Source organism: Klebsiella sp. GW_Kp181 (assembly GCF_040062315.1).
Taxonomy (GTDB): domain Bacteria; phylum Pseudomonadota; class Gammaproteobacteria; order Enterobacterales; family Enterobacteriaceae; genus Klebsiella; species Klebsiella oxytoca.
Genome location: NZ_JBEAFR010000059.1, coordinates 1 through 57,671 on the forward strand (window position 1 = coordinate 1; position 57,671 = coordinate 57,671).

At 56.4% G+C, this 57,671-nt stretch carries 55 protein-coding genes (1 of these 55 running past the window's edge); 13 read left to right on the forward strand and 42 right to left on the reverse strand.

Annotated elements, in window-relative coordinates; genetic code table 11:
• Positions 1-72: 72 nt before the first annotated feature.
• Entirely contained in the window at positions 73-1,272 is a 1,200-nt protein-coding gene (gene mtnK, locus ABLV11_RS14410) for an S-methyl-5-thioribose kinase (RefSeq protein WP_348855372.1), read from the reverse strand.
• 102 nt (positions 1,273-1,374) lie between these two features.
• Here mtnK and mtnA point away from each other — a divergent pair, with 102 nt between their 5' ends.
• A complete protein-coding gene (gene mtnA, locus ABLV11_RS14415) occupies positions 1,375-2,403 on the forward strand; it encodes an S-methyl-5-thioribose-1-phosphate isomerase (protein ID WP_032727941.1) in 1,029 nt (342 codons plus the stop codon).
• Between the two features lie 50 nt (positions 2,404-2,453).
• On the opposite strand, the gene ABLV11_RS14420 is transcribed toward mtnA, so the two are convergent.
• The 7 genes from ABLV11_RS14420 to codB all read right to left on the reverse strand — a co-directional run bounded on the left by ABLV11_RS14420 (position 2,454) and on the right by codB (position 11,018).
• On the reverse strand, positions 2,454-3,722 hold the full coding sequence (locus ABLV11_RS14420) for a histidine-type phosphatase (protein WP_017146374.1): 1,269 nt from the start codon (positions 3,720-3,722) through the stop codon (positions 2,454-2,456).
• Positions 3,723-3,747: 25 nt separating this feature from the next.
• The gene (locus ABLV11_RS14425) at positions 3,748-5,109 is read right to left on the reverse strand and encodes an MFS transporter (RefSeq protein ID WP_064372252.1); all 1,362 of its coding nucleotides are present in this window, start codon (positions 5,107-5,109) and stop codon (positions 3,748-3,750) included.
• A gap of 107 nt (positions 5,110-5,216) precedes the next feature.
• Positions 5,217-6,026: an inositol monophosphatase gene (locus tag ABLV11_RS14430; protein ID WP_004100102.1), complete on the reverse strand. Its 810-nt coding sequence runs from the start codon at positions 6,024-6,026 to the stop codon at positions 5,217-5,219.
• Between the two features lie 121 nt (positions 6,027-6,147).
• Positions 6,148-7,137: a LacI family DNA-binding transcriptional regulator gene (locus ABLV11_RS14435; RefSeq protein ID WP_029496856.1), complete on the reverse strand. Its 990-nt coding sequence runs from the start codon at positions 7,135-7,137 to the stop codon at positions 6,148-6,150.
• 145 nt (positions 7,138-7,282) lie between these two features.
• Positions 7,283-8,521, reverse strand: coding sequence for a cytosine deaminase (codA, locus tag ABLV11_RS14440; protein WP_004100106.1), 1,239 nt, complete (start codon positions 8,519-8,521; stop codon positions 7,283-7,285).
• Positions 8,518-9,753, reverse strand: coding sequence for a PucR family transcriptional regulator ligand-binding domain-containing protein (locus ABLV11_RS14445; RefSeq protein WP_064372254.1), 1,236 nt, complete (start codon positions 9,751-9,753; stop codon positions 8,518-8,520). The genes codA and ABLV11_RS14445 overlap by 4 nt, the downstream gene beginning before the upstream one ends.
• Positions 9,754-9,755: 2 nt before the next feature.
• Complete coding sequence (gene codB / locus ABLV11_RS14450; RefSeq protein ID WP_023320550.1) at positions 9,756-11,018, reverse strand: cytosine permease; 1,263 nt, start codon at positions 11,016-11,018, stop codon at positions 9,756-9,758.
• Between the two features lie 519 nt (positions 11,019-11,537).
• Here codB and ABLV11_RS14455 point away from each other — a divergent pair.
• From ABLV11_RS14455 to ABLV11_RS14465, 3 genes are read left to right on the forward strand one after another with little or no spacing between them, the layout of a single operon-like run.
• The gene (locus ABLV11_RS14455; protein ID WP_023320551.1) at positions 11,538-12,149 is read left to right on the forward strand and encodes a methylthioribulose 1-phosphate dehydratase; all 612 of its coding nucleotides are present in this window, start codon (positions 11,538-11,540) and stop codon (positions 12,147-12,149) included.
• Between the two features lie 25 nt (positions 12,150-12,174).
• Positions 12,175-13,671, forward strand: coding sequence for an FGGY-family carbohydrate kinase (locus ABLV11_RS14460; protein ID WP_126488775.1), 1,497 nt, complete (start codon positions 12,175-12,177; stop codon positions 13,669-13,671).
• Entirely contained in the window at positions 13,668-14,696 is a 1,029-nt protein-coding gene (locus tag ABLV11_RS14465; RefSeq protein WP_126488777.1) for a 2-hydroxyacid dehydrogenase, read from the forward strand. Before ABLV11_RS14460 ends, ABLV11_RS14465 begins: the two co-directional genes overlap by 4 nt.
• Before the next feature lie 38 nt (positions 14,697-14,734).
• Here the strand turns inward: ABLV11_RS14465 and ABLV11_RS14470 are convergent, their stop codons facing one another.
• From ABLV11_RS14470 to ABLV11_RS14490, 5 genes are read right to left on the reverse strand one after another with little or no spacing between them, the layout of a single operon-like run.
• On the reverse strand, positions 14,735-15,679 hold the full coding sequence (locus ABLV11_RS14470; protein ID WP_126488779.1) for a sugar kinase: 945 nt from the start codon (positions 15,677-15,679) through the stop codon (positions 14,735-14,737).
• An 11-nt stretch (positions 15,680-15,690) separates the two neighbouring features.
• Positions 15,691-16,692 (reverse strand): ABC transporter permease, encoded by a 1,002-nt coding sequence (locus tag ABLV11_RS14475; RefSeq protein ID WP_024273906.1) that lies wholly within the window; start codon positions 16,690-16,692, stop codon positions 15,691-15,693.
• Positions 16,692-17,678, reverse strand: coding sequence for an ABC transporter permease (locus tag ABLV11_RS14480; RefSeq protein ID WP_004100123.1), 987 nt, complete (start codon positions 17,676-17,678; stop codon positions 16,692-16,694). Before ABLV11_RS14480 ends, ABLV11_RS14475 begins: the two co-directional genes overlap by 1 nt.
• Positions 17,675-19,180: a sugar ABC transporter ATP-binding protein gene (locus ABLV11_RS14485; RefSeq protein WP_162680237.1), complete on the reverse strand. Its 1,506-nt coding sequence runs from the start codon at positions 19,178-19,180 to the stop codon at positions 17,675-17,677. The genes ABLV11_RS14480 and ABLV11_RS14485 overlap by 4 nt, the downstream gene beginning before the upstream one ends.
• Positions 19,181-19,224: 44 nt before the next feature.
• Positions 19,225-20,205, reverse strand: a complete 981-nt coding sequence (locus tag ABLV11_RS14490) for a sugar ABC transporter substrate-binding protein (protein WP_348855377.1) — start codon at positions 20,203-20,205, stop codon at positions 19,225-19,227.
• A gap of 409 nt (positions 20,206-20,614) precedes the next feature.
• Between ABLV11_RS14490 and ABLV11_RS14495 the strand changes: the two genes are divergently transcribed.
• Entirely contained in the window at positions 20,615-22,924 is a 2,310-nt protein-coding gene (locus ABLV11_RS14495; protein WP_053064701.1) for a molybdopterin-dependent oxidoreductase, read from the forward strand.
• Here ABLV11_RS14495 and ABLV11_RS14500 read toward each other — a convergent pair.
• The 3 genes from ABLV11_RS14500 to mtnC are packed head-to-tail and all read right to left on the reverse strand — an operon-like array spanning position 22,921 to position 24,336.
• On the reverse strand, positions 22,921-23,136 hold the full coding sequence (locus ABLV11_RS14500) for a hypothetical protein (protein ID WP_126488781.1): 216 nt from the start codon (positions 23,134-23,136) through the stop codon (positions 22,921-22,923). The genes ABLV11_RS14495 and ABLV11_RS14500 overlap by 4 nt on opposite strands.
• Entirely contained in the window at positions 23,108-23,650 is a 543-nt protein-coding gene (locus ABLV11_RS14505) for an acireductone dioxygenase (RefSeq protein WP_004111302.1), read from the reverse strand. Before ABLV11_RS14505 ends, ABLV11_RS14500 begins: the two co-directional genes overlap by 29 nt.
• The gene (gene mtnC / locus ABLV11_RS14510) at positions 23,647-24,336 is read right to left on the reverse strand and encodes an acireductone synthase (protein WP_348855380.1); all 690 of its coding nucleotides are present in this window, start codon (positions 24,334-24,336) and stop codon (positions 23,647-23,649) included. The genes ABLV11_RS14505 and mtnC overlap by 4 nt, the downstream gene beginning before the upstream one ends.
• A gap of 188 nt (positions 24,337-24,524) precedes the next feature.
• Here mtnC and ABLV11_RS14515 point away from each other — a divergent pair, with 188 nt between their 5' ends.
• Positions 24,525-25,670 carry a pyridoxal phosphate-dependent aminotransferase gene (locus ABLV11_RS14515; RefSeq protein WP_172598529.1) on the forward strand — a complete coding sequence of 382 codons (1,146 nt, stop codon included), beginning with the start codon at positions 24,525-24,527 and terminating at the stop codon, positions 25,668-25,670.
• Here ABLV11_RS14515 and ABLV11_RS14520 read toward each other — a convergent pair whose 3' ends face one another.
• The 4 genes from ABLV11_RS14520 to dsbG all read right to left on the reverse strand — a co-directional run bounded on the left by ABLV11_RS14520 (position 25,671) and on the right by dsbG (position 29,468).
• Complete coding sequence (locus ABLV11_RS14520) at positions 25,671-26,300, reverse strand: ParB/RepB/Spo0J family partition protein (protein ID WP_126488783.1); 630 nt, start codon at positions 26,298-26,300, stop codon at positions 25,671-25,673. It abuts the gene before it with no gap.
• Positions 26,285-27,508: a phosphoadenosine phosphosulfate reductase gene (locus ABLV11_RS14525; RefSeq protein WP_049127437.1), complete on the reverse strand. Its 1,224-nt coding sequence runs from the start codon at positions 27,506-27,508 to the stop codon at positions 26,285-26,287. Before ABLV11_RS14525 ends, ABLV11_RS14520 begins: the two co-directional genes overlap by 16 nt.
• Before the next feature lie 103 nt (positions 27,509-27,611).
• Complete coding sequence (locus tag ABLV11_RS14530) at positions 27,612-28,523, reverse strand: LysR family transcriptional regulator (protein WP_126488784.1); 912 nt, start codon at positions 28,521-28,523, stop codon at positions 27,612-27,614.
• A gap of 198 nt (positions 28,524-28,721) precedes the next feature.
• Positions 28,722-29,468, reverse strand: a complete 747-nt coding sequence (gene dsbG / locus ABLV11_RS14535) for a thiol:disulfide interchange protein DsbG (RefSeq protein WP_126488785.1) — start codon at positions 29,466-29,468, stop codon at positions 28,722-28,724.
• A 403-nt stretch (positions 29,469-29,871) separates the two neighbouring features.
• On the opposite strand from dsbG, the gene ahpC reads away from it, so the two are divergent.
• Positions 29,872-30,435 (forward strand): alkyl hydroperoxide reductase subunit C, encoded by a 564-nt coding sequence (gene ahpC, locus ABLV11_RS14540; RefSeq protein WP_002894394.1) that lies wholly within the window; start codon positions 29,872-29,874, stop codon positions 30,433-30,435.
• Between the two features lie 244 nt (positions 30,436-30,679).
• Positions 30,680-32,245: an alkyl hydroperoxide reductase subunit F gene (ahpF, locus tag ABLV11_RS14545; protein WP_004100138.1), complete on the forward strand. Its 1,566-nt coding sequence runs from the start codon at positions 30,680-30,682 to the stop codon at positions 32,243-32,245.
• A 77-nt stretch (positions 32,246-32,322) separates the two neighbouring features.
• On the opposite strand, the gene uspG is transcribed toward ahpF, so the two are convergent.
• From uspG to dcuC, 4 genes are all read right to left on the reverse strand, one after another.
• Entirely contained in the window at positions 32,323-32,751 is a 429-nt protein-coding gene (uspG, locus tag ABLV11_RS14550) for a universal stress protein UspG (protein WP_004100140.1), read from the reverse strand.
• Positions 32,752-32,950: 199 nt separating this feature from the next.
• A complete protein-coding gene (rnk, locus tag ABLV11_RS14555) occupies positions 32,951-33,361 on the reverse strand; it encodes a nucleoside diphosphate kinase regulator (protein WP_004111326.1) in 411 nt (136 codons plus the stop codon).
• Positions 33,362-33,516: 155 nt separating this feature from the next.
• Complete coding sequence (gene rna / locus ABLV11_RS14560) at positions 33,517-34,311, reverse strand: ribonuclease I (protein ID WP_126488786.1); 795 nt, start codon at positions 34,309-34,311, stop codon at positions 33,517-33,519.
• Positions 34,312-34,403: 92 nt separating this feature from the next.
• Positions 34,404-35,777, reverse strand: coding sequence for an anaerobic C4-dicarboxylate transporter DcuC (gene dcuC / locus ABLV11_RS14565; RefSeq protein WP_004100144.1), 1,374 nt, complete (start codon positions 35,775-35,777; stop codon positions 34,404-34,406).
• A 292-nt stretch (positions 35,778-36,069) separates the two neighbouring features.
• Here dcuC and pagP point away from each other — a divergent pair, with 292 nt between their 5' ends.
• Together pagP and cspE are read left to right on the forward strand one after the other, a co-directional pair.
• A complete protein-coding gene (gene pagP / locus ABLV11_RS14570; protein WP_160887563.1) occupies positions 36,070-36,645 on the forward strand; it encodes a lipid IV(A) palmitoyltransferase PagP in 576 nt (191 codons plus the stop codon).
• A gap of 195 nt (positions 36,646-36,840) precedes the next feature.
• The gene (gene cspE / locus ABLV11_RS14575; protein WP_004100146.1) at positions 36,841-37,050 is read left to right on the forward strand and encodes a transcription antiterminator/RNA stability regulator CspE; all 210 of its coding nucleotides are present in this window, start codon (positions 36,841-36,843) and stop codon (positions 37,048-37,050) included.
• Between the two features lie 57 nt (positions 37,051-37,107).
• Here cspE and crcB read toward each other — a convergent pair whose 3' ends face one another.
• A complete protein-coding gene (crcB, locus tag ABLV11_RS14580) occupies positions 37,108-37,491 on the reverse strand; it encodes a fluoride efflux transporter CrcB (RefSeq protein WP_004100147.1) in 384 nt (127 codons plus the stop codon).
• 91 nt (positions 37,492-37,582) lie between these two features.
• Here crcB and ABLV11_RS14585 point away from each other — a divergent pair, with 91 nt between their 5' ends.
• Both ABLV11_RS14585 and tatE read left to right on the forward strand, forming a co-directional pair.
• Positions 37,583-38,371 (forward strand): deaminated glutathione amidase, encoded by a 789-nt coding sequence (locus tag ABLV11_RS14585; protein ID WP_126488787.1) that lies wholly within the window; start codon positions 37,583-37,585, stop codon positions 38,369-38,371.
• A 127-nt stretch (positions 38,372-38,498) separates the two neighbouring features.
• On the forward strand, positions 38,499-38,702 hold the full coding sequence (tatE, locus tag ABLV11_RS14590) for a twin-arginine translocase subunit TatE (protein WP_004100149.1): 204 nt from the start codon (positions 38,499-38,501) through the stop codon (positions 38,700-38,702).
• A 224-nt stretch (positions 38,703-38,926) separates the two neighbouring features.
• Here tatE and lipA read toward each other — a convergent pair whose 3' ends face one another.
• From lipA to leuS, 15 genes are all read right to left on the reverse strand, one after another.
• A complete protein-coding gene (gene lipA, locus ABLV11_RS14595) occupies positions 38,927-39,892 on the reverse strand; it encodes a lipoyl synthase (RefSeq protein WP_004100150.1) in 966 nt (321 codons plus the stop codon).
• Positions 39,893-40,079: 187 nt separating this feature from the next.
• Positions 40,080-41,033, reverse strand: a complete 954-nt coding sequence (locus tag ABLV11_RS14600; protein WP_004100151.1) for a YbeF family transcriptional regulator — start codon at positions 41,031-41,033, stop codon at positions 40,080-40,082.
• Between the two features lie 135 nt (positions 41,034-41,168).
• Positions 41,169-41,813, reverse strand: a complete 645-nt coding sequence (lipB, locus tag ABLV11_RS14605) for a lipoyl(octanoyl) transferase LipB (RefSeq protein ID WP_016809088.1) — start codon at positions 41,811-41,813, stop codon at positions 41,169-41,171.
• Between the two features lie 100 nt (positions 41,814-41,913).
• Positions 41,914-42,177: a DUF493 family protein YbeD gene (gene ybeD / locus ABLV11_RS14610; protein ID WP_004100153.1), complete on the reverse strand. Its 264-nt coding sequence runs from the start codon at positions 42,175-42,177 to the stop codon at positions 41,914-41,916.
• A gap of 106 nt (positions 42,178-42,283) precedes the next feature.
• A complete protein-coding gene (dacA, locus tag ABLV11_RS14615; RefSeq protein ID WP_004100154.1) occupies positions 42,284-43,483 on the reverse strand; it encodes a D-alanyl-D-alanine carboxypeptidase DacA in 1,200 nt (399 codons plus the stop codon).
• Positions 43,484-43,626: 143 nt separating this feature from the next.
• Positions 43,627-44,727 (reverse strand): endolytic peptidoglycan transglycosylase RlpA, encoded by a 1,101-nt coding sequence (rlpA, locus tag ABLV11_RS14620; RefSeq protein WP_126488788.1) that lies wholly within the window; start codon positions 44,725-44,727, stop codon positions 43,627-43,629.
• Positions 44,728-44,737: 10 nt separating this feature from the next.
• Positions 44,738-45,850: a peptidoglycan glycosyltransferase MrdB gene (gene mrdB, locus ABLV11_RS14625; RefSeq protein WP_004100156.1), complete on the reverse strand. Its 1,113-nt coding sequence runs from the start codon at positions 45,848-45,850 to the stop codon at positions 44,738-44,740.
• Complete coding sequence (gene mrdA / locus ABLV11_RS14630) at positions 45,850-47,751, reverse strand: peptidoglycan DD-transpeptidase MrdA (RefSeq protein WP_004100158.1); 1,902 nt, start codon at positions 47,749-47,751, stop codon at positions 45,850-45,852. Before mrdA ends, mrdB begins: the two co-directional genes overlap by 1 nt.
• A 27-nt stretch (positions 47,752-47,778) precedes the next feature.
• Positions 47,779-48,246: a 23S rRNA (pseudouridine(1915)-N(3))-methyltransferase RlmH gene (gene rlmH, locus ABLV11_RS14635; RefSeq protein WP_004100160.1), complete on the reverse strand. Its 468-nt coding sequence runs from the start codon at positions 48,244-48,246 to the stop codon at positions 47,779-47,781.
• 3 nt (positions 48,247-48,249) lie between these two features.
• A complete protein-coding gene (gene rsfS / locus ABLV11_RS14640; protein ID WP_004100162.1) occupies positions 48,250-48,567 on the reverse strand; it encodes a ribosome silencing factor in 318 nt (105 codons plus the stop codon).
• Between the two features lie 222 nt (positions 48,568-48,789).
• On the reverse strand, positions 48,790-49,419 hold the full coding sequence (locus ABLV11_RS14645) for an adenosylcobalamin/alpha-ribazole phosphatase (RefSeq protein ID WP_070557471.1): 630 nt from the start codon (positions 49,417-49,419) through the stop codon (positions 48,790-48,792).
• A gap of 46 nt (positions 49,420-49,465) precedes the next feature.
• Complete coding sequence (gene nadD / locus ABLV11_RS14650) at positions 49,466-50,116, reverse strand: nicotinate-nucleotide adenylyltransferase (protein WP_004111375.1); 651 nt, start codon at positions 50,114-50,116, stop codon at positions 49,466-49,468.
• Positions 50,109-51,140: a DNA polymerase III subunit delta gene (holA, locus tag ABLV11_RS14655; RefSeq protein ID WP_023320564.1), complete on the reverse strand. Its 1,032-nt coding sequence runs from the start codon at positions 51,138-51,140 to the stop codon at positions 50,109-50,111. Before holA ends, nadD begins: the two co-directional genes overlap by 8 nt.
• On the reverse strand, positions 51,140-51,721 hold the full coding sequence (gene lptE, locus ABLV11_RS14660; protein WP_004100169.1) for an LPS assembly lipoprotein LptE: 582 nt from the start codon (positions 51,719-51,721) through the stop codon (positions 51,140-51,142). Before lptE ends, holA begins: the two co-directional genes overlap by 1 nt.
• A gap of 14 nt (positions 51,722-51,735) precedes the next feature.
• On the reverse strand, positions 51,736-54,318 hold the full coding sequence (gene leuS / locus ABLV11_RS14665) for a leucine--tRNA ligase (protein ID WP_023320565.1): 2,583 nt from the start codon (positions 54,316-54,318) through the stop codon (positions 51,736-51,738).
• 226 nt (positions 54,319-54,544) lie between these two features.
• Between leuS and ABLV11_RS14670 the strand changes: the two genes are divergently transcribed.
• Positions 54,545-55,027: a zinc ribbon-containing protein gene (locus ABLV11_RS14670; protein ID WP_004100180.1), complete on the forward strand. Its 483-nt coding sequence runs from the start codon at positions 54,545-54,547 to the stop codon at positions 55,025-55,027.
• 363 nt (positions 55,028-55,390) lie between these two features.
• On the opposite strand, the gene ABLV11_RS14675 is transcribed toward ABLV11_RS14670, so the two are convergent.
• Complete coding sequence (locus tag ABLV11_RS14675) at positions 55,391-57,169, reverse strand: filamentous hemagglutinin N-terminal domain-containing protein (RefSeq protein ID WP_126488789.1); 1,779 nt, start codon at positions 57,167-57,169, stop codon at positions 55,391-55,393.
• A gap of 64 nt (positions 57,170-57,233) precedes the next feature.
• Positions 57,234-57,671, reverse strand: the 3' end of a protein-coding gene (locus tag ABLV11_RS14680; RefSeq protein WP_126488790.1) for a ShlB/FhaC/HecB family hemolysin secretion/activation protein. Its footprint extends 1,233 nt past the window's final position; only the last 438 of its 1,671 coding nucleotides appear in the window; its start codon lies off the right edge, out of view; it ends in the stop codon at positions 57,234-57,236.

Sequence of the window (57,671 nt, forward strand, 5' to 3'; positions counted from 1 at the left end):
GATGGCTTGCATAACGGGAGGTGTCCATATACGGCTAAGCGCAGCGCGAGCCGGGAAAGGCTGGACGGAGATTCAACCGTACTGGCGAATTCGCGCAATCAGCTCATCCACGCTGTCGATGCGATCGGCAATCACAATCAGCGCTTTACCCAGCGTGATGGCGTGGCGCAGGCATTCATGACGCATGGCTTCGTCCGGGATAGAGTCGATATCCGCCACGTGTGATAGCCCGACGCTGCGGCGAATCAGCTCGGTGCCGCAGAAGCCCACCGCGTCGGCCCACACTTTCTTCAGAAATGAGGAGGCATAGCCGGGGCAGGCCAGCGCCACGTCGCGGGATTTCTCCGCCGCCAGCGCCTGGAAACACTCGGCAAAGGTGGTCCAGAACTGCTGTATATCGTTGAGGCGCTGTTCGCGAGCGGCGGCGGCATCGCGAATGCCCAGATGCCCCGGCAGACCGCAGTAGTTGAGCAGCAGGTTGCCGATGGCGGTGCCGATATCGAAGCCAATCGGGCCGAAAAAACCGAACTCGGCGTCGATGGCCTTAAAGCTGCCTTCGGCGACGAAAATTGAGCCGCTATGAATATCGCCATGCAGTAACGCTTCGGCATGGGAGAAGAACCGGTGCTTGAGCGCGGCCACCGCCAGCTTCAGCTGGGCATCTTCTCGCAGGGCGGCGACGTCGGTTTCCAGCGCGGTTGGATAGCTGTTGCGCTCATGAACCTGATACGGATCGTTAAAGAACAGATCCTCGGTGATTTCGCACATCTCGGGGTTGATAAATTGCGCCACCTGGGCCTTTTTCTCGTGAGGATGCAGATAAAAGTCGCTGGTGTGGAACAGCGCCTGGGCCAGGTATTCCCCCAGTTGGCTGGCGGCGCGCGGGTAGTAAACGTTGTTAATCAGCTCACCGCGCCAGATGCGGTGATCGGAAAGATCTTCCATCACCATCACCGCCAGCTCGGGATCGAAATGCACAATCCGCACCGTGTGCTGCGGGCAGTGCTGATGGTGAGCCACCAGGGTTTGCGCCTCAAGGCGCGCGCGGTCAAGGGTCAGCGGCCAGGACTCTCCTACGCAGCGCACGTAGGGCAGCGCCTGCTTAACGATAATCCGGCTCACGCCCTCGGTATCAAAAATTTTAAACACCAGGTTGAGGTTGCCATCGCCCACTTCCTGCGCGGACACCAGTTCTGTCGGATTATCGATACCGCCAAATTGTTGGGCGTAAGCCACCGCATCGCTGGCCGTGAAAGTATGGTATTGCGACATTGCCTCGATCCTCAAAATTCTGATTAAGCCGTTCAGACGTCTATACTTCTGGATTTCATCCTGACACAATGTGATACAACAACGCAACAGGGATTTAACTAAATGCAGACACTACAGACCACCAGCCTGCGGGTAAGCGAAAATCAGCTCTTTATTCTTGACCAGCAGGCCTTACCGCAGGAAAAACGCTGGCTGGCGGCGGATAACGTCGAATTGCTGGTGGACCATATTCACGCCCTGCGGGTACGCGGCGCGCCGTTGATTGGCCTGTCCGCCAGCCTGCTGCTGGCGCTGCTGGCGCGGCGCGGTCTGACCCGCGATGCGCTATCTGAGGCGCTGGAGACGCTGCGCGCCGCGCGTCCAACGGCGGTGAACCTGATGAATAATCTGGATCGCATGAAGCTGGCGCTGGCGGAGGAGCACTATCCGCAGGCGCTGGAAGCGGAAGCGCTGCGCCTGATCGCCGAGGATAAACAGCTTTGCGCCAGCATCGCCGAGGCGGGCAGCGCGCTGGTGACGCCGGGTAGCCGCCTGTTGACCCACTGCAATACCGGCGGCCTGGCGACGGCGGGCGTCGGCACCGCGCTGGGGGTGATTGCGCTGGCGTATCAGCAGGGGAAAGTGGCAAACGTCTGGGTGGATGAAACGCGCCCTCTGTTGCAGGGCGGGCGCCTGACCGCCTGGGAGCTGGGTGAGCTGGGGGTGCCGTATCGGCTGATTACCGATTCGATGGCCGCCAGCCTGATGGCGCAGGGCCAGGTCGATGCGGTTTGGGTGGGCGCTGACCGTATTGCCGCCAACGGCGACGTAGCCAATAAAATCGGCACCTATTCGCTGGCGGTTCTGGCAAAATATCACCAGATCCCGTTTTACGTAGCCGCGCCGCAAACTACCCTGGATCGCCATTGCCCGAACGGCGCGGCGATCCCGATTGAGCAGCGGGCAGCCGCCGAAGTCACCGGCGTCGCCGGCAGCTTTGGCGCGGTGCAGTGGGCGCCGAAAGAGGCTGCGGTTTACAATCCCGCGTTCGACGTCACGCCCGCAACGTTAGTCAGCGGCTGGGTGCTGGATAGCGGCGTGGTCACCCCGGAGCAGGTCGCCGCCGGGGCCTTCAAACCAGAAAAAGCCTGAACCTGAGCCAAAAAGCGAAGCGACCGCCAAAGCTTCGCCTTCTACTTATTTTATGGCAGCACCATCTCCACCGCCGGAGCGGACTGCGGGTCGATATTGCGGCCCAGCGCGGTCAGCGCCGCCTGGTAAGGGCACAGCGTCCCGACATCGGTCGTCTGGCAGCCCGCCTGACGCCACTCCTGGCGCAGCAGCGGATGCTGGCTATCCGGCGTTTGCAGGCGGCGCAAATCGTCCAGACTTTGCGCCTGGAAGTAGACGCGCAGGTAGCGCTGACCGCTGCGGGTATCGCGCCAGCGTTCCAGCACCAGGCTGCTGCCCGGCGGGATATTGCCGCGGCTGTACCCTGGCAGCTGCCAGCTAAAGTCCATTAACGTCCGCACCATGGCGATATTCGTATCGTGCGCCACCAGCAGCAGCCAGCGCACGTTCGGCGCGGCGCTCTCTTTTACCCCTTCAAGCATGGCGTTGAGCAGAATCGAGCCGCGTTTTTGCGCGGTATAAAACACATCGTTGCTCAGATCGTAGTTCTCCGTCAGCAGCGGCAACAGGGCGGTTATCTGGCTGGAACGGGTAATATGGCCCCACGCCAGCTGGCTGAGAGGCAGGTTCTCGCTCCACCCCAGACGCAGCGTCTCAACCATATTGGCCATCACGCTCAGCCCGCTAATCGAGGTTTTGCCGCTTTTGCTCTGCTCCACCTGCCACGGTAGATCAAACACCGGGCAGGGCTTATCGGGTACGCAGACCGCGTTTTTCAGCAGCTGAATTGCCGGAGCCAGCGCCTGCCGACGCTGCGCCAGATCGCCGGCCTTCTTCTTCACTTCCGCCAGCTGGCGGGCGGGATCGGTTTGCGTAGCGGCAAATTTGTCGGTCTGAAACAGCGGATCCGCGTCGCCGCTGACGTGATGAATCATTACGCCGCAGCCGGGAAAGGCGCCGTCCACCAGCGCCTGGGCGGTGGCCCGCGTACGCTGCAGGGGGCTGGCGCGAACATAAATCTCACCGCTCGCCGGGCAGCCTGCCGTCAATAGCCCCAGTTGGCGAAAGCGCGCGCCCTCATCGCGCCCCTTATTGACGACGGCGGCATAGCCGTGGCCGGTCAGCTCGCCGTCGTGGGTGGTCCACTGCGTCCACGGACGCTGGGTCGCGGCTTCGATGGCCTCCCGGTTGCCCTCCGTCGGCGGACGAATGCCGTGGCGGCTGAGTTCAACCACTTTTTCCAGCGCATACTGCGTGGCGGCATGGCCCGGTGCGGCCAGCAGCGGCAGAGCGCAGGTAAGCAGCAGGCGTAGCAAAACCTGATGTCGTACAGGCATCATAAAATCTTCCTTATAAGTTAAAAGGTTATGACGAGAATGAGGTCTGACGTTCTATCGCGTGTCGCCTGGCGACAATCGCAGCGGTGGTAAAACAGAATAGCGCGGACACGAGGCCGGTGCCTACCCAAAACAGCGACAGCGTACTGAAGTCATATAGCGTTTTGCCGTTTTCGATCATTGAGGTTTTATCGATGATGATGCCGGTGAGAAACTCGCCGAGTCCCGCCCCCGCGTAGCTGGCGATACCGATAGTGCCGAGCGCGGCGCCCGCGGCTTTACGCGATGAAATATCAACCGCGATCAGTCCGCCAAGGAAGCAGGTCAACGCTCCGATGGTGGCGCCGAAGATAATCATCGCCAGAATATCGGTGTAGTAGCCGTGCGGCGACCAGAGCATCAGCGCGAAGCCGGCGGTGTTGAGCAGGCTGATAAACCCGGCCATCACGCTGCGGTTACGCGGGAAAAAGCGGTCGGAGAGCATCCCGGCGATAATGGTTCCGGCAATACCCGCGATAGCGTTGACCCCGATAATCCCGGACGCTTCGAGAGTAGAGTAGGCTTTATCCTGTTCCAGAAAGAAGATCCCCCACGAGTTCACTGCGTAACGGTCGATATACATAAACGCCGAGGCCAGGGCCAGCGTCCACAGGGCCGGGTTACGCAGCGCCAGCAGCTGGTTTTTAAATACCGAGCCGCGGGCTTCCGTCTCCTCCTGCGGTTCATCGCGAATGACGTTGATGGGCGGGAAGCCGCAGCTTTGCGGCGAGTCGCGCATAAACAACAGCATCAGCACCACCCCGGCGGCGCCGAGCGCGGCGGTCGACAGGTAGCCCATCTGCCAGCCGAATCCGGCAATCACCGCGGCGATCACCATATAGGTCATCGCTTCGCCGATGTTATGCGCCGTCGACCAGATCGCGTAAAAAGTGCCTCGTTCTTTACAGCCGTACCAGCGCGCCAGCGATACCACGCACGGGCCAACGCCCATCGACTGCGCCCAGCCGTTAATCCCCCAGAAGATTGCCAGCAGCATGGCGTTGCTGGTCATCCCCATCATCAGGTTCATTCCGGCGCTTAGCAGTAGCCCGAGGCTCATGTAGCGCACTACGTTGGCATGATCGGCAATAAAGCCGTTGACCAGCTTGCCGATGGCGTAGCTGAAAAATAGCGTTGAGCCGATCATGCCCAGCTCCGTTGGGGTTATGCCGAGTTCCACCAGCGCGCTTTTGGCGACGGTGAACGATAGCCGGCAAACGTAGAACGTGACGTACGCCAGGGTCATGGTAATAAAGGTTTGCCAGCGCACGCTGCGAAAGCGCCGCTCATCGAACTCTCCGCTCGCTTTGGGCGGCGAAGCGCGAAAAAATGCGATAATTCTTCCAGACATAATGGTATCTCCGAAGGTCGGAGGCCTGACTGATTAGTGTGGTTCGTCCGTGAGGTTTATCGTCGTTGTGTAGAGTACATAATCAGATAAAGCCTGACCCGATACGGTTAAGGTAATGGGTGACAAAGCATGTTTTTTAATTGTGGGTAGAGCGTCTTGCTGGCCAGCAGCAGCGGGTTGCCGTGACGAATCCCGTCGTTTGCCAGATAATCGTTGCTAAGGCCGCCCGCTTCGCGCATCAGCACCAGCCCCGGCAGCCCGTCCCAGGGGTTCATATGCGGTTCGTAGTAGCCGATAAGCCTGCCTGCCGCCGCCCAGGCGCTCATCAGCGCTCCGGAGCCGTTGCGGATAAACATCCCGCCGTCGCTCAGCAGCGCATCGAGGAAGGGCAGAAAGAGCGCAGGCGTCACGCGGTGCGAGGTGCCGACGCCCATCACTCCCTCTTTGACCGTCGCACCCGGATGCGGCGCGACAGGCGCATCGTTAAGCCATGCGCCCTGGCCTTTCAGGGCGTGGAACAGCTCGCGATGGTTGGGGTCGTACACCACGCCGATAACCGGTTCCCCGTCGGCGACGATAGCCAGCGACAGGCACCAGGTATGCAGGCCGTTAAGAAAACAGCTGGTGCCGTCGATAGGATCGACAACCCACAGGACGCGGGCGTCCGGCATCTGCGTTCCGCTCTCTTCGCCGAGAAAGCCGTCCTGCGGGAAGGCGTCCATAATGCGCTGCTTCACAAACGCTTCGACCTGTTTATCGGCGACGCTGACCACGTCCTGCAGGTCATCGCCTTTATGATCCACCGCCAGCCGGTCGCGCTGCTGATAGAATTCGAACGCCAGTTCCGCGCCGGCCTGCGCCAGCTCGCAGGCCAGGCGGTAGCGGGCCTGCAGTTCATGTAATTCCAGTGATTTCATCGTAACTCCCTATTTTGCACACGTGTGCAATTTGCCTGAAAAAAACAGCCCCGAAGGGCAAAATGAGTGTGGATGGATTAAAAAAATTATTCTGTGATCGCTCCGGCATAAAATGAATTTTTCATTTTGTACTTTGACGAACGATCAGTTTCACCGGCACTTCACGATGGCGTGACGGCAGACTGAATTTGGCGATCCGCGTGACCAGCAGATCCACCGCATGGTGGGCGAGCAGGGCAGTATTTTGCTGCACGGTAGTCAGCTGATAGGGCTGCCAGTCCGCCTGCGGGATATCATCGAAGCCGATAATAGCGGGTAGCGAAGCGGCGGGGTTGTCTGCCCGCAGACCGTCCAGGGCGCCGAGCGCCAGCATATCGGTGGCGCAGAAGAGCGCCTGCAGCTGCGGATGTGCGGCAAGCAGCTGTCTGGCGGCGGCAAATCCCGCCTGATAGCCGCTGCTGTCGCAGAAGTGCGCGGCGATCTCCATGCCCTGGCTATGGGCAACAAACGCTTCGTAGCGCTGGCGGGTGCTGAAGTTATCCAGACTTTCGCCGATAAACCCGGCCTGGCGCCACTGGCGCTGAGTACACAGGTCGGCGACCAGCTTCGCGCCCTGCGCGTTGTCGCTGCACACGCGATCGCAGCCGGCCAGGTCGGCGTGGCGGTTGATAAGGGTGACCGGGATTTTTCGCTCCAGATACTCCTCCGCCAGCGACAGCGGCGGCGCCCCGGAGGTAATAATGACGCCTGCGACGTGATAGCTCAGCAACTGTCTGAGCGACGGGGCGAGCTGCTGCGGATCGTCGGCGTTCATCAGCAGCGGCATAAAACCGTTGAGCGCCAACTGGTGGACCAGCGGCGACAGCAGCTTACTGCGGAACGGGTTATCAAATCCGGCGGTGACGATGCCGATAAAGTTGCTGCTGCCGGTGTTCATCGTGCGGGCGATGATATTCACCTGATAACCCAGCGTTTCCGCCGCGGCGAGAACCTTCTGGCGGGTTTTTTCCGCCACCGACGCGCCGGGGGTAAAGGTGCGGGAAACTGCGGAACGGGAGACGCCAGCGAGCCGGGCAACGTCCTCTGCCTTAATCCATTTTTTTTCGCTCATAGTATCAGGGTACGGGTTGTCCTCAGTGAGCCCGCGCCGACGCAGGAGCCCATCGTCGGCACGGAAAAAGTAGTAAGAAGGTACCACATAAATCCTCCGGCGAGCAGCGGGTTGACGCGGCACAGGTACCGCGCCAACGTCAGGCTTATGCCGGATAGCGAATCTGCTCCGCCTGGCGCTGCAAAATAATCTTACCGTGACGAATGGAGGTCAGCACTTTTGCCTGGCGGCGCAGTGCGTCATAGTCGTTTTCCGCATCGAGGATCAGCAGGTTCGCCGGGCGCCCTTCGGCAATACCGTAGTTATCGCCGAGGCACAGCGTGCGGGCGCTGTTATCGGTAATCAGATCGAGGCAGCGTTGCAAATCTTCGTATCCCAGCATATGGCAGATATGCAGCCCGGCGTCGAGAATGCGCATGATGTTACCGTTGCCCAGCGGGTACCACGGGTCCTGAATGGAGTCCTGGGCGAAGCAGACGTTGATCCCGGCGCGGTCCAGCTCCGCCACCCGCGTCACGCCGCGGCGTTTCGGCCAACTGTCGAAGCGCCCCTGCAGGTGAATGCTTTCGGTCGGGCAGGAGATAAAGTTGATGCCCGACGCTTTGAGCAGGCGGAACAGCTTCGAGCAGTAGGCATTATCGTAAGAACCCATAGCACAGGTATGGCTGGCGGTGACCTGCGCGCCCATGCCGCGCACCCGGGCCTCTTCCGCCAGCACCTCCAGAAAGCGCGACTGCGGATCGTCGGTTTCATCGCAATGCACGTCCACCAGGCAGCCGTGGCGCTGGGCCAGGTCCATCAGAAAAACCAGCGAGCTGACGCCCTTATCGCGGGTGTTTTCGTAGTGCGGGATGCCGCCCACCACGTCGGCGCCCATTTCGATGGCGCGGGTCATCAGCTCGCGTCCGCCGGGAAAGGACTCAATGCCCTCCTGCGGGAAGGCGACGATCTGCAGATCGATAAGATGAGCCGCCTCCTTTTTCACCCTCAGCATTGCCTCAAGGGCGGTCAGGGAAGGGTCGGTAACATCAATGTGGGTACGCACGTGCTGCACGCCGTTGTCGCGCAGCATGCCGATGGTTTTCAGCGCCCGCTGGCGGGTATCTTCGACGGTGACGCTTGCTTTACGCTGGCTCCAGCGGGCGATGCCCTCAAACAGGGTACCGCTCATATTCCACTCCGGCTCGCCCGCCGTCAGGGTGGCATCGAGATGAATATGCGGCTCGACGAACGGCGGGATCGCCAGCTTTTGCTCTGCGTCGATATCGTCGGCGTCAGCCGTCTGCACGGCGGTCTGCGCGGTGATGCTCTTAAACAGACCGTCCTCTAGCTCAAGGGTATAAAGCGCTTCTTGCTGGCGCAGACGCGCGTTGATAATTTTCATGGTTGTTCCCGTAAATGGTTTTGCAACATACGCCAGATCGCCAGGGCGACCGAGGCGTTGAGATGAAATTGCGGATGGCTGACCGGATAGCGGGTCAGCTTTTCAATGCGTTGGATACGCTGATGCAGCGTGTTGCGGTGGATACCCAGCCGCTCGGCGGCCCGGACCACGTTGCCGCTCTCCTGAAGCAGCGTTTCCAGCGTCTCCATCAGCAGCCATGGGCTTTTGCGATCGGGTTCGATCAGACAGCCGAGGGTGTCGTGCATAAAATCGCTCAGTAGCCCAGGGTCGCCGACGGCGGAGAGCAGCTTGATAAAGCCCAATTGCTGGTAGTCGCTGATACGCTGGGCCGGACGCAGGCTATCGCTGAGGTCCAACGCCTGACGGGCCTGCGACAGCGCGCGCTGATATTCCTGTAGCTGCTGCACCGGCGCCGAAAGGCCGCACAGCAGCGATAGCCCGTCGTCGCCCTCCGCCAGCGCATGCAGCCACGTCTGGAGCCACGTTTTCTGCTGATAAAACTCGCCCTCTTCATCCGGCAGCAGGAAGAGAAACATATTGCCGCGCTCGACCAGCGGAAAGGGATTGCCCTGCTGATTGAGCTGCTGCTGCAGGCGCTGGCGTACGGTGCGGCGGGCCTGCTGCAGCCAGGCCTCGGCCTGCTCCGGCGGAAACTGACGAAACAGGCGCTGGATACCTTCCAGCCGCAGCGCCGCTACCCGCAGCGGCCGGGTAAAGTCCAGCTGCTGGTGGAGCGCGCGCTGATGCAGAATTTGCAGGTCGGGAAAGTCGCCGGTTAACAGCTGCAGCAGAATATCGCGCTGCGATTGCAGGGCGTTTTCGCTGCGCACCAGCGCGGTACCGATGCGTTCGGTCACGATCACCATCTTCAGCAGATAGGGCTGTTCGATCAGCGGTATGCCCAGTTCATCGGCCAGCGCAATCAGGCGCGGCGGGATCGCCTGAATGTACGCATCGCCGGTGAGGATCACCATCCCGGCAATCCCGCGCTGCTTGCCCTCCATCAGCAAATGGATCAGGTTGTCTTCATCGCGGGGATGGTTGATCCCGGTGATGAACACCAGCTCCCCGCCCATGATCCATTCGGCGATATTTTCATTTTCCGCCACGTAGTACCAGCGCACCGCCAGCTGTAGCCCCTGCTTACCGGCGCGCAGGCGCATGGCGGAAAGCCCATCAAGGGCAAGGATTTCGCCCACCGTCAGGCTCATGACTACTGTTCCACGACGGAATCAGCGGCGGGCTGGCGTTTGCTCAGACGAGTCAGCGCGATATAGACCAGCGCGGAAACGGTGATACCGACCAGCGGGGCGATCCACGGCGAGAGGTAGGCCACCACCGCGCCCACGGCGTAGGCGCTAAGCCCCAGCCAGTTAAAACGCGGCAAACGGGCGGTGTGCAGCAGCGGGTAGCGGCCGCCGCGATAAAACCAGTAGTCGGCGAGGATCACGCCGCCGATGGGGGGAATGATGCTGCCCAGCAGCACCAGGAAAGGAATCAGCATTTCATACATACCGCCAATGGCCAGCAGAATGCCGACCCCGGCGGCGACTACGGTCAGGGTGCGGCGACGCTCGCTGCGCAGCAGATGGCAGGCCGCCGCCGAGACGTTATAAATCGTCGGCCCCTGAATGGTCAGCAGATTGAGGCACAGCATCACCACCGCGGCGACCGACAGCCCCTGCAAAATCAGCACTTCCACGATATCAGCCTGCTGGTAAACGATGGCGCACCAGGCGCCGGCGATAATCATTAGCCCGTTGCCGATCAGGAAGCTACTCATGCTGGCGACGATGGCGGTACGGCTGGAGTTGGCCAGCCGCGTCCAGTTGGTCGCCTGGGTCGCGCCGCTGGCAAAGGTGCCGAATACCATGGTGATGGCCGCAGACCAGCTCATGGTTTCGCCGGGTTGGATTTGGGTCATCGCCTGCCAGCCGCCGGCGTGATGGGCGGCAAGGTACATCGACACCACCAGCAGAATAAACATCAGCGGTACCGATACGCGCGACAGCGCATCCAGCCCCTTGTAGCCCACCAGCGCGGTGACGCAGAACAGGATACCGAACAGGATCATCAGCGGAATCGTCAGCGCCTCAGGAAGGGCGAGGATTTTGACCAGCGAGATGGCGACCGTCGCCGTACCCCAGGCGTACCATCCCAGCTCGGCGAAACCGAGGATAAAATCGGCGAGCTTGCTGCCGATTTCCCCGAAGCAAAAACGCCCCATCAGCACGGTATTTAGCCCGCTGCGCGCGGCAATCCAGCCGAGCGACGCGGCGTACAGAGCCAGCAGAAAGTTACCGATTACCGCAATCCACAGCAGGTTAACGATGGAGAAAGAGACGCCCAACTTGCCGCCCGCGAACATGGTGCCGGTGAAAAAGGTAAAGCTGAACAGAACCATCGAGATGGAAAATACGCCCTTTCGCCCGGAAGCGGGCGCTTCGACGAGCGGAAAATCATTGCTGTTTGACATGGTGGAACCTCTGAGTGGCTATCCGAATAGCGATGGCAGAGGGGTAGCAAGAGGTATGCCAAAAAAATCAAGGCACGCATAACACAAGAGGGTGGGCAATCTGCACATAAAATCGTATTTCTCGGTCGTCGATTGCCATCAATCTGTGCACAGTGCCATGTTTTGCACCATCGCGGGGCGCAGGGGTTGGCTTACGGTAGCCGCATAAATACCGGGCGGCGGCTGGCGCCTCACCCGCCCTGAAAGACCGTGCCGAATCGACAAATGATGTCAATTTTGCGCCTTTTCCCGCTGGAACGATTAGCCATCTTTTTAACACTCCGCAGCCGGTAATTTTGGCGTCATGAAAATGTGTAGTTGTATTGTTGTTAAAAATCGTAATTACATATGCATTTCTGATATAACCATTCTCAATGTAAGTCTTTCCTGAAATATTGTTCGCTTACGTCGGCGGTGTTAATATCGGATAAATAGCCATTTAGACGGCTAAATACAACATCGCTAAACTAAGGAACTGCTATGTGGCAAGAAAGACTCGCGCAACTGGTCACCACCTGTCATTGGATCGGTGCGAAAGGTTGGGCGCCCGCTACCGGCGGCAATATGTCGGTGCGTCAGGATGAGACCTGGTGCTGGCTGAGCGAGTCGGGGCGCGATAAAGGCAGCCTGACGACGGAGGATTTCCTGCAGGTGGAGATCGCCAGCAATAAAGCGCCTTCCGGGCGTAAACCCTCAGCTGAAACCGGCCTGCATACCCTGGTGTATCGCCTGTTCCCGGAAGCGAATGTCGTATTGCATGTGCATACCGTCAACGCGACCGTGCTGTCGCGGATTGAAAAAAGTGCCACCCTGGCGCTACAGGGTTATGAGATGCAGAAAACCCTGACCGGCCAGCACAGCCATCTTGATACCGTGCCGGTCGCCATTTTTGATAACGACCAGGATATCGACGCCCTGGCGGCGCGCATTGAAGATTATGCGCAGACCAACCCGCTGCGCTACGGCTTCCTGCTGCGCGGCCACGGCCTGACCTGCTGGGGCAAAGATATTCCCGAAGCCCGTCGCCAGCTGGAAGGACTGGAGTTTCTTTTCGAATGCGAGCTGATGCGCCGCCGCTACGAGCGCGACTAAATTTCCCTCCATCAACGGGTCAGGCATGGATTTTTATCTCGGAATTGATATCGGCACTTCGCGCGTGAAGGCGGTGCTGTTTGATCAACATTTTCAGGCGTGCGCCAGCGCGGCGCAGAACACCGGCCCGCGCCTGTCGGCCAACGGTGAAGCCGAACAGGATATGGCCCAGCTGTGGCAGTCGGTGGTGGCGATTTTGCGCGATATCGCGCGGCATCCGGCGCTGCAAAACGGGCGTTTACGCGCCATTGGCCTCGCCGGGCAGGGGGAGGGCGTCTGGCTCTGCGACGCCGAGGGCGAACCGGTCGGGCCGGGTATCCTGTGGAGCGACACCCGCAGCCGGGAACTGATGAACGAACTCCTCAGCCGCCCCGGTTTTGACCGCCGTTTCTTTGACGATACCGGTACCCATCTTCAGCCCTGCAACACCAGCATGCAGCTGTGCTGGCTCAAGCATCATCAGCCGGAGCGGCTGGCGGCGGCCCGCTATCTGTTCTTCGCCAAGGATTGGATCCGCTTTCGCCTCACCGGCGTCGCGGCGCTGGATCTCACCGATGCCAGCACCTCTTTGCTGAATCAGCAGAGCGGGAAGCTATCCGCGGTGGTGCTCAACGAGATGGGGCTGGCAGATTTACAACCTCTGTTTCCGCCGCTGCTGGCGCCGGACGCGCAGGCTGGGGCGCTGCGTGAAGAGGTCGCGGCGCTGACCGGGCTTCCCGCTGCTACACCGGTAGCGGCCGGCGCGCTGGATGTCTGCAGCGCGGCGCTGGGCTGCGGCGCGGTCAACGATGGCGACATTTATACTATTCTCGGCACCACCTGCTGCACCGGCATCGTCTGTCACGGTCGCCAGACGGTCAATGAGGGGACGCGCTACGTTACCCACACCGAAGCGGGCAGCTTTATTAACCTTTTTCCGATGCAGGCCGGGACGCCGAACATCGACTGGCTCCAGCAGCAGATTTCGCTGGATCCGGATTTACAGCAGCTGGAACAGCATATCGCCAGCGTCGAACCGGGCAGCGGCGGCGTCTTCTGGCAGCCCTATCTCAACGGCGAACGCGCGCCGTTCTTCAGCCCCGAGGCGCGGGCAGGCTATTTCGGCATTAGCCAGCACACTACCCGCGCAGAGCTGCAGCGGGCGGTATTTGAAGGTCTGGCTTACGCTATCGTCGACTCGCTTCAGGGCTACCCGCAGGGCGGCGAACTGTACCTGACCGGCGGCGGCGCGGCTTCAGCGACCTGGTTGCAAATTATTGCCGACTGTACCGGCAGAACGGTGGTTTCCAGTACTTTCAACGAGCTTAGCGCGCGCGGTGCGGCGATTCTGGCGGCGCGCAGCATTGATGCCCTCAGCCGCTATCCGGCGCTGGAGCAGACCCGCTATCGGCCCAATCCACAGGCGCACAGCCGCTACGTCGCGCTCTATCCGGTTTATCGCCTGCTACGCGAGCAGATGCTGCCGGTGTGGCACGCCCGCCGCGAGGCGCTTCAACGTATTTCTCAGGAACAACGCATATGAAAATTGTTTTTACCGCCGAACACGCCGGCGACCTCAGCGCTTTTCAGCAACTGGGCGAACTGCGGGTGGAAGGCTGGGCGCTGGGCAAGCCAAAGCTGAGCGCAGACCAATTGATCGAGCTGGCCCACGACGCCGAGGTGCTGGTGACCAGCTACGATGAGGTGACGGAAGCGGTGATCGCCGCCTGTCCGCGTCTGCAGGTGATCGCCTGCACGCGCGCCAATCCGGTGAACATCGATACCAAAGCCGCCCTGGCGCGCGGTATCCGCGTGCTCTATACGCCGGGGCGTAACGCGGACGCCGCCGCCGAGCTGACGCTGGGGCTGATGCTGAGCCTGGCGCGGCATATTCCGCAATCGCACGCGGCGCTGAAGCGCGGCGAATTCACCCACGCCGAAAACGCGGCGCAGACCACCCAGAGCGGACTGCGCCGCGATGTGGTGTGGGACGTCAGTCCGCAAAGCCCTTACGAAGTGTTTAAAGGCAGCGAGCTGCGTAACAAAACCCTGGGGCTGATTGGCTACGGTAATATTGGCCGCCGCGTGGCGCGCATCGCTCGCGCCTTTGGCATGGCGGTGCTGGTGGTGGACCCGTTTGTCGCCGCCGAAGAGATTAACGAGCCGGGGCTGCAAAAAACGACCCTTGAGGGACTGTTCCGCGAGGCGGATATCGTAAGTCTGCATCTGAGCAGCGGCCCGCACAGCGATGGCCTGGTGAACGCGGCGTTGTTGAATAGCATGAAGCCGGGCGCGCTGCTGATTAATACCTCGCGCGCGGCGGTCGTGGATGAAGAGGCGCTGATTCACGCGCTGCGCCACGGCCCGCTGGGCGGCGCGGCGCTGGATGTTTACCATCGCGAGCCGCTGTGGCGCGATCATCCGTTTGTCACCGAGTTGAATAACGTCATTATCACCCCGCATATTGCCGGGGCGACGCGGGAGAGCATCGCTAAGCATACGGCGATGATTGCCGCCGACCTTCAGCGCTATGTCACCGGCGAGCCGCTGCTCTATCAGTGGCGTTAACCGGCTTTTGCCGCCGCGCGATGCGGCGGCAAAGCTTGTTATCCGCGCCGGTTTGCCGCCATAAACTGCCGGGTATGCGGCCAGTCTACTACCCCGGCATCCGACCCCATCCCGGTCGCCACCAGCGCGGCGACGGCGGAAGCCACCTCGCATGCCTGTCTGACGCTTAGCCCGCGGGCCAGCGCGGCAATAAAGCCGCCGCAGTAGCTGTCGCCGCAGCCGGTGGTATCCACGGCATCGACCCGGTACGCCGGGATATGTTCAACGGCGCCGTTGTGGGTCAGCAGCCAGGAACCGTTCTCGCCGTCCTTCAAAATACAGGTCCCGACGCCAAGGGCAAAAAAGAAGCGGGCGATCGCTTCCGGCTGGGTCTCCCCGGAGAGATACGCCGCTTCTTCCAGGGAGGGCATAAAGTAGTCCACCGACGGCAGCAGCGGGCGCAGCAGTTCCAGGGTATGTTCATTGGGGGCAATTAAATCGAAGCTGGTGGTGACGCCGCGAGCCTTCGCCGCTTGCAGCAGAAGGGCGCTCTGCCCGCGATCCATCGCCGCCAGCAGGCCGGTGCCGCCGTGGTGCAGGAACCGGCAGTCGAGGACGGCATCAAACTCCTCTTCGCGGATAAAAAGCGTATCGGAAGCGCCCCGGCAGTGTAGCGCCGGGCGCTCGCCGTTGGGGCGGATAGGGAGGATCGTCGCCGACGTTTCCTGCTGCGCGGTACGCTGGACCAGCGAACAGTCGATTCCCAGCCGTGCATAGCTGGCGAGTATAAAATCGGCCTTTTCATCTTCGCCGAGGCAGGCCACCGCGGCGGTACGAATGCCCAGCTTAGCGGCATTAATATTGGCTCCGGCGGCGGTTCCGGCGGGGTTCAGACGAATTTGTTCGATAAAGGCCACCCCGCCACGCGGCGGGATGTCGATCACCGGGCGACCGGCGATATCCAGAATAGTCAGGCCGACAAAGACGGCGTCAAAAGCTGCCATAGGTGCTCCGCTTAACGGTGGGTCTGGCGCAAACGCGCCTGCCAGAAGGAGAGGGCCAGCGCCACTACCAGGATTACGCCAACCAGCGCATCTTTCACCAGGTAGTTCAGCCCCATCAGGTTCAGGCCGTTATCAATAATGGCGAGGAACAGCACGCCGCCGAGGGTGCCGGCAATGCTGACCCGGCCCAGCCGGTTAAAGGCGGTGCCGATAAAGACCGCAGCGATGGCATCCATCAGGTAGGCCTGGCCGGCCAGCGGCGTAAACTGGCGCAGGTTGGCGGATAGAATGACGCCGCCGACGGCGCACAGCGCGGAGGCCGCTACCAGCACCCACAGCATGGTCCGGCGGTCGCGGATCCCGGCGATACGCGCCGCTTCGCTGTTCTGACCGATAGCGCGCACGTACTTGCCGAACAGCGTGCGTTCGGTCAGCAGCCAGGCCGCCAACCACAGCGCCAGAACTATCACCACCGGCGTCGGAATTCCGGCGACGGTGCCGACCGCCAGATCGTGATACTCCGGCGCCATCCGGCGGTAGGAGATAGAGCCGCCGCCGTCGGTATAGATGCGCTCGGCGCTGCTGGCGATAAACCAGGTGCCGAGGGTGGCGAGGAACGGGCGAATCTGGCAGACAAGGATCAGGAAGGCGTTCAGCAGGCCGATAATCACCCCGCCGAGCAGCGCGCAGCCCACCGCCGCCTGCCACGGCAGGTGCCAGGTTTTCAGCGCCACCAGCGCAAAGGCGGCGCCGAAATCCAGCGCCACACCGACGGAGAGGTCAATCGCTCCGGCGCTAACGATAAGGGTCATCGCCATCGCCACGATCAGCAGAATCGCGCTGCCCTGCAGCAAATTGGCCCAGTTGTCGAAGGTCAGAAATACCGGGTTCGCCCAGCCGAACAGGGCAATCGCCAGTAGGGTAATGATGCCGAACCCTGCCCGTGATAGCCACGCCAGCGGGCTGCTGCCGGTTTGTCCCGTAGAGGGGGTCTTGAGCGTCATCTGGCTCATCAGTTGCCTCCTTTATGTCTGACCGCTGACGCCGCCAGCACCACGAGGATCAGGCCGCCTTTGATCGCGCCCATCCAGAAAATATTGACTCCCAGCAGGCCGAGCCCGTTAGAGAGCGCGTTGACCAGCACCGCGCCGAGCAGCGCTCCCCAGATGGTGACCACGCGACGCCGCGAGAACGCCGCGCCGATAAAAGTGGCAAGGACGGTTTCCAGCAGTAGCGGCGTCGCCGTGCCGCTCGAGCTGCCTGAGCCCTGGCTGAGCAGCGGTAAAATCGCCAGACCGGCGGCGAGGCCCGCCAGCAGCCAGACGAGAAGGGTTAAACGGCGAACGTTGAGCCCGCTCATCTGCGCCATATCGCGGTTACCGCCCACCGCCTGTAAATGCTGGCCGAAGCGGGAGTGGTGGAGCAAAAGCTGAAACAGCGCGAAGACCGCCAGCAGATAGAGAAGCGGCCAGGGAATGCCAAAGAGAGCGTTATCGCGAAAGGCCACCATCAGCGGGTCGCTTACCGCGATGCGCCGCTGGCCGGTCAGCAGGTCGGTCAGGCCGGTGAAGGCTACCGAGGTCGACAGGGTCGCCAGCAGCGGCGGCAGGCCTGCCGCCAGCACCAGCACGGCGTTGACCGCGCCGCAGGCCAGGCTCACGGCGACCAGCAGCAGAATCAGCGCCAGGTAAGGGGTGTTCCACTCCGCCATACCGAGGCTGAGTAACGCGACGCCGAGCACCGCGATGGCGGGCAGCGACAGATCGATACCGCCGGAAACCACGTCATCGCCGCCGACGGCAATCACGCAGACCAGGCCGAAACAGAGGATCGCCAGCGGCACGCTCTGTACCAGCATCATGCTGATATTCTGCCAGCTTAAAAAGAAAGGCGACTGCAGGCTGAGCCAGACCAGCAGCGCAAAAAAGAGAATCAGGGGGAATTTTTCGATAAGCGTCGTGATGCCCGGAAGGGGGCGGCGCTGAATATCTGCACTCATACCTGTTGTTCCTGTCCACCGTTAATCGTCACCAGCAGCGCGTCCAGCGTCAGCCCCCGGGTCGGGAGATTGGCCACCAGCTCGCCGCGCCACATCACCAGGATGCGGTCGCAAAGGCCGAGCAGCTCCGGCGCATCGCTGGATGAGACCAGCACGCCGCGACCGCGATCCGCCAGCTCGCGGGTGCGCTGATAAATATCGCTGCGCGCGCCGATATCCACCCCGAGAGTGGGTTCATCAAGAATAAAAAGCCGCGCATCGGTGCCGAGCCAGCGGGCAAGTATCGCCTTTTGCTGGTTGCCGCCGCTCATAAAGCGCACCGGCAGCTCCGGACGGCCAGGGCGGATGGAGAGCTGCTCAATCCAGCTGCGCGCTTTTGCCAGCGCCCGGCCGCGATGCTCCCAGCCGAAAGTGGCGGTCTCCGCTAGCGAGGCCAGATTGATATTGTCGGCGGTGGAGAAGGGGAGAATCAGCCCCTGATGGCGGCGGTCGCGCGGCACCAGCGCCATCCCCGCTCGGGTGGCCTGATACGGCGTGCGCAGCCGCTTCGGCTGGCCGTCGATGCTTATTGTGCCGCTGCGCGCGCGGCGCAGCCCATAAAGCAGATCGACCAGTACGTCGCGCCCGGCGCCCAGCAGGCCGGCGACGCCGACGATCTCGCCCGGCTGAATATCAAAGGTAATATCATTCAGATGGACGCCGTCGCTGAGATGGCGAACCGAAAGAACCGGCGCGGCGGCATCTACTCGTTGAGCGCTGCTCTGGCGTGGGGTATAGAGCTGTTCGATGTCGCGACCGACCATCATTTTAATCAGCGCGTCGGTGTCCTGCAGCAGCGCCCGGTCGGGATAGCCAACGACCTCGCCGTTACGCAGTACCGTGCCGCGATCGCAGAGGGCGGCGATTTCGTTGAGGTAGTGGGAAATATAGAGAATGCCGATCCCCTGCTCCCGCAGGCGCAAAATCGCTGAGGAAACCAGGCTGGCCTCCTGCGCTTCCAGCGGCGCGGTGGGTTCATCAAAGACCACCAGCTTTGCCGCGCCGTCAATCAGCGCCCTGGCGATCTGCACCAGCTTGCGTTCGGCGAGGCTGAGGTCGCGAATCAGGCGGCGGGGATTGATGTCCAGCTGCCAGCTGTCGCGGAAAAACGCTTCGGCGGCGGCATTCATCCGCCGCCGGTCCAGCGCGCCCCAGCGGGTGCGGTACTCCTGGCCGAGAAACACCGATTCCGCCACCGTAAAGTGGGGGATCAGATTGAGCTCCTGGTGAATGACGCGGATACCCAGCGCTTCAATCGCCGCTGGATTGCCAAGCGGCAGCGGCGCGCCGTCAAGGGTGGCGCTGCCGCTATCGGCCTGGTAGACCCCGGCGAGGATTTTTATCAGCGTCGATTTTCCCGCGCCGTTTTCGCCAATCAGACCGTGAATTTCACCGGGATTCAGAAGCAGCGTGACCGCATTTAATGCAGTCACGTTGGCAAAGCTTTTGCCGATCTGGTTCATCGCCAGACCAGCGGCGGGATTCGCCCCGCCGGAGGATTGAGTGATCACTGCAGTTCGCCATATCCCAGCTGTTTGTAGACCGCTTTCGCCTCCTGCGGGCCTTTCACCGGGACCACCGGGATAAAGGTTTGCAGCGGCAGCTTCTGTTTTTCGAAGTAGCGAGCGACGTTATCGGCTGAAGTCTGGCCGATCAGGTGCGGCTGCTGGGCGACGTTGGCGACAAGCGGGCTACCCGGCTCGGCCATGATCTCCAGCGTCTCCGGGCCAGCATCAATAGCGGTAACCTTGACGTCTTTATCGCGGCCGGTCTCTTCCAGCGCCTGGACAATACCGATAGCCGGCTGATCCCAGCAGGCAACGTGAATCGCATCGAGTTTGCCTTTCGGATACTGGCTCAGCAGTTCGAGGGTTTTCTTCCGCGCATCTTCCGGTGAGTTGGCGAACTGTTCGGCCAGCTCCGGTTGAATAATATGAATATCCTGATAATCCTTAAGGACATATTTCCACTGGTCGTAACGAATCCCGCAAATACGCAAGGAACTGGAGAATGCGTTAAATACCGCCACGTTGCCTTTGCCGCCCAGTTCATCGGCCATATAGCGACCAATGGTTGACCCCAGCGTGTAGTTATCGGAGGTGGTGTTATTGACCGAGTATTTTGAGACATGGTCAACGGTAAATACCGGGATGCCGGCATCGCGCAGCGCTTTAAATTTAGGCTCAACGGAACTGTCGCCCAGAATGCTAATTACCGCATCAACTTTACGCGACAGTAAAATATCGTGGTTATTAGCATGAACCTGGTTATCGCGTCCGCCGTCGACGCCGATCGCTTTACCGCCCAGTTTCTCAACCTCTTCGCTGGCGCCTTTATAGGCTTCGCGATCCCAGAAGTGCTGCGTGCCGACGACGGCAATACCGATGGTTTTTCCCTGAAGCGATAAAGCCTCTGCTGCCAGAGCGTTAACGGAGGCAAGCGAGAGCAGGCCCAGCGCGATGGGCAATAATTTCTTTTTCTGCGACATTCTTATTATGGTCCTGTAATGGAGGTGGTTGTGCGGAGCAGTAGCATGACAACAACAACTACACAACCTCAAATACAAAATATGTCTAAGTTATATCAACAATGTTATATCGCAGATTTGCCTGAGGAAAACGTAAATTTGTTATCTGTAACCTGAAAATATTTCATGATGCAGCTTAATCCCTTTTTATTTTGTGGGCTTAATTTACTTGCAACTCTTATTTATTCAAATAAAGATTGCTGCTTAATTAAAATTATTCTGTCGCTGTAATATATCGCATCCCGGAATAGCGTAGAACTATTCTGCGTGGAAAATCCTTTCTCAGCAGCAGATTGTATGGTGATACGTATTTTATTCCCAGGATTCGCACGCTTTATTATAGCGGCCGTTAGTAGGTGAGAAAAACCGCATGAGAAAACAACATAATCTGACCGTAATGCACTGGGGAACCTGGCGGGTACAGGCCGGTGACGGCAAAATTGAGGCGGTGACGCCGGTGCCCTGGGATAAAAATCCCTCGCGCATTGGTCAGTCGCTCCCTGATGCGGTCACCAGCAAGACGCGCATTCGCCGTCCGGCGGTGCGCGCCGGCTACCTGCAAAATGGCCCGGCTTCCCGCGACGGGCGCGGTAAAGAGCCGTTTGTTGAGGTGAGCTGGGAAGTGGCGCTCGATCTGCTGGCTCGCGAGCTGCAGTCGGTCAAAGCGCGCTGCGGCAATGAGGCGATTTTCGGCGGTTCCTATGGCTGGGCCAGCGCTGGCCGTTTTCACCACGCGCAAAGCCAGCTGCACCGTTTCCTCAAATGTTTTGGCGGCTATACCGCCAGCACCAATACCTACAGCAGCGCGGCGGGGGAGCGTATCCTGCCGCATATTCTCGGGCCGCTGAGCCCGCTGCACCGTCAGCATACCCATTTTTCCGAGCTGGCGCGGGAGTGCCAGCTGTTCGTCGCATTCGGCGGCCTGCCGCTGCGTAATGCGCAGGTCAACGGCGGCGGCGCCAACGACCATATGCTGAAATACTGGCTGGAAAAGATGCAGGCGCAGGGGACACGCTTTATCAATATTAGCCCGGTGCGCAACGATCTGAGCGCCGTGGAGAGCGCCGAGTGGCTCGCCGTCCGTCCCGGAACCGATACCGCGCTGCTGCTGGCGCTGTGCTACGTGCTGATTAATGAATCCCTCTACGACAGTGGTTTTATCGCCAGCCATACCGTAGGTTTCGCACCTTATCGCGCCTACCTGATGGGGGAGAGCGATGGCGTCGCAAAAACGCCGGAGTGGGCGGCGGCGATAACCGGTATTGACGCGCAGCGGATTGTCGCGCTGGCGCGTGAGATGGCCAGCCAGCGTACGATGGTCAATATCTCCTGGTCGATTCAGCGGGCGCGCCAGGGCGAGCAGGCCTACTGGGCGACGGTGGCGCTCACCGCGCTGCTGGGGCAAATCGGTACGCCGGGCGGCGGGCTGGGATTTGGCTATGCCTGCACTAATCTGGCGGGGGCGGGGCGTAAGGCCTTTTCCGGGCCGCGCCTTCCCGCCGGAGAGAACGCGGTGAACCAGGTGATTCCGGTGGCGCGCCTCTCCGACATGCTGCTGCATCCGGGCGAAGCGTACGAGTTTGACGGCCAGCATCTGCGCTATCCCGACATCCGCCTCGTCTACTGGGCCGGCGGCAACGCGTTTCATCATCATCAGGATATTAACCGCCTGTGCGAAGCCTGGCGGCGACCAGAAACGGTGGTGGTGCACGAACAGTACTGGACCGCGCAGGCTAAATTTTCCGATATCGTCCTGCCGGTCACCACGTCGCTGGAGCGGGAAGATATTGGCAGCGGCGGTCACGACGGTTTTATGATCGCCATGAGCGCACAGATCCCGCCGGTGGGCGACGCGCGTGATGATTACGCCATCTTTTGCGATCTTGCCGAACGGCTGGGCTGCAGCGAACGTTTTAGCGAGGGGCGCGATGCCGGGCAGTGGCTGCGGGAGATTTACGAAGCCTCGCGACCGCGCGCGCAGGAAGAGGGGATTACGCTGCCGTCATTTGAGGCGTTCTGGCAGCAGGGAGTGCTGGAGTACAGCACGCCTGAGCAACCGCAGGTTTTTCTGGCGGATTTTCGCGCCGACCCGCAGCGCTATCCGCTGTCTACGCCTTCCGGCAAGATTGAGCTCTTTTCTGAAACCATTGCCGGCTTTGGCTATCGCGAGTGCCCGGGCCATCCGTGGTGGGATGAGCAGGAAGCGGCCTGGCAGCGGCAGGAAGCTGCGCGCTGGCCGCTGCATCTGCTCTCCAGCCAGCCGCGCACCCGCCTGCACAGCCAGTACGATCACGGAAGCGTCAGCCGGGCGACGAAAATTCAGGGACGCGAGCCGCTGTGGATGCATCCGCAGGATGCACAGGCGCGGGACATCAGCGAAGGCAGCGTGGTCAAGGTCTTTAACGCGCGCGGAGCGATTCTCGCCGGCGTGCATCTCAGCGAGCAGATTTTGCCGGGAGTGGTGCAGATGTCGACCGGGGCCTGGTACGATCCGCTGGACCCGAATGAAAAAGACTCGCTGGATAAGCACGGCAATCCCAACGTGTTAACCGAGGATCGCGGCAGCTCGCGCCTGGGGCAGGGCTGTAGCGCTCAAAGCTGCTGGGTGGAGATCGAACCGTGGCGGGACGCGCTGCCGCCGGTGACCGCTTTCGATCCGCCGAGGTTTATTGAGGGTTAGGTGCCCGGTAATACCCGGCTTACGGAATCGAAGCCCTCCGCGGGCGGGTAGCCCGGACAGATGCGCAGCATCGCCTCCGGGAAAATCAGCCACGCTGCGTTCTGCTCCCGGGGGCGGCGCAGGGCGCCTGCCCGGGCTACATGTTCACAGTTGTCTGTAGATCGGTAGCCCGGATAAGGCGCGTTACGCCAGCCGCGGGTAGGCGCTGGCAATATCGTCGCCGGTAAACCGGGCAATCCAGCCTTCCGGATTATCGAAGATACGGATGGCGGTGAAGTTGGGTTCCGAGCCCATATCAAACCAGTGTGGCGTGTGCGCCGGGACCGAAATCAGGTCGTTCTTTTCACACAGAACCTGGAACACCTCGTCGCCAATATGCAGGCAAAACAGACCGGCGCCCTCGACGAAGAAACGCACTTCGTCTTCTCCGTGGGTATGCTCATTGAGAAACTTCTCCCGCAGCGCCTCTTTCTGCGGATTATCGGCGCGCAGGCTAATCACATCCCAGCTCTGATAGCCCTTTTCTGCAACCAGCTTATCAATCGCGTGCTGATAGGCGGCAATGACCGCTTCAGACGTTGGCGCCGCGCCTAAATCGCGGTCGGCCTGCCAGCGCTCAAAACGCACGCCTTTAGCGTTGAGCTGCTGCTGGATCTCTTCGGCGTTAGTACTGTGCCAGAGAGAGTTTTGCGGGTCGTTTACGGAAAATATGGTTAATGCGCTCATGCTGGGATCTGCTCCGGGTGAATATCGTCGAAACGCTGAACCTGCGGATGATGGCTGGCCGGGTCGCGGTCGCCGCGTACCAGCTGCAGGGTACGGAAACCGGCCTCTTCAGCGGCATCCAGCTCCTGATGGATATCGGACAAAAACAGGATGGTGGCAGGAGGCTGCCCCAGTTGTTCAGCAATATTGCGGTAGGACTGTACTTCACGCTTGGCCCCTACCAGGGTGTCAAAATAGCCGTTGAACAGATGAGTAATATCACCTTCATCGCTGTAGCCAAATAACAATTTCTGCGCAGCGACAGAGCCTGAGGAATATACATATAAATCAATACCCTGTGACTTCCATTTTTCCAGTGCCGGCAAAACGTCCGGATAGAGATGGCCGGTGAAGTCGCCGTTGACGTAGCCTTCGCGCCAGATAATCCCCTGGAGCGCCTTGAGGGCGGTGGATTTGCGGTCTTCATCCATAAACGTGAACAGGGTAGCAATAAGCTGTTCGGCGCCAGCCGCCGGCTGGGCGATCTCCTGGCGCAGGTTATCGAGAATGGTCTTGACCGGCTCGCCAGACTGCTGAGCGGTCACAAAACCGGCCAGACGTTCGCGGGCGTACGGGAACAGGACGTTGTGGACGAAGCGTATGTCGCTGGTGGTGCCTTCAATATCGGTCACGATAGCGCGGATCATGAGTTCTCCAGAGTGAGCGGTGGGTCGTGCTGACGGTGGCGTTGTGTTGAGAGCTGTTATTAAAGCCTAAGCGAAATAACATTATCATTTAGACGTCTAAGCGTCTTGATTGCCAAATATTAACATCGTGTTATAGTGGCTTCAACAACAGCATCACAGACGGTACAAAAAGAATGAGCAATAAGCCACTGATTCCTGAGAGTAAACTCCCTTCACTGGGCACCACTATCTTTAGCCAGATGAGCGCCCTGGCCCAGCAGCATCAGGCGATTAATCTGTCGCAGGGTTTTCCGGATTTCGATGGCCCGCGCTATCTGCAGGAGCGTCTGGCGTATCACGTCGCGCAGGGGGCCAATCAGTACGCGCCGATGACCGGCGTCGCCGCGCTACGCGAAGCGATTGTCAATAAAACCGAAGAGCTGTACGGCTATCGCCCCGATGCCAATAGCGACGTAACCGTCACCGCCGGGGCGACGGAAGCGCTGTATGCGGCGATTACCGCGCTGGTCCGTTCCGGCGACGAAGTCATTTGCTTTGACCCCAGCTACGATAGCTACGCCCCGGCGGTTGAGCTGTCGGGCGGCGTGCTGAAGCGCATTGCTCTGCAGCCGCCTCATTTTCGCGTTGACTGGCAGCAGTTCGCCGCTACCCTCAGCGACAAAACTCGTCTGGTTATTCTCAATACGCCGCACAACCCGTCAGCGACGGTGTGGCAGCGTGAAGATTTTGCCGCGCTGTGGCAGGCGATTGCCGATCGCGAAATCTACGTACTTAGCGATGAAGTTTATGAACATATCTGCTTTGCTGCCGAAGGGCATGCCAGCGTGCTGGCGCATCCGCAGCTGCGCGAGCGCGCGGTGGCGGTCTCTTCATTCGGTAAAACGTTTCATATGACCGGCTGGAAGGTGGGGTACTGCGTGGCGCCTGCCGCTATCAGCGCCGAGCTGCGTAAAGTGCATCAGTATCTGACCTTCGCCGTCAACACCCCCGCTCAGCTGGCGATCGCCGATATGCTGCGCAGCGAGCCGGAGCATTATCGCCAGTTGCCGACGTTTTACCGCGAGCGTCGGGACCTGTTTATTGATGCGCTGCGTTCCAGCCGTCTGGAAATTTTGCCCTGCGAAGGGACTTACTTCCTGCTGGCGGACTACAGCGCAGTCTCCGATCTGGATGATGTCAACTTCTGCCGCTGGCTCACCACCGAGATCGGCGTCGCGGCGATCCCGCTGTCGGTTTTTTGTGCCGATCCGTTCCCGCATAAGCTGATACGCCTGTGCTTCGCCAAACAGCCAGCCACGCTGCTGACTGCTGCGGAACGCCTGTGCCGTCTGTAGTCATTTAACGGTCCACGCCTGAGAAAATTGACGGTCGCCGAACATCTCCACCAGACCGTTGATTTGCTTCAGGCGTAATACTTCGTCGGCGTCCATCCCTAACTCTTTGCCGATTTTCTCATCGGTCCAGCCGAGACGCGCCAGTTCCTGAACGATTTCCGACATCGCATGAATCTGGTGACGCCCGCGCGCCCGGTTATGGCGGATGGTGGCGGCCATCAGTGAATCACGCCTGGCGCTGCTCCTTTCCAGACAGGTGACGGGGAGATAGCCTTTCAGCCGTTTTTTCAGCGCCGCCTTGCCGTTGGCCAGTTCATGACGATGAAAACCATCGACAATCGAATAGTGCTCCCGCCCCTGTTTCAACACTACGATAGGCTGGGTGAAGCCATCCGTCTCCAGCGAGGTGAACAGCAGGCGTTTTTCCGGTGGCGCAAGGTTATTTGGGTTGTAATCATTAGGCGAAACGGCTTCCTGTTTTACCCACAGTACGCAATCAACCGGTTGGGATTTGAAGGGGCTATATTCATGCAGAATCTGGCGAAAGGCGTTAAGCGCAGTAATCTTTTCTTCTTCATTTTCCAGCGATTGCAGATAGCGTTCTATTTCCTGGATTAATTGTCGTTGCATAGTATTCCCCATTGCTGGCGCTTTTTATTCATCCGCTCGCGATAGCGTTTATATTGAGTCGCTTTGGTTGGGCTGAAAGAGAGCTGGCGGCACCAGTAATCATTGTTTAACAGCACTTTACAGATGCGCCGCCAGGACGGGACGTCTTTGGAGCCAATATCCGCCGGCTGGGTGTCCGGAATATCCAGCATGCCCTTTTTTTGATACCAGTGGAGATAGACGGCGATTTTATTGCGGTAATGCTCCGCCGTTTTCTCCGGCATGCTGTCGAGTAAAAACAGGGCGTAGCTTTTCCACGTATGATGTTCGGGTTTATCCAGCTTTCGATGGCCGTAGAACTGATTGTCGTGACCGGCGTAAACCCCGCCGCAGTGAACGCCGCTGACGCGCTGGCACATGGCGGCCCAGCGTTCAGGCTCCAGGACGTGGTAGAGCCACAGACCCTGGCGCTGCTCCGGGCCAAAGGGTTCGCAGATGCGCATATAACGCAGCGGTACCCCCGCCTGATACATCAGGTTATAGAGCGGGTTATAGGAAAGACCGCTTTTGCCGAACCAAGTCCAGATATCGGCGGTTTTCCAGTCATAGATGGGATAGATATACCAGGCGTGTCCGCCCGGCGCCGACGTGGTCCAGGGTTTGTCGTCGGCAAAGCGCAGTTTGCGCTGCGAGGAGATGGTGATAAACCGGTTAAGCGACTCATCGGCGCGGATGCCGACCATTACCGCAGCCGGACGATTTTGCGAGAACCAATCGGCGAATTCGCGGACGAAGGTTTCAAAACTCATTCCAGGTTGATAAAACGGGAAATAGTCGGGATCGGTGATGGCATCCTCCGGCGGCTGGCGCACCCAGGGGGCGCCGGGTTCCCAGCACTGCCACTCCGGCGTGAACTGGGTTAGCGAGTTCTGGGTGGTGAGAGGTAGCGCCACCCAGAAAAATTGCTCGATAACGTCGCGATACTCCTCGCGCATCTTTTCACAATGAGCAATGGTGCAGGAGAACTGCGCTTCCCAGTCAATAAACAGGACGCAAATCTTTTTACCTGCCTGGCGGGCATGCTGCGCCGTGAGATGCAGCATGGTTGTTGAATCTTTACCGCCAGAAAAAGAGACGCAAACGCGGGAGAAGTTTTCCATAACCCACTCTATTCTCTGCTGAGTGGCTTGCAGAACAGATTCTGGTAATGGAATTTTAATAAAAGACACAGCCATTATTCCTTTAATGCCAAAGAGACTGTGTACTTATATCATATTCGTTTCGTAATCAAGAGATTAGTTGTCATTCATGAATTCAATGAAATCGATTTAACTATTCAATAATGTTATTTTTTTCGCACTCATCGATAAAGTTCGCAAAGTTGGGGTCATCAAGGTTCACGCGATTGTAAATCATATAAATATTAATGGTCGGGATTTTGAAAGGCGTTTCAATGATTTTAAATTTATTCTGGAAACTAATATGTTCTAAAATACATGTCGGAACGAAACCAATTATATCAGTTTGTTGAATAACATTAAGAATAGCTATGTATGAATCGCTGCTGAAAGAGATTTTTCTGTCAGAAAGCATACCTGCGGTTTGGCTTTGAAAGGATTTTGTTCCCTGATCGTTACAAATATAATAGGTGAAGCGTTCCTGCATGATGGCTTTTGTCGTCGTTAGCGACGCCAGTCGCGGATGGTTTTCATTACACACTAATGAAATGTCCAGCTCCTGAATGCGTTTACAGACGGTCGCTCGTGATGACAGCGCCGTGGTGCTAAATATCAGATCGGCCTTCCGGTAGGATAACAAACTCTCTATCGATTCACCTGAAGCGAGCAGATCATGATGTTCAACCTGCAGATTTGAATCATCTAATAACATATGAATCAGGCTGGTGGTTTTGGGCGTTATAAAAAGCTGCGGCGCATAAACAACGAGGCGCTTCCTTAATTCAGAACGATTGGTGAGATTGATGGTTTGTTCTAACTGATTAAGGTTATTTTCCAGGTGGTGATGCAAATTAACGCCGACGGTGGTTGGGGTAATCCCTTTCCCTGAACGCACGAATAGCGGATCGTTGAGCTGGTTGCGTAGCCGCTGAAGCGACTGGCTTACCGCAGACGGCGTAATAAATAGCGTTTCTGCAGCCTTACTGATACTTAAATGCTGGTAAATACATTCGAAAATAACGAGTAGGTTCAGATCGAACTTCTTGAGATCGTAAAGATTAGCCATTTTCAACGTCCTGTTAAGCTGGCGAGTAAAAAGAGAGGTTATTATATGTCTGCATTATATACATTACGTGATTATTCATTTTTTATTATTAATTGCTAATACCTTATTAAGTTTATCTAAATATATACTACAGCGGCGCATTCCGCCAGATCCTTTTGTGTACTGCTAAACCCGGCGGAGGAGTTAGTTTATAAATGCTTATCTTGCCCCCATCATAATCTGTAGTTTTTCTTTATCTGGAAGCCCGATCGCTTGTTGCAGCATATTTTCTTTATTCATGTAATAAATAGCAGGGGTGACGCTGGCGCCGAGTTCGTCCATCAGCTGTTGGTTGAAATTAAGTATCTTCATTTGCTCTGGCTGAATACTGGTGGGAATATTTAGCGCTGCTTTGCCACCAGACTGCTCATAGTGATGCCAGGTTTTCGCCGGGTCTTTGCTGGCCAGGATGGCCGCCGCGGCTGCGGGACTTTCCGGTTTTATGACGCCAACCAGCAGGGTGCGCAGCTGAACTTTCCCTGATTCTACCCACGGACGAGCCTGTTGCCAGAACTGTTGGCAGTAGGAGCAGAAGGGATCGGCAAAAACGTACAGAATCGTCGGCGCGTTTTCGTTACCGTCAAGCAGCCAGCGAGCGCTTTCCAGCTTTTTCCACATCTCCTGGCCCGCGGGGGTATAGAGCTCTTGCTGGAAGAGTTGTTCGCTAAGATTAGTACCGCTTTCGTCGTACATATAGCCCGAGATGGCGTGTTTGCCGTCCGGCGTGAGGTAGATGGCGACGCCCATATCCTGATACTTCCCTAACCAGCCTTTCATCCCACCGGGTGCCTCGAAGGGTTTAATAATGGTAATTCCCTGTTTTTCTATCGCTTTTACGGGGGCGGGAAGCTCATCTGCAGAGCAGTAAAAAGGTAATAAGCTCAGAAAGAACAGTCGTTTTAACATGATTATGCCTTGTAAAATCAAAGAGAAGAGTAAGTGTAGCGGTAAAACCTATTACAGCCATAGGTAAGACCTGCGGCCGCGCGGATTGCCCTTTCGTTCTGTGGGTGATGTAATCCCTGAGCTGTTACATTAAGGTGTAGAGCGCAACACATTGCCAGCTACTGGCGCTGAACCTACCTGCGGGTGTTTCAGGTAACGGGGCCGCCTGCGAGGGCGGCCTTTTTACTTTTCAGCGCATATAATGCGAAACGCGACAGAAGTTTGCCATCGCGTTGACAGGTTCACAAAGTTGTCTTGTTCCGGTTGTTAGATAACGCTTATTGATTCGATAATGCAAACGCATTGGTCGAGTCAGGAAAAATTCGTTAACTTAGACCTCAACGAAAACACGGAGGAAGTATAGATGTCCTTAATTAATACCAAAATCAAACCTTTTAAAAACCAGGCATTCAAAAACGGTGAATTCATCGAAGTAACCGAGAAAGATACTGAAGGCCGCTGGAGCGTCTTCTTCTTCTACCCGGCTGACTTCACCTTCGTTTGCCCGACTGAACTGGGCGACGTGGCAGATCATTATGAAGAACTGCAGAAGCTGGGCGTAGACGTTTACTCCGTCTCTACCGACACCCACTTCACCCACAAAGCGTGGCACAGCAGCTCTGAAACCATCGCAAAAATCAAATATGCGATGATTGGCGACCCGACTGGCGCCCTGACCCGTAACTTCGACAACATGCGTGAAGATGAAGGTCTGGCAGATCGTGCAACCTTCGTTGTTGACCCGCAGGGCATCATCCAGGCTATCGAAGTTACCGCTGAAGGTATCGGCCGCGACGCGTCTGACCTGCTGCGTAAAATCAAAGCAGCTCAGTACGTAGCTTCTCACCCAGGCGAAGTTTGCCCGGCTAAATGGAAAGAAGGTGAAGCGACTCTGGCTCCGTCTCTGGACCTGGTCGGCAAAATTTAAATTTCCGTCTCCTTTCACGCAATTGCTGCGTTGGCGTCGCCTGCTCACCCCGGTCACTTACTGAGGTAAGCTTCCGGGGATTCTCAGGCTAGCCGCCTTGCTCTTGCGTGAAATGCTGAGGAAATTGCGTAGTAATATCTGGGCGCATCTGCGCCCGTTTTATTCCAACACCATGATGCAAGCGCATTCAGGCTGCCTGAACGAGGCCGCTTGCATGATGATGTTTTAAGCCCAGGAGATAAAAATGCTCGACACCAACATGAAAACCCAGCTCAAGGCCTATCTTGAGAAGCTGACCAAACCTGTTGAGCTGATTGCCACGCTGGATGACGGCGCTAAATCGGCAGAAATCAGGGAACTGCTGGCTGAAATTGCTGAACTGTCAGATAAAGTCACCTTCAAAGAAGATAACGGCCTGGCGGTGCGTAAGCCGTCATTCCTCATTACCAACCCAGGCTCCAGCCAGGGGCCGCGCTTTGCCGGCTCTCCGCTGGGACATGAATTCACCTCTTTAGTTCTGGCTCTGCTGTGGACCGGCGGCCATCCGTCAAAAGAAGCCCAGAGCCTGCTGGAGCAGATCCGCAATATCGACGGTGATTTTGAATTTGAAACCTACTATTCACTTTCATGTCATAACTGCCCGGATGTGGTTCAGGCGTTGAACCTGATGGCGGTACTGAACCCGCGTATCAAGCACACGGCGATTGACGGCGGCACTTATCAGAATGAAATCACCGAACGCAACGTGATGGGCGTACCGGCGGTATTCATGAACGGTAAAGAGTTTGGCCAGGGTCGCATGACGCTGACTGAAATTGTGGCCAAAGTGGATACCGGTGCGGAAAAACGTGCAGCGGAAGAGCTGAATAAACGTGAATCCTATGATGTCTTAATCGTCGGCTCAGGCCCGTCAGGCGCAGCGGCTGCCGTTTACTCAGCGCGTAAAGGCATTCGTACCGGTCTGATGGGTGAACGCTTCGGCGGCCAGGTGCTGGATACCGTTGATATCGAAAACTATATTTCGGTACCGAAGACCGAAGGTCAGAAACTGGCTGGCGCATTAAAAGCGCACGTCAGCGAATACGATGTTGATGTTATTGATTCTCAAAGCGCTTCGAGGCTGATTCCTGCGACGGTTGAAGGCGGATTGCACCAGATTGAAACCGCCTCCGGCGCGGTGCTGAAAGCGCGTAGCGTTATCATTGCCACCGGTGCGAAATGGCGTAACATGAACGTTCCAGGTGAAGATCAGTATCGCACGAAGGGCGTAACCTACTGTCCGCACTGCGACGGCCCGCTGTTTAAAGGTAAGCGCGTGGCGGTTATCGGCGGCGGTAACTCCGGTGTGGAAGCGGCCATCGACCTGGCAGGCGTTGTTGAACATGTAACGCTGCTTGAATTCGCGCCGGAAATGAAGGCCGACCAGGTTCTGCAGGATAAAGTCCGCAGCCTGAAGAACGTCGATATTATCCTCAATGCCCAGACCACAGAAGTGGTGGGCGACGGCAGTAAAGTGACCGGCCTGCAGTATCGTGACCGCGTGAGCGGCGATGAGCATCACGTCGCGCTGGCGGGGATCTTTGTACAGATTGGCCTGTTGCCGAATACCAACTGGCTGGAAGGGGCGATTGAGCGCAACCGCATGGGTGAAATCATCATTGATGCGAAATGTGAAACTAACGTGAAGGGCGTCTTCGCGGCGGGGGACTGCACAACCGTACCGTACAAGCAGATTATTATCGCTACCGGCGAAGGTGCAAAAGCGTCTCTGAGCGCGTTTGATTATCTGATCCGCACTAAAACGGCATAATTCATAATAAAGTAAGACCGAACCTGCACAGCAAAGAGGCTACCCCTGGGTAGCCTCTTTTTTTTAGCTCTCTGACGCTATCTCACCACCATCACCGGAATATGCGCATGGCGGATCACGCTTGAGGCATTGGAGCCGAGCAGATGCGTGCTGATAGACGGATTACGCGAGCCTATCACCACTACGTCGGCTTTAATTTCATTGGCCAGTTCATTGACCATATCGCGCACGTTGCCAAAGCGAACGTGCATTTTGATTCGCGACGGGTCAATGCTGAAATGCCCGGCCATTGTTTTCAGGCGCGTTTCTGCTTCATGCTGCAAATGCTCTTCAAAGCGGCGCAGATCGGCGGTAAACCGGCTCATGGTAAAGCTTGATGAACCGGGCAGTACGTGGAGAAGATGGATAACCCCGTCCTGCTGGGCTAAAAACTCCGCATGGCGAACGGCTTTATCGCTTAACTCCATTTCAAAGACATCAACGGGCATAATGATTGTTTTATACATATGCATTCCTCCTTGTTCGTCTGCTTTTATATCAACACATTATAGGAAAATATTGTGCCATTCAGGTCGCAAAATTGTCAGATCGGTTAGAGGGTGGCGTAAAAGTTTGTCAAAAGAGAGGCGTGGAGGAGAAGGTGCAGAAAGAGGATGTAGCGACATCCTCTGGATAAAGCGCGAAACGCTTCAGGCAGCGGGGAGATTAACGGTGAAAATCGCCTGCGGCCTCCGGCTGGTATAGCAGTTCCAGCACTTCAAGATGCGTTGAGGTGCCGCCGGGCAACTCCCAGTGAATGGCGCTGCCGACCTTGAGCCCCAGCAACGCTGCGCCAACCGGCGCCATAACCGAGAGCTGGGTGGCGCTATCGGTCACCTGAGCCGGGAAAACCAGCGTGCGGATGCGCTCTTCGCCGGTGGTTAAATCGCGGAATCTCACCTGGCTATTCATGCTGACAACATCATGCGGCATGGCTTCCGGAGCCAGCATCTGCGCGCGGTCAAGCTCGTCGTTCAGTGCGTCCGCTACCGGCGAGTTAGCGAATGCCGGTTGTTCCAGCAGCCTGTCGATGCGTTCTGCATCCAGTTCATTAATGATGATTGCGGGTCTGGTCATCTCATACTCCATGTTATCCAGGAACCTGTCCGTAAAAGAAAACCCTCACCGAAAATGGCAAGGGTTAATGTTCTCTCATCATACTGAGACTTGCGGATGGTTTGAAGTGATTAAACGCACATTCATCAACGAACAATAGTTAAACCGTATGTAACTTAGCCGACTTTATCCAGCAGAAATTGTTTACCGCAGTTCCCGGGATGAGGCTGAGGTAAGAATGAATTTACCGAGAGAGGCGCGTTGATGGCCGCCGCTTTGATGGAAATTTGCATCTCGGTCAGATAGGCGGGATTGCCGTTACAGGTTAACTTGAAAGCCTTAACGTTCTGATTTCCATAGGCCTCTGCGACCGCGGCATTGAAATCATCCCGGCTAACGGTCTGCCCATAGTGACTGGCCAGGAAATGACCAAGGGGGCTTTGTTTAATCTCGCCGTTCAGGCGCACCATAGTGCCGAAATAATTGTCAGGATCGAAACCAAAACAAACCCCGTGCTTGGCGTATTCATAACGCTCAAGACATGAATTGCCGCCGGATCCCGGCATCACGCCGTTAAGCTTATTCGCCATTTCCAGCGAAAGGCCGGTTTCAGCCGCCCGACATTTTTGCCCGGCTTTCGCTTCAGGCATATTGGGAACAGGGCGGGTCGCGCAGCCAAAACGCATCCAGCGGCGTTCGTCCACTCCGCGCGCGGCGATAGATTTGGGCAGGCCTGGCCACAAGCCGTGAACGGTGAGAAAATCGGCTTTGTTGTCTGGTTCCTGCTGCAGGCGGCACTCTTCCGGCTCGCTGCGGTTTCGGTCCTGCATACTCTGGCAAAACCCCGTTTGCCAGGAGAGGGCCAGCACGTAGCGATCGAAATCGCCGTATTGCGTTGCGATCAGCGGATCGGCGCTGACCTGAGAAGCGCTTAGCAAAAGAGCGAGAGCGACGAAATCCTTCCTGAACATTTTTATTCCTGATGACGAATGGTCATTAATAACTTTGAGTTATTAAAGCATAAAAAAGGCGCCAGCAGGCGCCTTTTCACACGGTTTCAGCGTTAGCGGATTGCGCTACCGGGAACGAGGACTTCGGTGGCGATAATAACCACTAATAAACCAACCAGTACCGGGACAGAGGTGCGTTTCACCACTTCGAACGGCGAAATTTTTGCCATACCGGCCACGGCGACCACGACGCCGGAGACCGGAGAAATGGTTCGGCCAAGGTTAGACGCCTGCAGCATCGGGATCGAAAGATAAGCCGGGTTAATGCCGGACGAGTGCGCCAGCTTCGGGATCATCTCAACGAAAGCATAGAAGGGGGCATTACCAGAGCCTGTGGTCATCGCCGCCAGCATGGTCAGAATGACCAGTACCAGCATCAGAATAATACTGGCGGAGCCGAAAGAAGTTGCAATGGAGATCAGGCCGTTAATAAAGCCAATGGTGCTCAGCCCCTGCGCAAAGACGCCAGCGGCGACCAGCAGCATCACCACACCGGCAAAGGCGTCGGCCATCCCGCGATATGCCGCTTCCAGCCCATTAAACACATTTTTAGTATTAAAGCCGCGGCAGAATTCCAGAACTGCCGCCAGCAGCATGCAGAGTACGAGGATGGTAATGATGTGCAGCTCCGGACCCCATTTGCCATCAAAAATCAGCACCCCGATTATCGGCGTAAACGGCAGGATGGCGTAGAAAGAAGGGGCGGTGGTGGTGATCTCGTTCACATCAAGCATTTCATGCGCGACGTTTTCCTTCTTATCCAGATAGCGCTGCCAGAAGAAGTGAGCAATCGCCATGCTGATAATCGCCACAATAGAGATAGGCAGCGTGGTTTTAAAGGCAAAGTCAATCAGCGGCATTTCGGCGGCTTTGGCGGCCAGCACGACGTCGCCGGAAGTCGGTGAGAGAATAATCGCCGCCGGGGAGGCGCAGATTGCGGCGGCGGCGCCGCGGCTGATACCAACGTTGACCATGACCGGGAACAGCGTGGCCATCAGCAGGACGCCCAAGCCGGTGGCTGAGGAAACAGCCAGCGACATCAGGCAGGCCACGAAATAAGCAGCGATCATAAGTAGATAAGGGGAGTTAATATAGCGCAGCGGTTTTGAGGCCAGTTTGACGACCATATCGTTGGCGCCAATATGCGTCATATAGGTGGCGAAACCGCAGAGCATCATGATCATCATGCCGAGGTCGCCGCCGCGGCTCATGAGCAGTATCTTAATATACTCAACGATATCGGTAGCAGAGTAGCCGGTGCTCTTTGCGTCGCCAGGTAAAATCTTATGCCCCATTAGCGCGCTGGCGATGAGTAATACTAAGCCACCGACGAACAGCACTCCGGTGGCGGAATAACCTTTAATGATATAGCGGGCGACGCCCACAATGACCACAATCCCAATCAGGATCTCTACTAGCGTAAGCATTCTTAAACCCCTAAACCATTAACCCAAAGAATCTACTGATAAATAAAGCGAAGGAAAAATTTAGTGAGGGAATGTGCCTAAAAAACGGGCAAAACTCGCTGATGCAAATCAATAAATCGATGAGAATCCCTGGATGGTTGGGCTTTACTGGCGTAACCGGCAAAACCGCGCGGAGAGTTTTTCAGATTTTTTGTAGCGGGCAAATCAAGAGTTTGCCTAATTTCGTTAAGGAAGTATTAAGCTTATCCTTGCTATTTTAACCCGCTCAAAAAATGATACTGGTAAGAGAAAAGTGTTAATGCATCGTCGATTTATAGGTTTTTTTCTTGGGTGCCTGGGGCTGCTGCTGTCGTCTACTTCTGCTAACGCTTCGTTCAGCTCGACGCTTCGCGATGGTTACAACACGCTGACTGATAACGTTGCGCAGACCTGGAATGAGCCTGAGCACTACGATCTTTATATCCCTGCGGTGACCTGGCATGCGCGTTTTGCCTATGACAAGGAGAAAACCGACAGGTACAACGAGCGCCCCTGGGGTGCCGGTTTTGGCGTTTCACGCTGGGATGATAAAGGGAACTGGCATGGCATCTATCTGATGGCTTTTAAGGATTCTTATAATAAGTGGGAGCCCATCGGCGGCTATGGCTGGGAGAAGACCTGGCGTCCTTTGGCAGATGATAATTTCCATCTTGGCTTAGGCTATACGCTCGGCGTCACGGCGCGTGACAACTGGAAATATATCCCGATCCCGGTAGTGCTGCCTTTGGCTTCCATCGGCTACGGCCCGGCCACCTTCCAGATGACCTATATTCCCGGCACCTATAACAACGGAAACGTTTACTTCGCATGGGCACGCATTCAGTTTTGAGGCGATTTTCCATAGCAATAAAAGAGATAAGCAGGCTGTCTTGAGGAAAAACAAAGACTAATGTGAACCCTGCCCAAAAAGATAGAGACTTTTATCACTTTTTAGCAAAGTTGCGCTGGACAAAAGGTACCACAATTGGTGTACTGATACCCGACACAGTATTAGTGTCGATTTTTTCATATAAAGGTAATTTTGATGTCTAAGATTAAAGGTAACGTTAAGTGGTTTAATGAGTCCAAAGGATTCGGTTTCATTACTCCGGAAGATGGCAGCAAAGATGTATTCGTACATTTCTCTGCAATCCAGTCCAACGGTTTCAAAACTCTGGCTGAAGGTCAGCGCGTAGAGTTCGAAATCACTAACGGTGCCAAAGGCCCTTCTGCTGCAAACGTAATGCCTATCTAAGCAACGCGTCAGCAGAATATAAAAACCCGCTCTCAGCGGGTTTTTTTTTGCCTGCGTCTAGCGGCTGGCGGCTTGCGAAAACAGCCAGAACGCAGCGGCCGTCATGGCAAATGAACCTAACAGATTGACGAAAACGTTCAGCAGCGCCCAGCTAACGCGCCCCTGCTGCAGCAAAAACACCACTTCAGCGGAAAATGTGGAAAAGGTGGTCAACCCGCCGCAAAAGCCGGTAGTGATGAGTAGCTTCCACATCGGATCGACGTCCGTCAGGCGATTAAACCAGGCCAGACCGGCCCCGATAATAAATGCCCCTAGCAGGTTAGCGGTGAGAGTACCAATGGGGATAGCATGGTGCATGGGGTTAAACTTCATACCCAGCCACCAGCGCAAAACGCTGCCGGTGCCGCCGCCAAGAAATACAGCCAAAAGGAGTTGCAACACGATTGTTCTCTGCTTATTGATTGCGACTAAACTTCGAGTGTAGCGCGCGAAATACCTTGCTGGCTATGAATTACCTGACGGGAGAGAAAAGATGCTTGCTGCTGCCGGACAATTTGCCGTAACGCCGGACTGGACGGTCAATGCTCAGACCTGCGTGAGCATGATGCGTCAGGCCGGGGAGCGCGGAGCAACGCTTCTGGTGCTACCCGAGGCGTTGCTGGCGCGAAACGACGCCGATGCGGATTTATCAGTCAAGTCCGCCCAGCAGCTGGACGGCGGTTTTTTACAGCTTCTGCTGGCGGAAAGCGAAAACAGTCCCTTGACGACGGTGCTGACCCTGCACGTGCCTTCTGCAGAAGGGCGGGCAACGAATACGCTGGTGGCGTTACGTCACGGGAAAATTATTGCGCAATATCAGAAACTGCATTTGTATGATGCTTTCAATATTCAGGAATCCCGGCTGGTCGATGCCGGTCAGCAAATTCCGCCGCTCATTGAGGTCGACGGGATGCGAGTCGGGTTAATGACCTGTTACGATTTACGCTTTCCTGAGCTGGCGCTATCCTTAGCGCTCAGCGACGCGCAGCTTATTGTCCTGCCCGCCGCGTGGGTAAAAGGGCCGCTGAAAGAGCAACACTGGGCGACTCTGCTGGCGGCACGGGCGCTGGATACCACCTGCTATATTGTCGCTGCGGGGGAGTGCGGAACGCGTAATATTGGTCAGAGTCGAATTGTCGATCCTTTAGGAACGACGATTGCCGGGGCAGGGGAGCAGCCGCAGCTGATTTTCGCGGAGCTTTCAACCGATTATATTCAGCAGGTAAGAGAGCGTCTGCCGGTGCTGCAGAATCGTCGCTTTGCGCCACCGCAATTATTATGACGTTTTTTTAAACAAGGCTTGATTCACCTTGTTACAGATTGCTATTGTGTCCGCGCGTCAAATAGCCGTTAATTGTATGCGTGTATGATGGCGTATTCGCAGCTTGTATTAGAGAAGAAGGTTAGCTATGGGTGAGATTAGTATTACCAAACTGCTGGTAGTCGCAGCGCTGATTATCCTGGTGTTTGGTACCAAAAAGTTACGCACGCTGGGTGGAGACCTGGGCTCGGCTATCAAAGGCTTCAAAAAAGCCATGAGCGATGACGATGATAGTGCGAAAAAGACCAGTGCCGAAGAGGCTCCGGCGCAGAAGCTCTCTCATAAAGAGTAATTCGCGACGAGTTTCCTGGTGAAGGAGGCTCGCTACCGACGGGGAAACCGCGTCGGCAAAGAGGCCGCAGCGATAGCGCTGCGGCCTCTTTTTGTCATCTGCACGGATTTTGCTTAAAAAGATGCAACTAACTGTTACCGCGTTGGGTTTTATTATTGGCGAGCAAAATGAGTGGCAGGAAAGACCGCTGCGCTACAAATATAACGCCGCGGTCGCGACAGGAATTACTTCACTTCCATGCCTTTGGCCTGCAGGTCGGCATGATAGGACGAACGAACAAAGGGTCCGCAGGCGGCGTGGGTAAAGCCCATCGCCATCGCTTCGGCTTTCATCTCTTCGAATTCATCCGGGCTCACGTAGCGCTGTACCGGCAGGTGGTGGCGGCTCGGCTGCAGATACTGGCCTAAAGTCAGCATCGTCACGCCGTGGCGGCGCAGATCGCGCATGACTTCAATGATTTCAGCATTCGTTTCGCCTAAACCCACCATCAGTCCCGATTTCGTCGGGATCTCCGGGTGCGCTTCTTTAAAGCGCTCCAGCAGCTTCAGGGACCAGTTGTAGTCGGCGCCAGGGCGAACCTGACGATAGAGGCGCGGAACGTTTTCCAGGTTATGGTTAAACACGTCCGGCGGCGTGGCCTGGAGGATCTCCAGCGCACGATCCATACGGCCGCGGAAGTCCGGCACCAGAGTTTCAATTTTGATCGTCGGGCTTTTTTCACGAATCGCGCTGATGCAGTCGGCAAAATGCTGAGCGCCGCCATCGCGCAGATCGTCGCGGTCCACGGAGGTCACAACCACATAGCGCAGCGCCATATCGGCGATGGTTTGCGCCAGCTTTTGCGGCTCGTTGGCGTCCGGCGTTATCGGTCGTCCGTGGGCAACATCGCAGAACGGGCAACGGCGGGTACAGATGGCGCCCAGGATCATAAAGGTCGCCGTTCCGTGGTTAAAACATTCCGCGAGGTTAGGGCAAGAGGCTTCTTCGCACACGGAGTGCAGGCCGTTCTTACGCATCGCTGCCTTGATCCCCTGGATACGGGACGAGTCAGCCGGAAGTTTGATTTTCATCCATTCCGGTTTTCTGAGCAGAGCTTCACGCTCAGTTGCCACGTTTTTCACCGGGATAAGGGCCATTTTATCGGCATCGCGGTATTTAACACCGCGTTCCATCACAATGGGTTTACTCATAGCGTGCGTGTTCCAGTTGCGAGTGACGAAGGAAAGCGAATCAATTCAAGTAAATGTTGCATTTATCAACTATTTTTGAATTAAACGCAGGCAGTATATCATTGATACGGGGCATAAAGCAGCCTGCTTGCCGGGCAAATTGTAAAATAGTTGTTGTTTTATGCTTTTCCCACACGTGCCTTATCGACTAGAAAGCCTGACGAATTGTCCCGACGATCTCTTTCAACAAGGGTTCCTGCGCGCTGAGCTTGTTATAGTGCAACGCAATATCAATTTTTTCTTCGCGCAGAGGGGCGAAGTCGATCATTTTCAAAGGCCATATTCTGTCAACCAGAGAAAACATCCCGGAAGTTATCAGCCCCAGCATATCGCTTTCGCTGACCAGCGCCGCCTGAGTTAACAGATTGTAGCTACTAAAACCGCAGCGGCGTTCGCCGAGGTGTTCCTGCAGGCGACGCAGGATGGTGGTGTAGCGCTGCCCCTCTGGCTGCAGCAGAGCGAATTCATATTGACTAAGATTATCTGCGGTTGCAGGCAAGGCGAGAGCCGGATGTCCTGCCCGGCAGAAGATGTGCACGCTGTCCTGGTAAAGCACATGGTGCGTAATCGTCTGCCCGCTGTGGGGATAGCTGTCGATAAGCAGGTCCACCTGACGCTGGTTTAGCTGACTGACTGCGTCGTTGATAGCGATATTGTGCAGCAGTATCTGGGGAAAGACGGCCCGCAGTTTTTGGGTGATAACCGGCATGATTAACGCGCCAATAGCCGGGGAAGTGGCAATCGTTATCACCCGCTCCCGCTGCGTATTGCCGGTGAGATCCAGCGCGTTGAGAAACGCCTCCATCCCCTGACTAATATGCTTATGCAGATGCGTAGCGTAGGCCGTGGGGGTCACGCCCTGTCCCTTACGAATAAATAGCGGGTCAGGGAAGAGCGCGCGCAGCTTGTTGATTGACTGGCTTATCGCCGACGGCGTGATATTGAGTACCTTTGCCGCGTTAACGATGCCTTTATGGACGTAAACCGCTTCAAAAATAGTGAGTAAATTGAGGTCTATCGTACGCAGAATGCGAAACATCTGCCGACCGTGGCGATCGTCAAGCCGATCGCCTGATTCTGCCTGAGAGTTATTGTCGTCCACTCTTTATTTCCGCTAGTGATAATTAGCACCATTATAGCGGTCACATTTATTTTATTAGTGATGATAGATTGCAAATAAAAGGCTTAATCCGGTCCGAGGAAAAACGAGACGTCCCGCGGCAACGGGACGTGATGGCTAGCGGGATAAAATGTATTCCGATGGCGGATCGTTCAGGAGCGCCAGCAGATGAGCGACCAAATGTGGCGATACGTTTTCCGGCTGGGCATCTGGCTGCCACTGACGCATCTGCGTCATCTCCATTCCGGCATAGCCGCAGGGGTTAATTCTCAGGAACGGCGACAGATCCATGTTGATATTTAGCGCCAGGCCGTGGAATGAGCAACCTCTACGAATGCGCAGACCCAGAGAGCAGATTTTCCGATCGCCCACGTAGACGCCGGGAGCATCGGCGCGCGGGTGTGATTCGATGTCATATTCCGCCAGGGTGTTCACGACGGTTTGCTCCAGAAGCGTGACCAGCTCGCGCACCCCCAGCTTACGGCGTTTCAGGTTAAGCAGAACGTACATCACCTGCTGGCCGGGACCGTGATAGGTGACCTGCCCCCCGCGATCGCTCTGAATTACCGGGATTTCGCCGGGAACGAGAACATGTTCGGCTTTGCCTGCCTGCCCCTGAGTGAATACGGGATGGTGCTCTACCAGCCAGATTTCATCCAGCGTAGTCTCGTCGCGGGTGTCGGTAAACTCGTGCATTGCCTGCGAGACAGGTTCGTAAGGTTGCAGGCCGAGCTGGCGGATGAGAATTTTATTATGCTGCAAAACAACGTCTCCGCAGAGAGAGAATGATTTGAGTGGGGAAGTATATCACAGCGAGAAAGCGAGAATGACCCGGCGTGGACGCCGGGTCAGGGGAAGAGATTTACAGCACCATCCGAACGATTTCAATATTGCCCAGCTCTTCGTAGAGAGTTTCTACCTGCTCAATATGGGTTGCATTGATGGTAATAGAGACAGAGTGGTAGTTGCCTTTGCTGCTGGGTTTTACCGTCGGAGAGTAATCACCTGGTGCATGGCGCTGTACCACTTCAACCACCTGGTCAACCAGCTCCGGCAACGCCTGTCCCATTACTTTGTAAGTAAATGGGGTAGGGAATTCAAGCAGTTCGTTAAGTTTGGTTTTCATGTCAGCTCCGGTGTTACAACAAAAAATAATAACTCCCACGACGTGTGGGAGTTATCAGGATATCTAGTATATGGGGATGTAAATCACACTTTCAAGCGTTCGGTTTTTAACCAAACCAGTGATGGAACATTAATTTAATGTAATCAATGATTTTACCGAAGAAATTGCCTTCCGGGATTTCCTGCAGGACCACCAGCGGACGCTGATCGATGGTTTTGCCATCAAGCTGGAAGTTAATGGTGCCCACAACCTGGTTTTTCTGCAGCGGCGCGTGCAGCTCGGCATTATTCAGCACGTAGCTGGCTTTCAGATCTTTCATCCGACCGCGAGGAATCGTCAGATAAACGTCTTTATCCACGCCGAGAGAGGCGCGATCGCTATCGCCGAACCAGGCAGGTTCAGAGGCGAATTCTTTACCGGCTTTAATCGGGTTAACGGTTTCAAAGAAGCGAAAGCCCCAGGTCAGCAGCTTTTTGCTTTCGGACTCGCGTCCTTTATAGGTACGACCGCCCATCACGGCGGAGATGAGGCGCATCTGGCCTTCAGTTGCCGATGCCACGAGGTTGTAGCCCGCTTTATCCGTGTGGCCGGTTTTAATGCCGTCGACGTTGAGGCTGTTATCCCACAGCAGGCCGTTGCGGTTGAGCTGACGAATACCGTTGAAGGTAAACTCTTTCTCTTTGTAGATGGTGTATTCGTTTGGAACATCGCGAATCAGCGCCTGGCCAATCAGCGCCATGTCGCGCGCTGAGCTGAACTGACCATCGGCATCCAGGCCGTGAACGGTCTGGAAATGGGTGTTCTTCAGGCCCAGCGCGTTAACGTAGTTGTTCATCAGGCTGACGAAGGCGTCCTGGCTACCGGCGACGTAGTCGGCCATCGCCACGCAGGCATCGTTGCCCGACTGCAGGTTGATACCGCGGATCAGCTGGGATACCGGCACCTGCATACCCGGTTTGAGGAACATCAGCGAAGAACCTTTGAACACCGGATTACCGGTTGCCCACGCGTCGTTGCCTACGGTGACCAGGTCGGACTCTTTAAATTTGCCCGCTTTCATGGCCTGACCAATGACATAGCTGGTCATCATTTTAGTCAGGCTTGCCGGGTCGCGACGGGAGTCAGCGTTGTTTTCCGCCAGCACTTTGCCTGAGTTGTAATCGATAAGAATCCAGGATTCGGCGTCAATCTGCGGGGCGCCTGGGATCATAGTTTTGATATTCAGGTCATCGGCGCGGGCAGCGGAGGACAGCGCTGCCACGGAGAGCGCCGTAACGAGTAAACGAGCGGTAAAAGAGGTCTTCATGGTCTGAACAACGGCATCCGTGATGGAGTTAAAAAAAGTGCCTTACTATAACAAATGCACTACGAACCAGCATCCGACATTGCGTACGACTTTGTTAATGACTTTGTCATACGCAATGAACCGGGGCGGCTGGACCAATGCCTTTAGTTGGCGCGAGTTATAAATGATTGCAGCTGAGCTTCGCTTTGCAGGCGCTGTTGGATCGTGCTGGCCTCCGCTTTGCTGCTGAATGGGCCAAGCTGGATACGCCACACCGCGCCGTTTTGCATGACGCGGCCCGGAATGGAAAATTGCTGACTCAGACGCTGCTGGTACTGTTGCGCACGGGACTGGTCGCTGACGGCGCCGACCTGTACGACGAAATCGCCGTTGGCGCTTGCCGCTGCGGCTGGCGTCACTGCTGCGGTCGCGACGGCGGCGGGCGCTACGCTTCCCTGAACAGAACCCGGCGCGGTAACCGGCGCGGTTTGCACCACGGGCTCGCTGCCTTCCAGCACACCGTTATTCAGCGGCGTCGGCGCGCCGAGAAAACCGCCGCTGTTGACCGGTGCGCCGGTGCTATCTTCCGGCTTCAGCGTTGCGTTGCTGATGGCGTGCACGTCAGTTGGCGCGGGTTGCCCCATCGCCGCGCTGCCGTCACCGTCAAGATTCGGGCGCGCCGGCAGGGCGTAGGTCTGTTTGGCCACCGTCGTACAGGCCATGCCCGGCCCGGAAAGCGAGCCGTCCGGTGCGACGATGATAGGGTCGATACGTACTTTGGTATTATTTGATGTATTCAGACGATCGGCTGAGGCACGCGACAGTGAGATCACGCGATCGTTACCGTAAGGCCCGCGATCGTTGATGCGCACGACGATCATGCGGCCGTTCGCCAGGTTGGTGATCCGCGCGTAGCTTGGGATCGGCAGCGTAGGATGGGCAGCGGTGAGCTGCGTAGGATCGAACGCTTCTCCCGATGCGGTCAGATTGCTGTTGGGCTCGGCGTCGTAGATAGCGGCGAAACCGGCCTGGGTAAAGTTGGACGGATCCTGAACGATTTTGTAGCTTTTGCCGTCGCGTTCATAATCCTGATTCGCCGTGGCGTTAGGCGTTTCGTACTGCGGATCGGCGCCGCTAATCTCCACCGTTGGGCCATTGCAAACGGCCGGCTGTGGAGTGCTGACCGTTTTCTGTTGAACGTCTTCACCCGAACATGCCGCCAGCAGCCCTGCTGCTATGCAGATCCCCAGCCATTGCTTACGCATCGCGAACCCCTTACACGCTTTTCGACAACATTTTTCTGTGAGTATGGATCGACATGACGATACCAAACCCGGCCATCAATACGATTAGGGCAGAGCCCCCGTAGCTGACCAGCGGCAAAGGTACCCCCACCACCGGTAAAATACCACTTACCATACCAATATTTACGAAGACATAAACGAATAAAATCAACATTAAACCACCGGCCATCACTCGGCCAAAGGTGGTTTGCGCCTGGGCGGCGATCCAGAGTCCGCGCATGATAAGCAGTATATACAGCGCCAGCAGGATCAGTACGCCAATCAGCCCCAGTTCTTCCGCCAGTACCGCAAAGATAAAGTCGGTATGGCGTTCTGGCAGAAACTCCAGCTGCGACTGGGTACCGTGCAGCCAGCCTTTACCGCGCAACCCGCCGGAGCCGATAGCGATCTTTGATTGAATAATGTGGTAACCCGCGCCGAGCGGATCGGTTTCCGGGTCGAGCAGCATCATTACGCGCTGGCGCTGATAGTCATGCATCAGGAAGAACCAGAGGATTGGAATAAAGGCGGCGACCAGCACCACCGCAATACCAATCAGACGCCAGCTCAGGCCAGAGAGAAACAGGACAAACAGACCGGACAGGGCGACCAGAATCGAGGTTCCGAGGTCAGGCTGCGCGGCGACCAGCAGCGTGGGCAGGAAAATCAGCACCAGCGCAATGGCGGTATTTTTCAGCGATGGCGGACACACGTCGCGGTTGATAAAGCGCGCCACCATCAGCGGTACGGCTATTTTAGCGATTTCCGACGGCTGGAAGCGAACGATGCCGAGATCCAGCCAGCGCTGCGCCCCTTTGGAAATGGCGCCGAAGGCATCAACCGCCACCAGCAGAATAATACAGAAAATATAGAGATAGGGCGCCCAGCCTTCATAGACCCGCGGCGGGATTTGCGCCATGACGATCATAATAACAATCCCCATAGCGATCTGGCCGATTTTACGCTCCATCATGCCCATATCCTGACCGCTGGCGCTCCAGATAACCAGCGCGCTGTAGGTCAGCAGCGCCAGCAGGATAAGCAGCATGGTGGGATCGAGGTGGATTTTATCCCATAGCGATTTTTTGTTCGGATTATCAGTCATTATTGATCCTCCCCAGCCGTTACCGCCGGATTTTCAGTCGGCAGATTGGTGTTGTTATCGCCCAGCATTATATGATCGAGAATCTGACGCATAATGGTACCGACTGCCGGACCTGCGCCGCCGTTCTCAAGAATAATGGCTACGGCAACCTGGGGGTTGTTGTAAGGGGCAAACGCCGTCATCAGTTTATGGTCACGCAGGCGTTCGGCGATTCTGTGTGCGTTATAGGTCTCATTGGCTTTCAGGCCAAAGACCTGGGCGGTACCCGACTTGGCCGCGATTTTATAAGGTGCGCTGGCAAAGTATTTATGCGCGGTACCGTTGCCTCGGTTGGCTACGCCATACATCCCGTCTTTAGCGATTTCCCAAAAGCCAGAGTGAATGTCTCCGACCGGCGGTTCATGCGGCTGAACCCAGGGCACCGGTTTACCGTCTTCCACCGTGCTTTGCAGCAGATGCGGTACTTTAACTACTCCGTCATTAATCAGGATCATCAGCGCCTTGTTCATCTGAATAGGCGTTGCGGTCCAGTAGCCCTGTCCGATCCCGACCGGGATGGTATCGCCCTGGTACCACGGTTTCTTGAAGCGCTTGAGCTTCCATTCGCGAGTCGGCATATTACCGGAGCGCTCTTCCGCCAGATCAACGCCGGTATAGTGGCCGTAGCCGAATTTACCCATCCACTCAGACAGGCGGTCGATGCCCATATCATAGGCAACCTGATAGAAGTAGGTATCGGCGGACTCTTCCAGCGCTTTGGTGACATTCAGATGGCCGTGGCCCCACTTTTTCCAGTCACGGTAGCGTTTTTCCGAGCCGGGAAGCTGCCACCAGCCGGGGTCAAACAGGCTGGTGTTGCGGGTTATGACCCCGGCGCTGAGCGCTGAGACCGCAACGTATGGCTTAACCGTCGAAGCCGGCGGGTAAACGCCCTGGGTCGCGCGGTTGACCAGCGGCGTATTAGGATCGTTGAGGAGTCCGGAGTAATCCTTGCTGGAAATACCGTCAACGAACAGATTAGGGTCGTAGCTTGGCGTCGAAACCAGCGCGAGGATAGCGCCGGTTCGCGGGTCCGTGACGACGACCGCCGCGCGGCTGCCGGCGAGCAGGGTTTCAATATACTGCTGGAGCTTAAGGTCGAGCGTTAAATAGATATCCCGCCCGGCCTGCGGGGGCACCTCTTTGAGCTGACGAATCACGCGGCCGCGGTTGTTTACTTCAACCTCTTCATAGCCGGTTTGCCCGTGCAGGACATCTTCGTAGTAGCGCTCGATCCCCAGCTTGCCGATATCGTGCGTGGAGGCATAATTAGCCAGCTTGCCCTCTTTATCCAGGCGATCGACGTCTTTATCGTTAATTTTAGAGACGTAGCCGATAACGTGGGTCAGAGCGGAGTTATAGGGATAGTAGCGGCGCTTATAGCCTTTAACTTCCACCCCGGGAAAGCGGTACTGGTTGACCGCGAAACGGGCAACCTGCACTTCGCTGAGGTTAACTTTGACCGGAATGGAGGTAAAACGATGCGAGCGGGCGCGCTCTTTTTTAAAGTTCGCCACATCGTCATCGGTGAGATCGATAACGTCGCGCAGCGCATCCAGCGTTTGCTGAACGTTGTCGACCTTCTCCGGCATCATCTCCAGCTGGTAAATCGTGCGGTTAAGCGCCAGCGGCGTGCCGTTGCGATCGTAGATAATGCCGCGGCTCGGCGGAATCGGGACCAGTTTAATGCGGTTTTCGTTTGAACGCGTTTGATAGTCGGTATAACGCACAATCTGCACGTTATAAAGGTTGGCGATCAGTACGCCGGTAAGCAGCAAAATCCCCAAAAAAGCGACCAGCGCCCGGCGCACGAACAGCGAGGATTCAGCCGAATAGTCGCGGAAAGAATTCTGTAATTTCATTCGCTGCTTAGTCTACCCTGGTCATCATTACTCACGGTGGTAAGGGTGGTTGGTGGTAATGCTCCACGCCCGATACAGACTCTCGGCCACCAGTACGCGAACCAGCGGGTGAGGTAGGGTGAGCGTTGAGAGCGACCAACTTTGTTCCGCCGCCGCTTTGCAGGCGGGTGAAAGGCCTTCCGGGCCGCCGATAAGCAGGCTGACGTCGCGGCCATCCTGTTTCCAGCGTTCCAGTTCGCGCGCCAGCTGCGGCGTATCCCACGGTTTCCCCGGAATATCCAGGGTGACGATGCGGTTTTTGCCTGCTGCCGCCAGCATCATTTCGCCCTCTTTTTCAAGAATGCGTTTGATGTCGGCGTTTTTGCCGCGTTTACCGGCGGGGATTTCCACCAGTTCGAACGGCATATCCTTTGGAAAACGGCGCAGATATTCACTAAAGCCGGTCTGAACCCAGTCCGGCATTTTGGTGCCAACGGCTACCAGGTGCAGCTTCACGCGTTAACTCCAGAGTTTTTCCAGCTCGTACAGACGACGGCTCTCTTCCTGCATGACGTGAACCATAACGTCGCCGAGATCGACCACGATCCAGTCCGCGGCGGCTTCGCCTTCAACGCCCAGCGGCAGCATCCCGGCGGCGCGAGACTCCTGCACGACGTGGTCAGCGATGGACATAACATGGCGCGTGGAAGTGCCTGTGCAGATGACCATGCAATCTGTAATGCTGGATTTGCCATGAACGTCAATGGCAACGATGTCCTGACCTTTCAGGTCATCAATTTTGTCGATAACAAAATCCTGGAGTGCTTTACCCTGCAAGAGTTCCCCCTGGGTGTGTGAAGAGTGAAAAACAATAAACAGCCTGACAGTATACCCGAACTGTTGGCAAAGTCGGGATAAATGTCGATAAACGGGCGGTGAAGGCGGCTATCATCCCATCCATCGCCGATGATTGCATCGCCATTTTTGTAAAACAATTTCTGCAAAGTTCAAATGGCGGATACAGCCTGGCTGCGGAGAATAGCAGCCTGCTTTGCACTGTCAATGGTCTGCGCGCAATTCTTCTTCCGCCAGCCAAACGGCCCGGCTATTTAGCACCCGCAGCGTGGTGAATTCAGGCAGGAGATCGATCAGGCTCCACGCGCCATGCTCGATGGGAAAGTGCCACATCGCCGAAGCCGGCATGTGCAGAAGATGAGCGATTAACAGGCTCAGAACCCCCTGGTGACCGACGATCAGCAGATGATTAAGTTCCTGATACTGAGAGAGGGTGGCAGTAAAGCGGCAAACGCGCTCGGAAAAGGCCTGAAAGCCCTCTCCGTTGGTAGGCGCCGCATGCTGCCAGTCGGCGCACCAGGCGGCGTAGTTTTCAGCATCTTCATGCTGCAAATCGCGATGGTGGCGCATTTCCCAGTCGCCGAAGAACATTTCATTGAGCTCAGCGAAGGTATGGCGGGGGATGCTCCGTTCCCCCAGCAGAAGGTTGGCCGTGCGCTGGGTGCGCTCAAGCTCACTACAAAACACGCGCTCAAACGGAACGGCATGCAGACGCTGTCCGAGCGTTTGGGCCTGTCTGATTCCACGTTCCGTTAACGCAGTGGGGGCATGCCCGCTGTAGAGGCCTGCGACATTGGCCTCGGTTTCGCCATGCCGAACTAACCATAATTTCATGATGACCCTCTCGAAAGGCGTCTCTGAGACCGTCCTGGCTGCCAGGCTAGCAGTAAAGCTTTTGCTGGTGGATATACTCAAGCACGCTTTCCGGCATCATGTCCGCGCAGGACTCGCCTGCTTCCAGACGCTGGCGAATAAGGGTTGCTGAGATATCAAACCACGGCGTTTCGGCCAGGTAGATAACGCCTGCCGGGGCGCTATGCAGCCGCTCGACGTCATGGGTGAGATGCTTGTCCAGCCACTGCTGATCCTGCTCGCACGCCATAGTCAGCGGGTAGCCGGGGCGTCGGCAGACGATCAAATGAACGTTATCAAGGATGCTGGCATAGTCGTGCCAGGAGGTAAAAGTCAGCAGCGAATCCTGGCCTATGATAAACGCCAGCGGCCGTCCCGGACCCTGCTCCTGGCGCCACTCGCGCAGGGTCTGCGCAGAATATGACGGCGTGTCGCGCCTAAGTTCACGATCGTCGAGGATAAACAGCGGCTTATCGGCGATAGCCAGTTCCAGCATATGTCGTCGCTGGTCGCTGGTCGCTTCGGGCTGCGGGCGATGCGGCGGCACGTTGTTGGGCACAATGGTGACGCGATTGAGGCCGATTTGGTTGGCCAGAATTTCCACCGGTTTGAGGTGACCGTAATGCACCGGATCGAAGGTGCCGCCGTACATCGCCTGTAACTGAGTCATATCAACCATCAATAAAAACGTCTGCCAGCGCTTTATGGCAGAGCAACAAAGAGAGACTTTCCAGCTCGGGCCAGACGGAGTGCCCGTAATCCTGCTTAAAGGTGAGCTCGGCGCGGGTCAACAACGTGACGGCCTGGCGCAGCTGGTCGGCGCTCAGGCGGGCCAGCGCGTCGCTGACCAGCTGGCGTCGGTTTTGCCACACCCGATGCTTGTCAAACAGGGTACGCAGCGGCGTATGGGCTGATTGCCGCTTCAGGTTGACCAGCAGCAGCAGTTCACGCTGTAGGGTGCGCAGCAGGATAGCCGGTTCACTGCCTTCCAGCCGCAGCTGTTGCAAAACGTGCAGGACGCGTTTGCTTTTACCCGCCAGCAGCGCATCAACCCAATGATAAGGCGTGAAATGCGCGGCGTCGTTGACTGCCTGCTCAACGCGCGGAAGGGTCAGTTTACCGTCCGGCCACAGTAGCGAGAGGCGCTCCAGAGCCTGCGCCAGCGCCAGCAGATTGCCTTCATAGCAGTAGCACAGCAGCTGGCTGGCTGCGTCATCAAGCTGCAGATGATGCTGCTTTGCGCGCGCGGCAAGCCAGCGCGGCAGCTGGGCATATTCCGGCGTCTGACAGCTAACCTGAACGGCACGGCTGGCAAGAGCGGCGATCCACGCGGCGTTCTCCTGCGCTTTCGTCAGCTTATTGCCGCGCACGATCAGCAGAAGATCGTCATGCAGCATGCTGACAAGCGTGGCGAGCTGTTCGTTGATTGCCGCATTGGGGCCGTTCTCCGGCAGGATCAGCAGCAGCGTCTGGCGGCTGGCAAACAGGCTCATCGCCTGACTGAGGGAGAAAAGGGCAGACCAGTCGGTGCTGGCATCAATGCTGGCGGTATGGTGTTCGATAAAGCCCTGGGCGGCAGCGGCTTCGCGGATGGCGTCCTGGCTTTCCTGCAACAGCAGCGGGTCGTTGCCAAGCAGCAGATAGGCCGCGCGCAGCCCTTCAGTGAGCTGCGCGCGGAGCTGTTCCGGGTACAACCGAATCATCAGTTACCCAGCGTGGTGGAGACGCGATTGCCGGAGGTGGAAGCGGCGTTCACCGGCTTCTCATCCTCTTTGGTGGCTTCGACATCCGCAACGTGTACGCTCGGCAGCTTACGGATCAGCTGCTCGGCTGCTTTGTCGTACATTTCCTGAATGATCATGTCCTGCTCGGCATCTTTCGCTAACGCCGCCTGCGGGTTATCGAAGAACGAACGGTAGACTTTGGTCGTGATGGGATAGATATCATGACCAGGGATCAGGACGCTGGCATTCACCGTCATCACCATCTGATATTCAGCAGTACGGCCATCCTGGAAAATAGATGCCGTGTCTTTCTGAATGGACGATGACTCCAGACGCAGGGAAGGGATATCCTTGCGCAGCGTACTGGCATCAACCAGCTCGACGCCGTTCAGGCGCAGCTGATTACGGACAGCGCGACTTAATGGACCATTTGGATCGCCCGACTGGAAGATCATGGTTTTCATTGCGGTCGGAACCTGCGTAGTGCTACGCAGGTGCCAACCACAACCGGCGGTGATTAACACCGCCAGAGTTAACAACAATGTTGCCAGATATCGCACGCTTCCTCCCGCGCTTAGCCAACGACCAGATTGAGCAGTTTACCCGGAACGTAGATCACTTTACGCACGGTCACACCGTCGAGATATTTCGCGACCAGATGCTCCTGAGCCGCACGCTCGCGCACCTGCTCTTCGGTTGCATCTACCGCAACGGTAATTTTACCACGAACTTTACCATTTACCTGGACGACAACCAGCGTGGTGTCTTCAACCATAGCGCTTTCGTCCGCAACCGGCCACGGCGTGTTGTCAATATCGCCTTCGCCGCCCAGCTCCTGCCATAGGGTAAAGCTGGCGTGCGGGGTGAACGGGTTGAGCATGCGAACGACCGCCAGCAGAGCCTCACGCATCAGCGCGCGATCCTGTTCGCTTTCCTGCGGCGCTTTCGCCAGCTTGTTCATCAGCTCCATAATCGCCGCGATCGCGGTATTGAAGGTCTGACGGCGGCCGATATCATCGGTCACTTTAGCGATGGTTTTGTGTACGTCGCGGCGCAGCGCTTTTTGATCTTCGCTGAGGCTGGCAACGTCCAGCGCGGCAACTTCACCCTGCGTGGTATGCTCGTAAACCAGTTTCCAGACGCGTTTCAGGAAGCGGTTGGCTCCTTCCACGCCGGACTCCTGCCACTCCAGCGTCATGTCAGCCGGCGAGGCGAACATCATAAACAGACGCACGGTATCGGCGCCGTAACGTTGAACCATGACCTGCGGGTCGATGCCGTTGTTTTTCGACTTGGACATCTTGCTCATGCCGGTATAGACCAGTTCATGGCCTTCCGCATCTCTCGCCTTCGCAATGCGGCCTTTCTCATCGCGCTCAACGATCGCGTCAACCGGAGAGACCCAGTTACGTTCCCCGTTCGCGCCAACGTAGTAGAAGGCATCCGCCAGCACCATGCCCTGGCAAAGCAGCTGTTTTGCCGGTTCGTCAGAGTTAACCATGCCCGCGTCGCGCATCAGCTTGTGGAAGAAGCGGAAGTACAGCAGGTGCATGATGGCGTGTTCGATACCGCCGATATAAATATCCACCGGCAGCCAGTAGTTCGCTGCTTCCGGGTCCAGCATACCCTGGTCGTACTGCGGGCAGGTATAGCGCGCGTAGTACCAGGAGGATTCCATGAAGGTATCAAAGGTATCGGTTTCACGCAGCGCCGGCTGGCCGTTTACGGTGGTTTTCGCCCACTCAGGATCGGCTTTAATGGGGCTGGTGATGCCGTCCATGACCACATCTTCCGGCAGAATTACCGGCAGCTGATCTTCCGGAGTGGGCATTACGGTACCGTCTTCCAGCGTCACCATTGGAATCGGCGCACCCCAGTAGCGCTGACGGGAAACGCCCCAGTCGCGCAGGCGGTAGTTCACTTTACGTTCGCCGACGCCAAGTGAAGCCAGCTTATCGGCGATGGCGTTAAAGCCAGCTTCGTGATCCAGACCGTCGAATTCGCCAGAGTTGAACAGCACGCCTTTTTCGGTCAGCGCCTGTTCGGAGAGATCCGGTTCGGAACCGTCGGCGGCCAGAATGACCGGCTTGATCTTCAGACCGTATTTACTGGCAAACTCGTAGTCGCGCTGATCGTGACCCGGAACGGCCATTACCGCGCCGGTGCCGTACTCCATCAGGACAAAGTTTGCCGCCCAGACCGGGATCGCTTCGCCGGTCAGTGGATGAATCGCTTTATAACCGGTATCGACGCCTTTTTTCTCCATAGTTGCCATTTCGGCTTCGGCAACTTTGGTATTGCGGCATTCGTCGATAAACGTCGCCAGCGCGGGGTTATTGGCTGCTGCCTGCTGCGCCAGCGGGTGACCCGCCGCCACGGCCAGATAGGTACAGCCCATAAAGGTGTCCGGGCGGGTGGTGTAGACGGTCAGCTTGTCGGCGTAGTCGTTAACATCGAAGGAGATTTCGACGCCTTCGGAGCGGCCAATCCAGTTACGCTGCATGGTCTTCACGGTATCCGGCCAGTGATCCAGGTTATCCAGATCGTTCAGCAGCTCGTCAGCGTAGGCGGTGATTTTAATAAACCACTGCGGGATCTCTTTACGCTCAACTTTGGTATCGCAGCGCCAGCAGCAGCCGTCGATAACCTGCTCGTTCGCCAGAACGGTCTGGTCGTTCGGGCACCAGTTCACCGCGGAGGTTTTTTTGTAGACCAGGCCTTTTTTATACAGCTCGGTGAAGAACTTCTGCTCCCAGCGGTAGTATTCCGGGGTGCAGGTCGCCACTTCGCGGCTCCAGTCATAGCCAAAGCCCAGCTTTTTCAGCTGATTCTTCATGTAGGCGATATTGTCGTAGGTCCACGGTGCCGGAGCTGTGTTGTTTTTCACCGCCGCGCCTTCCGCAGGCAGGCCAAACGCATCCCAGCCGATAGGCTGCAGCACGTTCTTGCCTAACATGCGCTGGTAACGGGAAATCACGTCGCCAATGGTGTAGTTGCGCACGTGGCCCATGTGTAGTCGACCAGAAGGATAGGGAAGCATCGACAGGCAGTAATACTTCTCTTTACTCTCGTCTTCGGTAACTTCAAAGGTACGCTTCTCGTCCCAGTGTTGCTGGACTTTTGATTCTATCTCTTCCGGGCGGTATTGCTCTTGCATGGCAGCCAGTGGTCCTGTTTTCAATACAGCTACAAAATGTAGCCAATGGATGTGTTATTTCAGATCGGCATAGCATAGCCCAAACGCCAACGTCAAAACAGCCTTTCACACACTTACCGCGAGGAAAGCGCCAGAGAATATTTCACGACTCTGTGGCATGACGGGCAGAGCTATGTGCAGATAACGTCTATCATTAGAAGAAGTTAACCACACCGGAGGCGAAAAGATGAACAAGGTAGCTCAGTTTTACCGAGAGCTGGTGTCGACGCTCAGCGAGCGGTTACGCAATGGAGAACGCGATATCGACGCGCTGGTGGAGCAGGCCAGGGTAAGGATTAGCCAGTCCGGCGAGTTAACGCAGAGTGAAATCGACAACGTCATTCGCGCCGTCAGACGCGATCTGGAAGAGTTTGCGCTCAGCTATGAAGAGAGCCAGGAGGAGCTCACCGATAGCGTCTTTATGCGCGTGATTAAGGAGAGTCTGTGGCAGGAGCTGGCGGATATCACTGACAAAACCCAGCTTGAGTGGCGCGAAGTCTTCCAGGATCTCAGCCACCACGGCGTTTATCACAGCGGCGAAGTGGTTGGGCTCGGCAATCTGGTCTGTGAGAAGTGTCATTACCATCTGCCGGTTTATACGCCGGATGTGCTGCCGCGTTGTCCAAAATGCGGGCACGATCAGTTCCAGCGTCGTCCGTTCGAACCCTGATCGATCGGGTCTGGTGCATAATTATTGCATCGGGCCCGATTAAAAATGATTAATTGTAAATTTTTTAGCCAATATAAGTTATATATTGGCTTTCGTTTTAAAAAGATGCCGTTCACCCTTTTTATTTCAACTGATTTGCTACTCATTATTTCACTCAGGTACGGATTATCGTAGAGCATGATATGCAGCACATTGCAGGTATCACGGCATATTCCATTGGGCAAATTAATTTACAATAAGATGCTCGGTGCGCGAGGTGATGCTGGCTCGCTTGCTAAAGGTAGGTGGGTTCTGTCTGATACAAGGCGTTGTCAGTTGCGGTTAATCATCGGCGATGCGCTGTTACCAGCGCATCGCTTATTTTTAACGAACGGTGTTTATTTCTGCATATTTATATTGCTGATGGCCGCCCATTTCAGAGGCGTAGTTATGATAAGAGTTAAGGACCAGTTTGTTAGCGGAAATAGATCCTTTACCGCAGGTTGACAGATAGAAAAAGCCGCAGCGGTAGCCGCCATTTTTGACATTCCTGGTGCTCATCGTCAGGGTGCCATTAGCTTTAATGGTCTTGTAGTTTGTAATGTCAGCATTAGTTTGCGTATACAGCGTCATATCTTTGTTCGCAGCAAGCTGAGCTTCATTAAGAATACCGTTGATTGCGCTGATGTTGATATTATCTCCGTCGATTGTTGCCCGGTTGCGCAGGTAGTTACTCTGGATATTCAGTGTGCCTCCGTAAATATGATTAGTGTTGTCTATGACATCACTTTTAATCATCAGCGAATTATTGCCAATAATGCTACCTTCCTGGTCCAGATTTCCGTTAGTGATAATCGTTACGTCATCGCCGGAAATCCGTCCTGAGTTATATATTTTCCCGGAATTGATTTGGTCATCCTTTACAGATTTCACGTTGAGGCTGGAGTAACCCCAGATATTGCCGGTAACGTTGAGGTTATCGCCGCTGAAGGCAACGTTCGTGACATTGCCCCGGATTGAACCATCGTTGTTGATATTTTTGGCGGACACGTCTAACTGGCCATCGGATAGGATATATGAGCCATAGCGAGTAGTGATATCGCCATTGCTGGCTACGGATAATGCTTTAGTTCCGCTAATGGTACCTGTATTAACCAGGTTACCCGTCGAGCTAATCGCTAACCCCTGGCTGCTGGAAATAGTGCCATCATTGGTCAGGGTATCCATGCTACTGAGTTGTGTAACGTAAGCGGTACTTTTAATCGTACCCGTATTTTTCATATCCAATGCTGAAACAATATTTGTCATAAGACCATTCCCGTTGATGGCCCCTTCATTAACCAGATAACCATAGCTGGTCATGGTGAGCATGGCGTTTGCGGTAACGGTGCCTTTATTTCGCACGCCGAGCCCTAAAGTATTACCCACCATACTGATACTATTGGCCTTGATTCCGCCCAGGTTGCTGATATCAATGCTGTATTCAGGTATGAGCATCTGCATAACCGTCGCCGTTTTCCCCAGGGTAGCCATTTTCCCTGTGTTGTTGTCAAACGTGAAGTTACCCGCACCTAATGTTGCGTTGGCGGCGGTCACGGTGCCGTTAATCGCAATGGCATCCGCAAGCAGGGCGGCATAGTTAGTAGAGGCATCCATACCTTTATCACCGATGGTGATCTTGCCTTGCGTGACCGTATAGCTATCAATCGCGCCGGTATCGCTCAGGTTGACCTGGCCCGTGGTGAGTACCGCTTTGTTGGTGTTGATAAAACTGCACCCGGAGCAGGTGATGCCGTTGGGGTTGGCGATCACGACATCGGCTTTTTGTCCATTCACCTCGATAAAGCCCTGAAGGTTACTCATTTGATTGGAGGTGACTTCATTCAAAATAACAGAAGCGCTGCCGTTGGTCAGATTATTATTCTTAGCGATATTACCGTGAGTGCTGTGATTAACGTCGCTGGCGCTGTTGTTTAAAATAGTGCCGTTAGGGCCGACGTTGAATTCGCGATATAAGTTATGCGAGACGCCTGCGGCATTAGGCGCTTCAATATCAATAACATTTGCCCCTGATTTATGCGTATAGCTTGACGGGTCGGCATAAACAACGGATGAGCTTAGCGCTGCCGCCAGCGCAACATAGGAAACCTTGAATTTAAACATGTAATTTATTCCTTTAAATATAAAAAGATGAATCAGTAAATAGCAGTAATGTGCGGATGAAAGACTAATACCTCCACTGTAATGAAAAGCCCATGTTCATGGCATCGCTATGAAAGTCATCAGGTTTACTGATAGGCGTGCCGATAAAAAAGTCATATTGCGTTGATGCTATTTCTCCACGGACCCCGCCGACTGCGCCAGAAAGGCTTTTCCCTTGCTGCGCGCGCTCATTGCCGATGATTCTGCCGAAATCGAGGCCAAGATATAACTGCCGGTCGGGGGTAGGTATATTCCAGCTAAAATCGTTACGCCAGTACCAGCCCTGATTGGCCGATAGCGTATTTTCGCCGTCAAAACCACGAATCGTCCAGCGATTGCCGATATTAAACTGGTTGTCCGAAGATAATATATCCGGGCTGACCTGGGCATGGAAACGCGGCATCCAGCTAAACTTATCGCCGGTTGCGGCAAACTGCATTAATGCCTGAATATCAGCATGCAC

Coding starts and splice junctions, on each gene's coding strand:
- rnk (WP_004111326.1), bottom strand. CDS start 33,361: ATGACCAGACCCGCAATCATCATTAATGAACTGGATGCAGAACGCATC.
- ABLV11_RS14670 (WP_004100180.1), top strand. CDS start 54,545: ATGAACAAGGTAGCTCAGTTTTACCGAGAGCTGGTGTCGACGCTCAGC.
- leuS (WP_023320565.1), bottom strand. CDS start 54,318: ATGCAAGAGCAATACCGCCCGGAAGAGATAGAATCAAAAGTCCAGCAA.
- codB (WP_023320550.1), bottom strand. CDS start 11,018: ATGTCAAACAGCAATGATTTTCCGCTCGTCGAAGCGCCCGCTTCCGGG.
- mtnC (WP_348855380.1), bottom strand. CDS start 24,336: ATGATCCGCGCTATCGTGACCGATATTGAAGGCACCACCAGCGACATA.
- ABLV11_RS14425 (WP_064372252.1), bottom strand. CDS start 5,109: ATGTCTGGAAGAATTATCGCATTTTTTCGCGCTTCGCCGCCCAAAGCG.
- codA (WP_004100106.1), bottom strand. CDS start 8,521: ATGAAAATTATCAACGCGCGTCTGCGCCAGCAAGAAGCGCTTTATACC.
- ABLV11_RS14445 (WP_064372254.1), bottom strand. CDS start 9,753: ATGAGCCTGACGGTGGGCGAAATCCTTGCCCTTGATGGGCTTTCCGCC.
- mtnK (WP_348855372.1), bottom strand. CDS start 1,272: ATGTCGCAATACCATACTTTCACGGCCAGCGATGCGGTGGCTTACGCC.
- ABLV11_RS14455 (WP_023320551.1), top strand. CDS start 11,538: ATGTGGCAAGAAAGACTCGCGCAACTGGTCACCACCTGTCATTGGATC.
- mtnA (WP_032727941.1), top strand. CDS start 1,375: ATGCAGACACTACAGACCACCAGCCTGCGGGTAAGCGAAAATCAGCTC.
- ABLV11_RS14495 (WP_053064701.1), top strand. CDS start 20,615: ATGAGAAAACAACATAATCTGACCGTAATGCACTGGGGAACCTGGCGG.
- ABLV11_RS14435 (WP_029496856.1), bottom strand. CDS start 7,137: ATGAGCGAAAAAAAATGGATTAAGGCAGAGGACGTTGCCCGGCTCGCT.
- tatE (WP_004100149.1), top strand. CDS start 38,499: ATGGGTGAGATTAGTATTACCAAACTGCTGGTAGTCGCAGCGCTGATT.
- dcuC (WP_004100144.1), bottom strand. CDS start 35,777: ATGCTTACGCTAGTAGAGATCCTGATTGGGATTGTGGTCATTGTGGGC.
- nadD (WP_004111375.1), bottom strand. CDS start 50,116: ATGGTTGATATGACTCAGTTACAGGCGATGTACGGCGGCACCTTCGAT.
- ahpF (WP_004100138.1), top strand. CDS start 30,680: ATGCTCGACACCAACATGAAAACCCAGCTCAAGGCCTATCTTGAGAAG.
- ABLV11_RS14475 (WP_024273906.1), bottom strand. CDS start 16,692: ATGAGCCAGATGACGCTCAAGACCCCCTCTACGGGACAAACCGGCAGC.
- holA (WP_023320564.1), bottom strand. CDS start 51,140: ATGATTCGGTTGTACCCGGAACAGCTCCGCGCGCAGCTCACTGAAGGG.
- ABLV11_RS14460 (WP_126488775.1), top strand. CDS start 12,175: ATGGATTTTTATCTCGGAATTGATATCGGCACTTCGCGCGTGAAGGCG.
- ybeD (WP_004100153.1), bottom strand. CDS start 42,177: ATGAAAACCAAACTTAACGAACTGCTTGAATTCCCTACCCCATTTACT.
- dsbG (WP_126488785.1), bottom strand. CDS start 29,468: ATGTTAAAACGACTGTTCTTTCTGAGCTTATTACCTTTTTACTGCTCT.
- ABLV11_RS14430 (WP_004100102.1), bottom strand. CDS start 6,026: ATGAAATCACTGGAATTACATGAACTGCAGGCCCGCTACCGCCTGGCC.
- lipA (WP_004100150.1), bottom strand. CDS start 39,892: ATGAGTAAACCCATTGTGATGGAACGCGGTGTTAAATACCGCGATGCC.
- ABLV11_RS14505 (WP_004111302.1), bottom strand. CDS start 23,650: ATGAGCGCATTAACCATATTTTCCGTAAACGACCCGCAAAACTCTCTC.
- mrdB (WP_004100156.1), bottom strand. CDS start 45,850: ATGACTGATAATCCGAACAAAAAATCGCTATGGGATAAAATCCACCTC.
- ABLV11_RS14490 (WP_348855377.1), bottom strand. CDS start 20,205: ATGTCGCAGAAAAAGAAATTATTGCCCATCGCGCTGGGCCTGCTCTCG.
- rlpA (WP_126488788.1), bottom strand. CDS start 44,727: ATGCGTAAGCAATGGCTGGGGATCTGCATAGCAGCAGGGCTGCTGGCG.
- ABLV11_RS14530 (WP_126488784.1), bottom strand. CDS start 28,523: ATGGCTAATCTTTACGATCTCAAGAAGTTCGATCTGAACCTACTCGTT.
- rna (WP_126488786.1), bottom strand. CDS start 34,311: ATGTTCAGGAAGGATTTCGTCGCTCTCGCTCTTTTGCTAAGCGCTTCT.
- ABLV11_RS14465 (WP_126488777.1), top strand. CDS start 13,668: ATGAAAATTGTTTTTACCGCCGAACACGCCGGCGACCTCAGCGCTTTT.
- ABLV11_RS14485 (WP_162680237.1), bottom strand. CDS start 19,180: ATGAACCAGATCGGCAAAAGCTTTGCCAACGTGACTGCATTAAATGCG.
- uspG (WP_004100140.1), bottom strand. CDS start 32,751: ATGTATAAAACAATCATTATGCCCGTTGATGTCTTTGAAATGGAGTTA.
- dacA (WP_004100154.1), bottom strand. CDS start 43,483: ATGAAGACCTCTTTTACCGCTCGTTTACTCGTTACGGCGCTCTCCGTG.
- ABLV11_RS14675 (WP_126488789.1), bottom strand. CDS start 57,169: ATGTTTAAATTCAAGGTTTCCTATGTTGCGCTGGCGGCAGCGCTAAGC.
- ABLV11_RS14470 (WP_126488779.1), bottom strand. CDS start 15,679: ATGGCAGCTTTTGACGCCGTCTTTGTCGGCCTGACTATTCTGGATATC.
- ahpC (WP_002894394.1), top strand. CDS start 29,872: ATGTCCTTAATTAATACCAAAATCAAACCTTTTAAAAACCAGGCATTC.
- ABLV11_RS14480 (WP_004100123.1), bottom strand. CDS start 17,678: ATGAGTGCAGATATTCAGCGCCGCCCCCTTCCGGGCATCACGACGCTT.
- cspE (WP_004100146.1), top strand. CDS start 36,841: ATGTCTAAGATTAAAGGTAACGTTAAGTGGTTTAATGAGTCCAAAGGA.
- ABLV11_RS14645 (WP_070557471.1), bottom strand. CDS start 49,419: ATGAAATTATGGTTAGTTCGGCATGGCGAAACCGAGGCCAATGTCGCA.
- mrdA (WP_004100158.1), bottom strand. CDS start 47,751: ATGAAATTACAGAATTCTTTCCGCGACTATTCGGCTGAATCCTCGCTG.
- ABLV11_RS14585 (WP_126488787.1), top strand. CDS start 37,583: ATGCTTGCTGCTGCCGGACAATTTGCCGTAACGCCGGACTGGACGGTC.
- ABLV11_RS14420 (WP_017146374.1), bottom strand. CDS start 3,722: ATGATGCCTGTACGACATCAGGTTTTGCTACGCCTGCTGCTTACCTGC.
- ABLV11_RS14520 (WP_126488783.1), bottom strand. CDS start 26,300: ATGCAACGACAATTAATCCAGGAAATAGAACGCTATCTGCAATCGCTG.